The organism is Pedobacter sp. Leaf250 (assembly GCF_920984735.1).
In the GTDB taxonomy this organism is placed as follows: Bacteria; Bacteroidota; Bacteroidia; order Sphingobacteriales; family Sphingobacteriaceae; genus Pedobacter.
The window spans coordinates 1-57,671 of the sequence record NZ_CAKLBU010000018.1 but is presented as its reverse complement, the minus strand read 5'-3'; the positions used below and the strand labels follow the sequence as shown (position 1 = coordinate 57,671).

The window sequence follows — 57,671 nt, the reverse complement described above, 5'->3', positions numbered from 1 at the left end:
TTTCTTTATCGTAGATGTAAGGATTTAAAAAGCGAACCAATAAAATTAAACCAAAACCCGAAGCCAAACCCAACATTAAAGAGGTACTGTAAGCCTTGTTTCCATTTGGCGAAATGGCAAAGTAAGATGGATATGCAGGATTTACAATTGAAGCACCAGGAACAATGGCGGCGGCATTCATTTCAGCCTCTAGTTTCTTTTCTGATAAATAAGACCGCACTTTATTGTTCACTTCAAAGTTGGTTTGTAGTTTTACAAAATTCTGCTCCTTTACAGGTATGGTACTCATGCTTTGCGTTACGCCAGCAATCTGGTTATCGATATATCGGATTGTAGCTTCGTTGTTTCTACGCATGCCCTGAATACTACTTCTAATGCCTGATTTAACATTGGCAATCTGCTGTTCAACCTGTTTTACTGGTTGCGATTCGGGATTAAACTGATTCAGTTTAATTTCTCTATTGGCCAGTAAAGTATTAAGTTGGGTAACCAATGCACCTAAGCCAGTACTTAAATCACCCTCTAAATCAACCCCTATTTCTACCTTATTCCGGTTGTTATTAATCTGATCTTCCAGCTGTTTAATCCCCAGCAATTTTAAATTAAGTTCAGTTTTTTGCTTTTCAAAATCGGCGAGTTTACCAACTGTCATGGCGGTTGATGAACTCATATCAACCATCTTATTTTGTGTTTTATAATTGGCTAAAGTACTTCCGGATTTACCTGCTTCAGTATTAATAAAACCCAATTGATTGTCGATAAAATCTACGGTTTGCCTTGCCGATCTTCTTCTTTGAATCACATCATACTTCACGTATTCTTTCATGATGGCATTCAAAATATCAGCTGCAAAAACGGCATTTGCATCCGTTTGGCTCAAACTCATTACATTGGTAAATCGGGCAGCTTCACCAATATTTAAACCGCCCATCGCCCGACCAATAAAATCTTCCTTGCTATTAAATTTGAATTGATAAGTGCTGTTAACAGGAATATTATCTTTAATACGGAAAGTCATATTTCCCATATTAATGTTTTGACCATATTTTACAATGGTTTTTGCATCCTCATTGTCAGCAGAAGAAATTTGAAAACTTTTATCATCAATACCTTTTACTGCATATAGCGATCGGCCAAAGTTTACGCTATCTTGTTTAATGATTTCAATAACAAATGGAACATTTGGGTAGAGTTCTGTAGTTCTAACACGGCCTTTGAGGTAGTAACTAATTTTATAATCGAGGGTTTTTACCGCATTTGCAATAACCTCATTACTGCGAATGGTAAAACTTTCGGCCTGAATTTTATCTGTATAGTTATAGTTTTGCATGGCGGCCTGACCGCCAGTATTAATTGCTGGATTGCTGTCTTCTAATTTTAGAGATGCACCTGTTTGGAAAATTGGAGGGGTGTACCATAAGTATAGCCAGGCACCACAAATTGCAACGGTTACAGTAAATGCAACCCAATACCAACGACTTAAAAATACCCTAAAGATTTTATAGAAATCAATACTTTGGCTTACAGCCTTTTTCTCTTGCACTAACTCAGTCAATTTATACTTTTTTAGAATGTTTGGGACACTAAGATAAAGTTATAAAGATAAGCGGTATTTTTTAAAAGACGTGATGTTCCAGCAAATTTTAGTCGAGACTGTGAACTTGAAAAATAGATATGCCTTTTGATTATTGAAGTTGATGGGAAGAAATATCCTTTATAAAAGTTCGTTCCTGGCAAAGAACCGAAATAATGCCTAATAAAAATTATCAATGGAATAAATTATCCCATTGATTTATAATTGAACTAAACAGCCGATGTCTCTACAACTTTCTTCGTTACAGGTTGTGGTACTTTTACATAATATCCAGTTCCGTCATAAGGACGTTTACGTGGATTTGTAGTGCAAGCAGCTGAGCAACAGCCCTGTAATTCTTCACCGCAATTATCGCATTGTGTAATGTGCTCATTACATTCAGGATTGGCACAGTTAATCATTTTAGGCGTGGTTTTACCACAGTTGTAACAAACTGAAACTACCGTTGGATTAACCTGATTTACATCAACAGCAATACGGTTATCAAAAACATAGCATTTTCCTTCAAAATCTTTACCGCCCGCTTCTTTGCCATATTTGATAATGCCACCATGCAATTGATAAACATCATTAAAACCGTGATGTAACAACAAAGCGGATGCTTTTTCGCATTTAATTCCACCTGTGCAGTAGGTTAAAATCTTCTTATCTTTATATTGAGCAAGCTGATTGATTTGTTCCGGGAAATCCCTGAAATTTTCAATATCAAGGGTAATGGCGTTTTTGAATTTTCCAAGATTGTGTTCGTAATTTGAACGAACATCCAAAATCACTACATCTTCGTCATCTTTCATCTTCATGAAGTCAGCAGGTTCTAAATGTTTGCCAGTTTGCTCATTTGGATTGATGATCGAAGTATCTCTCAAGCCTGAATGAACAATTTCTGATTTATAACGGCAGTGCATTTTCAAAAAAGAAGGTTCTTCTACGTCATCAATTTTAAATTCAGTTTTGGCAAAGCGCTCATCAGCATGGATGGCTTTCATATAGGCCTCACAGGATTCAGGAGAACCCGAAACCGTACCATTTAAACCTTCATCCGCCACGATAATACGGCCAACTAAATCTAAAGATTTACAAAATTTAAGATGATCGGCAGCAAATTGTTCTGCCTCTGCTATGTAACTATAGCAATAGTAAAGTAGTGTTTGATATTTTTTCATAACGCTGTTGATACCGTTGCAAACGGCGTTTAAAGCGTGGCAAATATAGTAAAAAAGGTAGAAGGTTAAAAGGTTTAGGGTTTAAGGTTGTCCCTCAACCTTAAACCTTTTTAAAATCCGTACGCTATTCTAAACCCTTGCGTTAACTTACTGGCGCCATCATAAGCAAAACCATAGCTAACTCTTAGTACTAAACGTTGTAGCCCAAAGTAAAATTCTTTGTAATTTCTTTTTTCTGGTGATGATAAATAACCTCCGCCAATAAATTCTTCAAGTTTTGCTTTACGAAGCAGGGGCACTTTGTTCAGGAAAAAACCAGCGAAATTATGTTCTACGTGGGCTTCAAAATATTGCTGATTGGTGCTGAATTGATAGAAATCCAGGTATTGAAACTTTCTTAAATTTGGAGGGAAAATGGTGGAGATGTTACCAGCAAAATGTTTGTATTCGGGATAGTAAACTTTGGAATTGTTAAGGAATTTACCGGCGCCAACCAAAAACGAGGTATATCCCCACAAGCCTAAACCAATTCTATCCTGTGCCACTTCTATTTTAGCAAAATCATAATCGATATCACTTCCCAAAACATTTTTGAAACCCTTTTTATACAGCACTGTAATTTTAGGGAAATGAGATTCAGTATAAAACTTACCATCCGGACGGGTGATATATTTTTGCCCAATCGTGTATGTTAAGCTTGCTGTGGCGCTAAAAGATTTGTATGTAGGGAAAAGCGGCGTTTCAGCAGTTGGTGAAAATGGATTATTGGATGTGAATTCTCTGTCTTTAGCATCGAATAGTTTAAAATCAGAATTATTGGTTAAGGTATTGTTTTTACTATAATCCGCACTTAAACTAGCCTGTAAACCACTGGCTAACTCTCTTGTGGTGTTAATATTTACGAAACTTTTTTCGTAAAATTTAGGGAAATTCTTTTCGTAAAGTAAGGAGTTGATGGTATTACCAAGCTGCGTCATCGAACCCAGGTTATTTAAATCGAAAATACCATTTCCAAACGACCCACCTATTGCAGCACGTTTTAGTGGGTCATAATAATAACTTCCGGTTAAACTTCCGGTTAACTTTTTATTGGCAAAACCATATCTAAGCTCTGGCCTGATGGAATAGGATCGCCTATTTTCAAAATCTTTGCGGTAGGTAACGCCATATCTAATGGCAAAGCCCTCTACGGTATTATAAAATATAGATTTCAAAACCGGATCAAAGCTTAAGTATCGTTTGTGGTAGCGATCATTTTTACTGTAACCTCGTAATAATAATTTACCAATGCCAAATTCATTATTTTCTCTCTCTAACGAATCCAGATAAGTTTTTGACTCTTTTCGTTTGGCAACACTGTCTTTCTTAATGTAGTTTAAACTTTCATCGGATGTTAAAGGAATAGGCCGATTATTAACCCAATATAACGAATCCTTCTTGTTTACCATTTCCGTTATTTTTAATATCTCGCCACTAAAACGGTCTTTAGGGAACTTAGGGTCAAGGTTGTAATTACTATAAACACCCACAAAATATCCTCCCAGTTTAAACCCTAAAACGCTTCCTGCAAACTGAAAATTAATGTTTGTAGGCATATAGGTATCTTTAACTTTTGTAAATTGTTGATTGATATTTAGGGTGTCGATAAAATTAATTCCCGCTTTTTCAGTAAGGAAAACATCTGTGTTGTAAATTCTCCAGCTCTCATCAATAATATAAATATATCCTCTAAAAACAGGATCATTCTCTCGTCGGGGAATCACCTGGATCTTATAAATCAATTCGCCGTTTTCTTTTGTTTCGCCAACCAGTTTGTACCGGTAATAAAACATGGCATTATCAGCAATTGGTGAAATAAAACCTCTCGCACTAAGCGTGTTCTCTAAAAGGTAATTATCGTAAAAGTTAATGATCAGATCAGAAGCTTTATTAAAGCTGAATGCATTATTTCTACCTGCAACTTTCGATGAAATCATCTCTTCATGAATGTCATTAGGTCTGCGGAAACTAAATTTACTATTTGATTCTGATAAGTAAATAATGCCTTGTCGATTAGAATCCAGTTCCATAACTTTTTGGATATCTCTACCCATAAATTTTTTCGGTGCACCTCTTAAGCGTTGAACGCCTTTAATGTAAACGTCGCAGGTAAATGCATTAACTTCTTCCAAATGGATTTTTCGTTGTTTTATGGCTTTCCTGATAATTTCAAAAGCCGGATCTTCGGCATTTGCCCTAATGGTTACATTATCAAGTGTGTAGCTTTCTGAAGCGAGTGTTATATCGCGTGTTAAATCTGCATTAAGCTTAATGGAAAAATCCTGTTGTTTATAGCCTACAGCCCGATAACTAAGTACATGTTGCCCTTTCTCTAATTTAATGGCATATTTTCCATCAACATTTGCGGATGTTCCTGTAGTGGTATTTTTAATGTAAACCGAAGCAAAAGGCACTGGCTGTCCACCGGTATCCTTAATTGTTCCGCTCACTGTATATTGTTGTGCTATGGCAAAATGAGTTAAACTACAAAAAAGGAGGAGTGCGCAAAATCGGGTCATGTGTGTTGATTAGTAAGCTATAAATATCGAATAAGTTTTAACACTATACACGTAGTGGTATGTTAAAGTTTGTTAAGTTGAATAAAAAATAAGTTTTTAGAAGTTTTTTTCCTGTTGATTAGCTTTCAATATGCCTTCGAAGCAAAACAACAAACGTTTGCGCATAAATAGTTACACTCCAATACAGCCTTTTTAGGTCGTCGAAAAGTTTTTTTCATAACTTTGGAGGGAAAAATATTTTAAAAGCCATGTATAAAACACTTAAACCTGTTCTCCAAAAAGAACTTGAAGAAATAGAAAACGCTGGGTTGTTTAAACGCGAACGGATTATCATTACACCTCAAGGTGCCGACATTAAAGTAAGTGGTGGGGCAGAGGTGATTAATTTTTGTGCAAATAACTACTTGGGGCTTTCTTCACATCCGAAAGTGATTGAGGCAGCAAAGAAAGCAATTGACGATCATGGCTACGGCATGTCTTCAGTTCGTTTTATCTGTGGAACTCAAGACGTTCATAAAGAACTTGAAGCAAAAATATCTCAATTTTTAGGTACTGAAGATACCATTTTATATGCAGCTGCTTTTGATGCTAACGGAGGTGTTTTTGAGCCATTGTTTAATGCAGAAGATGCTATTATTTCTGATGAATTAAATCACGCTTCTATTATTGATGGTGTTCGTTTATGCAAAGCGCAACGTTTCCGTTATAAAAATGCGGATATGGAGGATTTAGAAAAACAACTGATTGCAGCTAAAGATTGCAGACATAGAATTATTGTTACTGATGGTGCGTTTTCTATGGATGGATCAGTTGCGCCATTGGATAAAATTGCCGATTTGGCTGATAAATATGAAGCATTGATTATGATCGATGAGTCGCACTGTTCTGGCTTTATTGGCAAAACAGGTAGAGGTACGCACGAACATTTCAATGTTATGGATCGCATCGATATCATCACCGGAACCTTAGGTAAGGCTTTGGGTGGTGCTTCTGGCGGTTTTACATCGGGCAAAAAAGAAATAATTAATATGTTACGCCAACGTTCTCGTCCGTATTTGTTTTCCAATACATTGGCGCCAGCCATTGCAGGGGCATCTATCGCGGTTTTAGATATGTTAAGCGAAACCACATCACTAAGAGATAAGTTGGAAAGCAACACAAAATATTTCCGCGAAAAAATGACTGATGCAGGTTTTGATATCAAACCGGGTTTTCACCCTATTGTACCGGTAATGCTTTATGATGCTAAAATTGCACAGGAGTTTGCCGCAAAAATGCTAGAGGAAGGCATCTATGTCATCGGATTTTTCTATCCGGTTGTTCCACAGGGCAAAGCAAGAATCCGTGTTCAACTGTCTGCCGGTCATGAGCAACACCATTTGGATAAAGCCATTGCAGCTTTTACAAAAGTAGGTAAGGAATTAGGAGTGATCTAACTCCCATAGGTTTTATATAATTTGAGAAGGCCGCGTAATTGCGGCTTTTTTCGTTTTGAGTTCATTTTCTTTTATAATGATATTGTAAACTGATTATTTGAACCCGTTCGCTATAAATTTTCTAGATTATTTGCTGTATATTTGAAGCCATGTTACAGGACAAAATAACACAATACTCGGAAAAAATCAATGCTTTCGTAACGGAAAAGGCTGACGAACTGGAACAATTCAGAATCAAATATTTAGGCAGTAAAGGAATTATCAAAGAAATTTTTGAGGAATTTAAAACTGTTTCTACCGAAGAAAAAAGATCATTGGGCAAGGTTTTAAATGAATTCAAACAACTTGCTGAATCCAAATATCAAACATTAAAGGAATCAACTGAAAATTCGGGCTCAAAAACCGAAGAATTAAGCTTGGATTTAACGCTGCCTGGTGAAGGTTTCGAAATCGGATCTCGCCATCCATTAGCATTGGTGCGTAGAGAAATTGTAGAAATTTTTGCTAAACTAGGCTTTACTGTTGCCGAAGGTCCTGAAATTGAAGATGATTGGCATAACTTTTCGGCGCTTAATTTTCCTGAAGAACATCCTGCTAGAGATATGCAAGATACTTTCTTCATTAAAAAAGGTGGTGAAAAGGGCGATATTGCATTACGTACACATACTTCATCGGTGCAGGTGCGTATGATGGAGCAGGGGCAACCACCATTCCGTGCCATTATGCCTGGTCGTGTTTACCGCAACGAAGCCATTTCGGCAAGAGCACATTGCTTCTTCCATCAGATAGAAGGGTTGTATGTAGACGAAAATGTATCCTTTGCTGATTTAAAGCAGACCTTATTTTATTTCGTTCAGGAGTTATATGGAGAAGGAACCAAAGTTCGTTTCCGTCCATCATATTTTCCATTTACCGAACCATCTGCAGAGATGGATATATCGTGTACCATTTGTAATGGGGCTGGCTGTAACATGTGCAAGCACAGTGGTTGGGTAGAAATTTTAGGTTGTGGCATGGTAGATCCAAATGTTTTGGAGAATTGCGGAATCGATTCAAAAAAATACAGCGGCTTTGCTTTCGGTATGGGAATCGAAAGAATTACCAACCTTAAATATGTAATTAAAGATCTTCGTTTGTTTTCAGAAAACGATGTTCGCTTTTTAAAGCAATACAAATCTGCTTTGATTTAATGAGGTATTTATACAGCATAGTATTGGTTTTAATTCTTTTTACCAGCTGTGGTAAGGAAGAAAACTTTATTCCGGATGTACCTGTTAACTACAATGTAACCTTAGTAGAATTTGGTATTAAGGCTGTAAATAATGTGCTTCTGGTGCCAAACAATGGTATTGCAGGTTTGATTATTGTTAGAACTCCACTAGGTGGTTTTGTAGCTTTTGATCGTTGCAGTGCCGTTAACCCCGATAGCAAATGCAAAATTGTTCCGGATGATAATGGCTTAACAGCTACTGATCCTTGTTCGGGAGCTAAGTTTTCTCTACTTGATGGAACACCCCAAAAGGCACCAGCAGAGAGAAGCCTAAAAACTTATACTGTTTCCTTGCAAGGTAACACTACAATTAACGTAAGAAATTAATGGAAGCTGAAAAAATTAAGGATACAGTTAAAAAAGCTGCCAAAGAACTTTTTAGAAAATACGGATACCACAAAACAAGTGTAAACGAAATTGCTAAAAAGGCCCGTATAGCGAAAGCAACCATCTATAAATATTTTGAGAGTAAAGAGCAGGTTCTGGATAGCATTCTTATGGATTACCTGGATCAAAACTTACACGAAATTATCAATAATAAAGTGAGTTATGGCTCGGAAGAAGAGCATTTAAAGGCTTTAGTAATGAAAACAAGCCGGTTGTCTTTTACAGCCTGTAATGAATTTATTGGTTGGGATTTTGTTCGTGAAAACGCCAACTCTCAAGAATTTTTAAAGCATCTTTCCGATCAATTGGAAGCTTTATTGCTGGCTGCTTATTTGGAACTGGATACTTTCAAGAATAATCCAGCTCGAAGAGAGGGTTTAGCTTTTTTGCTTAAAGCCAGTAAAAGTATTGTTTTCTCTTTCGCCTTTACTTCTGTTAGTGATTCTGATGTACGTAAAAACTTTGTGAGTTTTCAAAAGGAAATATTGCCATTTTTAGTGAAGGCAGCACTTTAAGCCGTAATTTACTAGTTGTTTTTATAGTAATCTGCTGTTTTAAAGCGCTGTATAGTTTTAATCATTTTCCCGCTAACCTTCTTTTGAGTAATTACGGTTACGATATCACCAACGCTTGAATCTTCAATCATAGACGAAACCTCTGTTAATTTGTTTTTAGTATCAAAACTGTAATTGATAGTTTTATGGTAACAACATCCGTCCTTTTGCTCTGTTGTTAAAATTTTCGTTTTTTTATCGATTTCAAACATCCCCAAATTTTCAGAGGCTAGTTTAGTTAATTCCTTATTTAATAAGAACTTATTGTTGTTAGTTGCGAGATAGATGTCGTAAGAAGGACTCAAATAAGCTCCTGTGCTTCCATTTCTTATGGCCATATCTTCCTGTCCATCAAAGTTAAAATCTCCGAAAATCAGTGGACTTTGATATTTGCCAAGCTCAAGCCAGCCAATTTTAGCATCCTGTTTTTCTGTTAAGCTAAAATCTAAATCTGCAGAGCGAAATGTTTCTAATTCTTTGCCAGATATTTTATTATACAGAATAATAGTTGCCTTTCCTCCGCATAAATCATCATCACAATCAGCTACGAATATTTTGGCCTTGTATTGATTTGAACTGTTGTTGGCTAAGAATTTAAATTGCGCCATGGATTGAAAAGAGGAGAGCACGAACAAGAATAGAAATACTTTTTTCATTGATGATTTTTCATCAAAAGTAGTTCAATAATCATGTACCAAAAGTTAAAAAAGGTTAACGTTCTCGTTTTCTGTTTTTTACATCATGATCTATCGCCTCTCTGGTAGTAAGCCAATTTCTTCCTTCTTTAAAGGCATCTATTTTACCTTGCCGGGCAAGTAAGTTAATTATACTATCGGTTTTGCCAATAAAGGCTATGGCTATTTATATTTCAAAACAGCCATTTCTCGATTTAAATAAAATGCAGAGTAATTTATTCCCACTTAAATACTTTCACAGCAATGGCGTAAATCACTATACCCCAAATTAAAAGAATCATAATCTGGAATTTTACGTCCCACAAGTCCGAACCTTCAAAAGCAACCCGACGCATCGCATCATTCAAATAAGTTAGGGGTAATGCCCTGCTAATAGGTTGTAGCCAATTTGGAAATGCTTCAATGGAAAAAAAGGTTCCGGATAATAAAAATTGTGGCAAGGTTACAATGTTCGAAATCGGTGGAACCATACTTTCGCTTTTGGCAACACCTGAAATAATGAACCCAAACCCCATAAAAACAATAATGCCCATGGTGGCCAATATGAGCATATTGACGACTGTAAGTGCACCGTGAACAAGTGTAAAGCCAAAAAAGAAATGGCCGATTAATATTATAAATAATGCACCAATTAACGCAAAGCCTATTCTTGCAATTCCTTCTCCAATTACAATGCTCGATCGTTTTACTGGAGTAGCAAAAAACCGTTTGATAACCAGCGTTTGGCGCAAACTTAAAAATACGAAGGCTGTACCAAAAACACCAGTACTTAGCAGTGAGAAGCCTAATTGTCCGGGGAGAATAAAATCGATGGTCTTATATTCTCTACCAGTAATGGTACTTTCTTTTATTTCTGCAACTGTTGGTTTCAGTGTTTTATCGTAAAAAACATTATTTAAAACCGATTTTAAAATTCCTCCTTTATCTCTTGATGCGGATGTGTATACCACATTTACAGAGTAGGCAACTGAATTCATTTTCTTATGCACATCAATCACAGCATCTACATTCCCCTTCTCCAGTAGCTTGTCTAAATCCTTTTGAGATTTATCCATAACCAATCTTATCATACCAGTTTTGCTAAGCATGGTAAGAACCGGATTATTGATATCCGATCCGGGTTTTACGCCAACATCCAATCTGGTTCCACCTCCACCTAAAAAGCCGAAAACCAAAATGAAAATTAAAGGGAAAGCTAATGTAAATACCACCGCCGAAGGACTTCGCATGATGGAACGGAAGCTTGCTTTTGCTAATGCTAATGTTGCTGTGGTATTGCTATATTTTTGCATATACTATTTTCTAATAGTTGTATTGTTTTATTTGGATAAACCCGATTGAAGCGGCAGCTCCCGATTTTTCATCGGGACTATAGCGGAAAGCGGGAGTAACAATAATTGAAATACTGAAATTGCTGTTCAAAAAAATATTATTTTGTTATTCTCTCCACTCTTTACCCGTCAAATTTATAAATACATCTTCAAGGTTAGCTTTTTTAACTTCTTTTTTGCGTTCAAAGCCAGAAGCAACCAGCTGATCTATTAAATTATCGGGTGTATCTACAGCAATGATTTGTCCGCGTTCTACAAAGGCAACGCGATCACAAAGTTGTTCGGCCTCATCCATATAATGCGTTGTTATTACAACTGTGGTTCCGGAGTTACGTATTTCGGTAATTAAATCCCATAAATTTCTTCTCGCCTGCGGATCCAAACCTGTTGTTGGTTCATCAAGAAAAATAATTTTTGGTTGATTAATTAATGTTGTAGCAATGGAAAAACGCTGTTTTTGTCCGCCAGAAAGTGCTTTATATTTTGCTTTGGCTTTATCTTGTAGATTAACTTTCTCCAACATTTCCATGGGCTTAATATTTGCGCCATATAAACCTGCAAAAAGTTCAATCAACTCTACTAAATTTAAATTTGGATAATAACCCGCAGCTTGTAATTGAACACCAATAATTTGTTTAATTTCCTGAGGATTTTTATCTACAGAAAAACCGTCAACAATAATTTCACCTGAGGTTTTGGCTCTTAAAGTTTCAATAATTTCGAGTGTGGTGGTTTTTCCGGCGCCATTCGGACCTAGTAATCCGAAAATTTCATGTTCGTATACCTCAAAGCTTAAACCTTGAACGGCTACAAAATCATCGTATTTTTTAACCAGATCTTTAACGCTGATGATGGCTTTTTTTGTTTCCATGTTGCGAATGTAAGGAGCTTAAATGAATGGAAAATGAATTTTAATATTTATTTCCGAAAATGGTAATAAAAATGATAATTATAGTCTTACGTAGATAGTTTAAAAAACAAATCTGCGAGTCTTTAGCTTTTTCATCGCCGCAGATTCGCAGATTTTAAATTATTTGATTTAGTCTTAAGCTTTATCTTTCTGCTTTTCTTACCAAACCAACTCGCCCTTCATTACATTTACGAAATCATCAAAAAGGTAACGGGAATCGTGTGGGCCCGGAGATGATTCCGGGTGGTATTGTACTGAAAATGCCTTCTTGCCTATAACACGTATTCCTTCAATAGACTTATCGTTTAAGTTAACGTGTGTAATTTCTACTTTATCCGAATTTCTAACTTCATCAGGAACAACTCCAAAACCATGATTTTGGGAAGTTACCTCACAATGATTTTTGATGATATTTTTTACCGGGTGGTTTAAGCCACGGTGACCGTTGAACATTTTCATGGTTCCGATACCATTTGCTTCGGCCAATAATTGGTGACCTAAACAAATTCCGAACAAAGGCTTATCTTCAGCTAAAATTTCTTTAATGGTTTCCACAGCATAAGGCATTACCGATGGATCGCCAGGGCCATTTGAAATGAAATAACCATCTGGACTGAATTTTTCCATTTCGGCAAATTTCGTTTTAGCTGGGAAAACCTGAACATAAATATCACGATTTTCGAAACTGCGAAGAATGTTTTTCTTAATCCCTAAATCCAATGCGGCTACTTTTAAACTTGCATCAGGATTACCATAAAAATAAGGTTCAGTTGTACTTACTTTTGATGAAAGCTCTAAACCATCCATCGAAGGCACTTCTGATAGTTTTTGTTTCAATTCATCCAGGTCTGTAATTTCTGATGAAATAATAGCATTCATGGCGCCCTTATCTCTAATGTGGCGAACCAAAGCTCTGGTATCGATATCAGAAATGGCCACTAAATTATCATTCTGAAAGTAATCTTGAATAGATTCAGTTGCTTGCTTGCGGCTATATACAATGTTGTAGTTTTTACAAACTAAACCAGCAATTTTAATGGAGTCTGATTCAATTTCTTCTCTTTGGATACCATAATTACCAATATGTGAATTGGTGGTAACCATTATCTGGCCAAAATAACTTGGATCGGTGAAAATTTCCTGGTAACCTGTCATCCCGGTATTAAAACAAATTTCGCCAGTAGTGGTGCCAATTTTCCCAGCAGCTTTGCCGTGAAAAACCGTGCCATCGGCCAGTAATAAAATCGCAGGTAACTTGGTGTAGTTAGTCATGGTAATTACAATATGGATTTTGATTTAAAAAAGAGTTGAAAAAAGGATGTCTTTCGGCATTAAAGCCGTTTTTGCGGGGTGCAAAAAAAGATAAATAAATCCCTTCCATTTCGGGGTACAAAGATAGGGTTTAAGATTGGGAATGAAAAGAAAAAAAACAAAATTAGGGTTAAAAAGTAGGTAAGGGGTTCAAGATTATTAGACCTAAACCGTATACCTTTTTACCTTATCCCTTTTTAAAGAAAAAACGATACTTTTGGAGCAACAAAACAAAATCCATGTCAGTACATAAAGAAATCAAAAGAATAACCACCCACATTTTACAAGAAATGAAACAACGTGGTGAAAAAATATCAATGCTTACTGCCTACGATTATTCAATGGCAACCATTTTGGATGATGCCGGTTTGGATGTTTTATTGGTTGGCGATTCTGCATCGAATGTTATGGCCGGGCACGAAACTACCTTGCCAATTACGCTAGATCAAATGATCTATCATGCAGCATCGGTAATTAGAGCGGTAAAACGTGCTTTCGTAGTGGTCGATCTTCCTTTCGGATCTTATCAGGGAAATTCTAAAGAGGCATTGAATTCTGCCATCAGAATTATGAAAGAATCTGGTGCTCACGGAGTGAAGCTTGAAGGTGGAGAAGAAATTATTGAATCTGTACAGCGTATCATTACAGCGGGGATACCGGTTATGGGACATTTGGGTTTAACGCCACAATCTATTTATAAATTTGGAACTTACACCGTTCGAGCCAAAGAAGAAGAGGAGGCTAATAAATTGAAGACCGATGTTTTAGCTTTGCAAGCTGCGGGTTGTTTCGCTATCGTTCTGGAAAAAATTCCAGCTGCTTTGGGTAAAGAGGTTTCTGAAAGTTTACACATTCCTACAATAGGTATAGGCGCTGGGCAAGATTGTGATGGACAAGTTTTGGTGGTGAATGACATGATCGGACTAACGAAAGGATTTAAACCACGATTCTTACGTCAATACCTTAACCTTTATGAGGATATTCTGGGTGCTGCCCAATCATATATCCGTGATGTTAAAGCGAACGATTTTCCTAACGATAAAGAACAATATTAACCCCCCGTCCCCCTGAAGGGGGAGTTCCATTCACATTGGAAAAACAGGGTTAAATATTACACCATTTAATATATACGATAGAAATTCAAGTCCCCCATTAGGGGCGGAGGGGTTATATGCCAATTACCGATAAAGACATACTTTTTGAAGATAATCACCTGATCGCGATTAATAAAAGAGCTGGTGATATTGTACAGGTTGATGAAACTGGCGATGAACCTTTGGATGAGCAAGTAAAAAAATACATTGCCAAAAAATACAATAAGCCAAATGGTGCTTTTTTAGGTGTGGTGCATCGGTTAGATAGGCCTGTAAGCGGCGTAATTCTTTTTGCAAAAACGAGCAAAGCCCTGGAGCGTATGAATGCTGCTTTTAAAAATCGCGAGGTAAAAAAAACTTATTGGGCAGTGGTGAGAAATAAGCCTGAAATGGAATCGGCAACATTAGTTCACTGGTTAATTAAAAATCCACAGAAGAATGTGGTAACCTATTACAAATCGGAAGTTGCAAATAGTCAGCGGGCAGAACTTTCTTATCGATTAATAGGTAGTCTTGATGGCTATTTCCTTTTGGAAGTTGATCCGATTACCGGCCGCTCGCATCAAATTAGGGTACAGCTTTCTTCTATGAATTGTCCGATTGTAGGCGATAATAAATATGGTTATCCCCGTGGAAGCAGAAAAGGAAGTATCTGTTTGCATGCCAGAAGATTACAATTTTTGCACCCTGTAAAAAAAGAGCCAGTTAACATCTTTGCTAAATTACCAACCGATGGTTTTTGGGAGAGGTTTGAAAACATGTAAAGCTAAAACGGTATCTTTTTTCCCCATTTCTGGTAAATTATTCCCCGAACAGATTTTATTTTAATTGCATAGAGTATTCTCAAAGGCTAAAAAAGCGCTTTCGAGTTTTGGCATAATTGTTAATAAAGTTTAGTAATTAAACCAAAAATATTATGAGAAAAACAATTTTATCAATTGCTGCGGTAGGTATATTCGCCGCAACACTCGTATCATGCGATAACACCAAAACAAAAACAACAACAAGTAGCGATACTACAGTTGTTAGCGGAGATACAACAGTTAAAACCACAAGTAAAACTGAAGAAGTTAAATCAGATGTTCCAACTTTTTCTAGTGACGAGGTGAATAAAGGATTGGCAGAATATGCCAAATTGAAAGATGAGTATATTGCAGCCCTGAAAAGCAAAAATCAAACTGAAATTCAGGCTTTAAGTACAAAATATTCTACCTGGGCTCAAACAGCATCTACCTGGGCAAGTAAGTTAAAACCAGATGAAGTTCAAAAATATTCTGACTACATGACTAAATTAAGTCAGGAGTGGTCGGCTGCGGCACAAGAAGCTGTGAAATAAACTTTTTAGTGTTAGTGATTTGGGCTTGCGATGAAAATTGCAAGCCCTTTCTTATTTACAATTGATTTTGCTGAAAACCAATGATTTATCAAAGTTTAGTTTTCCCAAATCTTTAAACTTAGTTTTTCCATCTACTTCTTCCACATCTCCAAAGCCTTCAATTAATTGATTATTCTGTTTTAACCAGGCAACTTGTCGAATAGATGTTGAGCCTTCAGATTGAAAGGTATAATCGGCAATAATAGTATCGCCTTTTACTATTCCAGCAACAACGCCATTGTTTTTGTCTTTCTCAAATAAGTTATAAGAAAGCGAACCTGTAACTTTCTCATTTTCAATATTTAAGCTCACAATTGCCGTATCTCTATTTTTGATAGACTGATAACATTGAGTAGAAGTAATATCTTCTGATGAAGTTGTAGTTGTTGAATCTCCAGTACCCGAAATGGTGTTTTTGGATTGGCAGGCCATCATTAAAGTAACGGCTACGCACAGCGAAGGGATTAATTTTTTCATTTTTATTTTAAGGATTGATCGTTATTTAACGCAAACAGCTTGCCAAGATTGCCTGAATACAAATCTCTAAAAATTAGAAAGCCCCGCTAAAGCGAGGCCATCTAAACAATTAAACAAGATTTTTACCAAACATAAGTTGCTACAGCACCTTTATCCAAAGCGCTCGTAACTACCTTACCATTGAATTTGATATTGAATGTGGTTTCGCTATTGTTATTATTACAAACGATTAAAACTCTTTTTCCATCAGGTGTTTTAAATGCAACATTTTGCAAATTATTGGTAATGTTTGATGCAATGCGGACCGAGCCTGTTGGAACAAATTTCGATGCATGAGCAATAACATAATAAGCTACATTTCTACTAATAGCAGGGGCAATAGTGATGGCGCCTAAACAAGAAGTACAACCACCTTTATCGGTATGTGGATTGTAATTGGGATCTGCTGCCAGGTTCCATTCCAAAACATTTCTGCTCCAATTACGCGTTGCACCAATAATCAAGGTAGAAACATGCCACTTTAAATCTTCTCCGAAATTACTTGGTCCGCCAACCCACTGCTCCGTGAAATAAATATTTTTATCAGGATGCGCATTGCGTACCTGCGTTAATGCCGAAATAGGGCCTGCATATAAGTGAAATGCAGATCCATCGATATATTTTTTGGCTTCAGCATCATTCAATATAGTAATCGGATATTCAGGCTTATCGGCATTGTGATCATAAATTATAATTTTCGTTTCAATTCCACTGCTTTTAAATATTGGTCCTAATGCAGTTTTGATAAAGTTAGCCTGATCCAAGGCAGACATGTACATGCTTGGATTATTGCCAGGATGCAAAGGCTCATTTTGAGGTGTAATCGCATCAATAACAATTCCTTCCGCTTTCATGGCCTGAATATATTTAACTAAATATTTAGCATAGGTTTGATAGTATTCAGGCTTTAAATTACCACCAATAAAGCTCTTATTGCTTTTCATCCATATTGGAGCAGTCCATGGAGATCCTAAAATTTTGATTTTTGGGTTGATGGCTACAATCTTTTTTAAGATTGGAATTAGGTCAGTTTGCTCTTTAGCGATAGAAAATTTAGCCAGAGATTCATCAGTTTCACCATCTGCTAAGTCATTATAGGTAAACGGATATGCACTTAGATCAGAACCACCAATGCTAATTCTAATGTAATTTACAGAAATCGCATCATCAGCAACAGCAAAAAGTTCTTGTATTAATTTGTCTTTTTCGGCAGCTGGTAAAGCATTGATCAAACTGGCACTTCCACCAGTTAGCGTATAACCAAATCCATCAATTTCTTGAAAAGTTGTACTTGGATCAACCTCAATAGTTGGATTTGCGTTAGTTGTTTCGCTAAAGTTTAATGCAACATTTTGTTTGCTTAATAACTGGGATTGATCACCTTTCGTTAACCAAAAGCCTACTTCGCTTTTAACAGGCAATGTTTCAGGTTTATTATGTTGGCTGGTTGTTGAAGCATTTTTTTTACAGGCGCAAGATGCAAAAAGCATACTTGCAAGCAGGCATGTATTAAATATTGTTTTCATTTGCCTTTAGGTTTTTATTAGGTAGATGATTAAAAGGAGTGGAGTAAACTTAAACTCCACCCTTTAAGATTTAATTTGTGTGATTAAAATCGCATTTATCAAAGCCAAAATACTTTGAGCAGTATTTTGGCTATTTGAAATTTAAAGACAAATTGATGGCCCTTAAATAAATCAATACTAACGAATGTTTGGGTTTCTATCCCATTCAGCCTGTGGAATAGGGAATAGCAATTTCGCAGCAGTAACATTGTAATTTAAGTTGGCACCGCTACCATTTGTTTGGGCATTCATAACAGGAATCGCTCTGTTTGTTCTCAATAAATCAAACCAACGCTGACCTTCAAAAGCCAGTTCTAAACGGCGTTCTTTTTCAATTGCCAAACGCATTGCCGCTTGGCTTGCTGCTGGTGTAGCACCCAAATTTACACGGGTACGAATTTCATTTACTATTGGCGCCGCAGTTGACCATCCGGCTGCACTTAACTCATTTAATGCTTCAGCTTTTAATAATTTAATGTCAGCTAAGCGAATGATGTAAGAGTTAGCCAAATCATCATTACGGTATTTGTTAATGAAAGGATAATTTGATTTTGACCAATAATCATCAGACCAGCCTTCGGTAGATACATTTTTAAAACTGATGCTCGAATTTCTGCGAATAACATCACCTTCGGCATTAAATGCAGCTACTAAATCATTTGTGGGAGTACAAAAACGTTTCCATCCTGTGCCCACAATTACGCCAGTCATCCAATTACCACGACCAGAAGGGCCGCCCCAACCATCGTATTGCATTTCCCAAATCGATTCGCTGTTGTTTTTATGTGCGCCATCAAATAATTGATCGAATGATCCAATTAATGAATAACCACCGTTGATGGTTGCATCTGCATATTGTTGTACTTTAGTCCAATCTGGTGTAGGTTTCGATGCATACACTTTGGCTAATAAAGCATTCACAATACCTTTGGTTATGATGCCTTTATTTGGTGCCGAAATTCTTACCAATGGTAAGGCATATTCTAAATCTTTGATGATTTGCGCATAAACTTCATCAACTGATGAACGTGATTTTTGCATTTCCTCTAAAGAAGTTGGCGATTTTAATACCAATGGCACACCGCCCCATAACCTTACCAAATGGAAATAAAAGTAAGCACGAAGGGTTGAAGCTTCTCCCAAAATCTGGCTTCTTCTACCACCTGCATCTAAAGCCGGATCCTGAATGTTGGGTACATTTTCCAACACCTCATTGGCATTTTTAATATTTGAATATAACCCACTCCAATCGCGGCCAACATTCCCATTGGTTGAATTGGTGGTAAATAAATCGATTTGGATATTTGCAGGGTTATCGCCGCCCGCGTAGGCATTATCTGCAGTTACATCACCATTAATCATGTAATCCCAAATATGGTAATCATTATACATGCCACCATAAGCACCTGAAATTAGTTTTTCTGCTCCTGCAGCTGTTGTAAACGCCACATCGCCAGTTACCTGGTTAAATGGTTGCTTATCAAGGAAATCTTTTTTACAACCGCTTTGCATGGTAATGGTTAATGCTGCAATTGCTACTAATGAATATATTTTTAGTTTCATCTTCTTATTTCTTAAAATCCAACATTAACACCGAATAATATACTTCTTGATTGTGGATAGGTTCCAAAATCTACGCCCATGTTAGGACCATTTGCTGAACTTACATTCACCTCTGGATCTAAACCAGAATAATTGGTGAAGGTTAACAAATTATAACCTGTTGCAAATACGGTAATTTTGCTCATCCTCAATTTTTCCAATACTGACTGGCCAAAACTGTAAGATAATGTGGCTGTTTTTAAACGCAGGTAAGAAGCATCTTCAACAAAGCGACTCGAAGTCAGCGAGTTTTCTGAACTGCTTCTCAATGCCTTTGGAATATTTGTAATCTGACCTGGAGTTGTCCATCTGTTTAATACAACAGCCGATTGATTTTTGGAATCAAACATACCTTCTAAATCAATTCTGGTGGCATTAAACAATTGGCTTCCTTGAACACCTTGGAAAAAGATATTTAAATTCCAGTTTCCGTAAGTTAAATTGTTGGTCATTCCATAGATAAATTTCGGTTGGGCAGAACCAATAAAAGTTCTATCACCAGGATCAGCAGAACCTGTTACGCCATTGCCGTTGGTATCAGCATATTGAGCAGCACCCGTTGCTGGATTTACACCTGTAAATTGATATCCATAAAAACTGCCTAATGGCATTCCTGTAACCACTCTAACAGCGGCATCACGCTCATAAATACCCGCGAAATCCAAAGATTGTGTGGTAGAACCTAAATCAGTAACCTTATTACGGTTTAAAGAGAAGTTTAAATCTGTTGTCCACTTAAATTTCTCGCGATCAAAGTTTTTAGTAGATAAGCTAAATTCCAAACCTTTATTTTCCATTGCACCAACATTATAAGCCTGTTGTCCGAAGCCAGACGATGGAGGCAGTTGTACATTGATCAATAAATCATTTGTTTTTTTCAAATAGGCATCGGCACTAAATGTAATTCTACTTTTAAACATCGTTAAATCTACACCCACATTGGTTTGAGTTGTTTTCTCCCAAGTAAGCGCATTATTAGCCGGATTTTGCAGGTTGTATTCGCCTTGCGCATTCACGCTATAAAGTTTTAGGTAAGCGTAATCTCCAATACCTTCATCATTACCCACTTTACCCCAGCTACCACGAATTTTTAAATCATCAATGGTTTTGCTTTCTTTCATGAAATTCTCTCCGGAAATTCTCCAGCCAGCAGAAACTGAAGGGAAGTAGCCAAAGCGATTTTCTTTTGCAAATCTTGATGAACCATCCGCTCTAAAGTTTGAGCTGAATAAATATTTACTGTCATAAGCATAAGTTACACGGGCAAGGTACGATTGCTTGCTCCATTGTGCTTGCTGTGGGATTGTTAAGGCAACTGATGGCGTGGTTGGGTTGCCTGAAACATCATAGAAACGAGTAGATTCGTAATTGTTATATTTCCAATCTGATGATTGAATGGTATAACCACCTGTTGCCGTAAATGCATTTTTACCTACGTTTTTGGTGTAATTTAAAATGTTCTCATTTAACCAAACGCCCTCTCTTGTAGAATTACCACGAACAACGCCTCTTTCCTGACGGCCATAAGTGGTTAAGAAATTATCGGTAAAGTAACGATAGAAATTTCTATTGTTATTGGTACTGATGGTCGATTTTAAAAATAAATCTTTGGTGAAATTTAACTGTGCGCCAAAAGCACCAATGAATTTGAAGTTTCTATTTCTATTATCTGAACCATAAGCCAATGCCAATGGGTTATCCCATCCGCCAGCATTTGGAATGGTTGTATATTGACCATTTGCTTCGAAGATACCGATTGTAGGTGGTGTGGTTAAAGCACCTAAAATAACTCCGCCACGAGAAACACTGCTATTATCACCAACATCGATAGATGTGCTTGAGGTTAAAACAGCATTTCCAGTTAATTTTAACCATGGCGTAATGTTCTGCGTTCCGTTAAAGTTAGCCGTTAAACGATCTAATTTTGCAGGTGCAACAACTCCTTGATCTTGTTGGTAACCTGTAGAGAAATAATATTGACCGCTTTTTGTTCCGCCTGATAGCGAAACCTGATATTGATTTTGCTTTCCGGTTCCAAAAGTTTCTTTTTGCCAATCGGTATTGTTAGTACCACCAAAAGAGGTGTAGCCCAATTCTCTCATTAAACCAACATACTGATCGCTATTTAAAACTTCTTGCTCCTGCCAGAAATTAGAAAATCCGGTAAAAGCATTTATGGCAACTTTCAATTTGCCCGAAGAGCCTTTTTTAGTCGTGATTAAAACTACACCATTAGCACCGCTTGAACCATAAATGGCTGCAGCAGACGCATCTTTTAGAATCGTCATTGATTCAATGTCGTTTGCATTTACAAAACTGGCATCTCTCGAAGTTACCCCATCAATTACATACAATGGACTGTTAGAAGCCGTGATAGATGTATTACCCCTGATGCTGATGGAAATACCAGCCCCTGGTTTTCCTGATTGCGAACTTACCTGAACACCTGCTGCACGACCTTGAATGGCCTGTAAAGGATTTGTAATGGGTTGGTTCTCTAAATCTTTCGATGAAACAGATACTACGGCAGTTGTTAAATCTTTCTTAACTGTTGTACCATAACCAATTACCACAACTTCATTCAATTGTTGATTATCATCAGATAGGGTAACATTAATATTTGTACGATTATTCACTACTTCTTCAACAGCTTTAAAACCGATGAATGAAAACTCCAATGTAGCGTTTTGTGGAGCAGTGATACTAAAGCTACCGTTATCGGCAGTGGAGGCTCCTTGGTTAGTTCCTTTTACTTTTACAGAAACTCCAGGTAGTGGAAGACCTTTTTGATCTTTTACTAGACCCTTTATAGTAATATTCTGTGCCATACTCAAAGAGATTCCGCACAGTATACACACCATAAGCAATGTAAACTTTTTTCTCATAATTTTTGCGCTTGTTAATTGTTATACAGTGTAAAGTTACTACTCATTTTATGTTAAATACAAGTTTTTAGGGTATTAAATTTTGTGTAAATTACTGATAATTAGTTTGTTATGATTTTTTTGATACGCTTAAGTACCGTATAATAAATCCATGTTTAGGTATTGATTATCAGCGTTTAAGCATTCTGATAGAGTAGCCTGTCGATAAGATTTTGATACGCTTTAGCACCTTATATCTTTTTAATGAATTAAGGTTTAAAACAACGAAGTTATGACTAAAGGATGTATTGAGCTACTCGATTACCAGTTGGCTCCAGCCATTTTTATTGGTTTTTTTAAGCGTCTTCTTCCTGTCTTCCATAACTTTTTTAATTCTGGTTCCAAAGGTCCAGCAGGTGCTTTGCCTAATGGAAAGAAGTTCTGATAATTTGTGAGAAGAGATTTTTCCTTTCGAAGAGTAGATTAGGAAAATCATATAAAAAGCTTTATTGATTGGTATTCTGGTATTGTGAAATATGGTATAGGTAGTTACCGATTCTTCATAACCACATTTACTACATCTTCTACTGTGCAAAATATGTCCAGAGAAATAATGATCGTGACTACATTTTCTACAGTGGTAGCCCTTACTCCATTTTAATTCTGACAAAAATTCATAGCAGCTTTCCTTATCAGGATAAATTTTGCTGAATTCTTCGAAATCCACTTCGGTATTCATTACCCGATCGCGTGATACTTTTTCTACGCTGGTTTGAAGCTGTTCATTATCCTGCTCAAGCAGTACATTCATTCGCGAAATTTCCTCTGCTTGTTTTTGAAGTAATGAATTTACTTCTTCGAGGGCTTGATTTTTACTTTCAATGATTAGCGATTTATGGTAAACTTCGCGGGTACGCTCTTCTACTTTTGTTTCTAATTCCTGGTTAATGGTATCTTTTAGCCGGGCATTTATTGCCATCTGTTTGATAATTTTCTGCTGTGCTTTATCTTTTTTGAGCTTTAATAAACGAACCTTATCTCCAATGGCAAAAGATAGAAAAACCATCTCCAGCACAAAACAAAAACTTAAGCTATAATAACTGATTGCACCAAAATTTAACCAGCTTACACCAAGCATAATTAAAATTTTTAATGTGAAACCTGCAAACAAGAAACTATAACCCAAAACGAAGAAACGTGCCGGCTGGTAACCATTTTTGTAAATATAAATTCCTGTAAAAAATGCTACCGAAAGGGGTATAGCTTCGATAAATTTATAGCTAAAAAGTGTTTGATCAAATAGATAACAGTAAACAAAAAAGACCAATCGAACGATGATTACCGCCATAATCAATTGATTGAGCTTTGGAGCCTTGGCTTTTACAAATAGCAATTCTCTTGTAAATAGTAAGGCGAAAATACTAGTGGCACATAGTGAAAAAGCATAAGCCACCTGATTCCATTCGGGTGCATTAGGCCACAAATATTGATAAGCAATGCCATCACTGCTCATTTCAAAAAAGCCAACGCTTAAATTATATAGTACATAATAGAGGTATTGTTTCTGCCTGATGGCGATGAACATGATCAGGTTGTAGAAGCTGAAAACGAGGATCATTCCATAGAAAATGCCGAAATAGAAGTATTCATCCAAAGCATAGGAAATAAACCATTCGGCAGTTCGGAGAACAATAATTACATCAGAAATTTGCGAAGAGCTAATTTTGAAGTAATATGTTTGAATCTCTTTACCCTCATTTTTAATGGGAATTTCGAAATTTTTATGGTGAATTAAGCGCTCATCAAAAGGGTTTGCATCGCCCAGGTTTTCTATTTGGTAGCTTTTATCAGGCTGTGGAATGTATACGGTAATATAATCAATGGTTTGATCAAAAAATTCCAAAATCAGCGGCTTTTCTACTGCTTCATTGGGTTTAATTTTGATTCGGAACCAATAAGTTTTGTTTAAATTCTTGGTTTGTGGAGTACTGGTAATACTGGCCTTGAATTTTTGATCAAAGCTTGGGCTTTTAATTTCGTTGAAAGTGAATTTGCCCTTTTCATCTTCCAATACTTCGATTTCCTTGAATGTAAAGATATGCTGTGGAACATCATTTTTTATTTCCACAGCTTTTTGAGCCATTAAACTGGAATTTGATAGCAGTAAAATGACTAAAAAAAGAAAGTATGTTTTATTGAAAAAGGGATTCAGCATGAACTGCAAAGGTAGCAATTTTGTATATGGCATTAGTAACGGCCATATCAGCTTAAATCCATTTTAGAAAATAAGTGAAACATTGGTTCCTTTATTTTCTTCAGATTGAATGTTAATCTCAATTTTATGAAATTTGGCAATACTTTGAACAATGGCCAGGCCTAAACCAAAACCTTTTTCTTCCGTGTTACCACGTTTAAAACGATCGAAAACATTATCCAGCATCTCTTTCTTCATACCTAAACCACCATCAGCAATAATTAATGCATATCGATTTTCAATTTTTTTACTTGCAATAGTAATAAAGCCTCCATCCACATTATACTTTATGGCATTGTTTATAACATTGATCAGCAAGGTATGTATCAACGCTTTGTTTCCAATAAATCGAAAATCATGAGCGATATTTAAGTTGAAGGTGATGTTTTTATCCGCAATGCGATCTTCTAAATCTTCATAAATATCTTCTATTTCCTGCCTGATACTTATTTCCTCTGTTTTTAAATATTGGTTGTTTTCTACTTTCGAAATCAGCAATAGGCTATTGATAATTAATTTTAAACGGTTTAGTGTTTTTAAAGAAGCATAGATTTTGTTTTCATGTGCTTCGGGTATTTCAGGCGTGTTGAGCATGTTTTCAAACCGTGTACTCAAAACGGAAATAGGGGTAAGCAGCTCATGCGAAACATTGGCAATAAATTGTTTTTCCAAGGCAAACAATGTGTTTATTTTCCTCATTAATGAGTTTATACTATTATCCAGGATTTTGAAATCATCAGTTGTAGTGGGAATGTTATCGTAATTATAATGAGATGGATCGTTAACGAGGTTTATTTTTTTATCAATGATGGAGTAAAACGGTTTTAGCAGGAAATTAGAAAAGAGATAATCAGTTACCAGAGTGATAAGCAAAGCTGCGAAAAGCACAATTAGCGTATAAAACCGAATGCCACTTTTGATAGATGAAAGTGCCGTCATGGATTCTCCAATTTCAAGGTTGTACCAATTGGTATGATAAGAGAATTTATAGTTTAAGATCCGATAAACTTCAATATCACCTTCAATTTCTCTTTTCTCCGTATATAACTTTGCCGATGCTTCTTTTTGGTTATCGCTGATATCGGTTAAAATAATAAACTCTTCCTTTAATATATTATAATCTGTAAATGTATCTTCCTTATTTAAAAGACTATCAATTTCTCCATCACTAAGATGTTCAATAATTTTATTTTTCTTTTTAATTAGTCGGTTATCAAGCTGATTAAAGGCTAATTTATCCAACGAAAATAAGATGATTCCGCCAAGAACCACAATAATGGCAATTTTGGTGATGGCGTTATACAAAGAAAACTTAACCTGTAATTTCATTTGGTTGGTTCAATAGTTCAATGGTTCATTTGTGAATACGTAAATGAGTTGCAAATAAAGCGTTAAACGCTTTCGCCGGACTGCGGTCTCCCGACCTCTGACTTTTTAGCAATTAATCCTATATCCAATACTTCTTACGGTTTCGAACCAATCGATAGGGGTAATGGCAGCGAGTTTTTTCCGAAGGTTTTTTACGTGGACATCAACGAAGTTCGAATCAGAATTAACTTCTAAAATATCGCCCCAAACATGTTCAGTTAAACTCATTCTCGAAACCACACGGTTTTTATTTAATACCAGATAGTTAAAAATTTCAAATTCTTTTTTTGTGAGATTTAATCTTTCCTCCCCATAAGCAACTGTTCTGTTCTGGATATTTAAAAGGAAATTGTGAATGTTGATTTCGTTTTTTTCGAGTTTGTGCTTTCTCCTAGTGATGGCATGCATTCGTGCCAAAAGTTCATTCAATGAAAACGGTTTAGGTAAGTAATCATCAGCACCTTCATCTAAACCTTTAATGCGATCATCAACTGCACTTCTTGCCGTTAAAATAATAACTGCATCGTCTCGATCTTTTAGCGCTTTCAATTGCTTTAAAACGTCAAAGCCATCGCCATCTGGCAAACCTAAGTCGAGTAAAATGAAGTCGTAATTGTTTACGAAGATTTTTTCTTCTGCTGAGGATTTTTTCCAGGCATGTTCTACTATGAATCCTTCCTTGCTAAGAAATTCATCCATCTCCAAGGCCAGGCTTTTTTCATCTTCAACTATGAGTACGTTCATTTTGTATCGAGTATTTAGTATCAGGTAGTTAGTATCAAGTATGGAGTAGCAAGTATCAAGACTGGGTGCATAAGCATATTTAATATTTTCCTTATTATTCTTTCAGCTTTATTCTTTTAGCTTTCTGCTTTGAACGTTTGTCTTTCAGCTTTAAGCTTTCTGTTCCAGCACTAAATTAATATTTTTCAGAATGATCTCGCAAGCCTCTTCAATTTCTTCTTTGGTGATAATTAGTGGTGGTGCGATGCGCATGGAATTGCTGCAATGCAAAAACCAATCAGACAGTACACCATCCAAAATGCAGGCATCTATAATTTTTTTATTAATATCGAAGTTTTCGAATTCAACTGCAAGCATTAAACCTTTACCTCTAATTTCTTTAATTGCAGGGTGTGTTAAAAGTGATTTGAAAAGTTGTCCTTTTTCTTCAACCTGATCAACAATTTTATTATCAACTAAAGTTCTTAATGTGGCCAAACCAGCAGCACAGCAAACCGGGTGACCGCCAAAAGTTGTCATGTGACCTAGAATTGGGCTATGTGATAAAACCGACATGATTTCGAGTGAACTGATGAATGCGCCAATCGGCATGCCGCCACCAATTCCTTTTGCCAGCAGTAACACGTCAGGGACCACGTTATAATGTTCAAAAGCAAACATTTTGCCACTACGCCCGAAACCAGATTGGATTTCATCGAAAATCAAAAGCGTTTTGGTTTCGGTACATTTAGCCCTCAACGCTAACATGTACTCCAAATCAGCAACGCGAATTCCGGCTTCTCCCTGAATGGGTTCGATAAAGACAGCAGCTATTTCATCTGTAATTTTTTCAAGATCAGCTAAATTGTTATGTTGAATGAAACTTACATTTGGCAAAAAGGGCCCATAGCCTGAAGAATAAAAATCGCTTTCCATTAAACTTTCTGCACCTTGAGTACTGCCATGATAGGCATTTTTACAAGCAATAAATCCCTTTCTGCCCGTATAACGTTTGGCCAGTTTCATGGCTCCTTCAACCGCTTCCGTTCCCGAATTTAAAAAGTAAGTACAACTTAAACTTGCTGGTAAAATATCGGCCAATGCTTTTGCGAAATTAACTTGTGGTGTTTGAACATATTCGCCATATACCATTAAATGCATATAGGTTTCTGCCTGATCTTGTATAGCCTTAACTACCGCAGGATGGCAATGGCCCACATTACTTACGCCAATACCAGCAATAAGATCTAAATGTTTTTTGTCTGAAGAATCATAAATGTAAACACCTCTTGCTCTTACAAATTCGAGCATTAAAGGTTCGGGAGAGGTTTGTGCATTGTGTTGTAAAAACAACTGACGTTGGGTAAGCATGCACAAAAGTACGGAAATACAATAGCCTTTAAAATAAAAAAGACCTGCATCATTGCAAGTCTTTGTATCTAATTTTTTGGTCCGCCTTTAAAACGGTTCAGTAACTCTCGCTTAAATCCTTCCTGCGCCCTGTAGAATTTTCCAACTACTTTAATCGGTAGATTAGATTTTAAACGGTTATAATATTTTTTATCCAGATTGAGGTCTCTCTGTTTAAAATCAAACTCGCTGGTAATTAAGCTTTGCACCTGTGCATCACTTAAATTATCAATTTCAGTAGTTTTTCTATAAGAGATCATTTTTTGCATGCGTTCTTTGCGTAAAGCATTTTGCTCTGTCTGCATATCATTGTAAATTGGCCAAAATACTTTAGCTTCTTCCGGAGATAAATCTAGTTTTTGAGTAAAAAAGGCAATTTTTAATGATTCTATTTCTTCACCTTTTGTGCGTTGTGCCAAAAGTGTAGCAGGCAATAAAAACATTAAAGCAACGAATAATAAATTCTTCATTTTTTAATTAATTATTTAATTCATGAGTTAAATCACTTGACGAGAAATTACTCAATATATAGTTTTCCATTTCTGTATCTGAGGCAGAAGTAGTTTTTGAACCCATATTAGTTTGTGCTTCTAAATGGTCAATAATTGTGCTTTCATCAATATCGTACAACATTTGTTCGTTTGCAAGATCTGATGGTTGAGTTTGAGCAACAGGAATCGAAGTACTATTTTGATAGAAATAGGCGCCAAAAGAAGCTATTAAAACAAAACAAGCTGCACTCGCATATTTAACCAAACTTTTTCTCCACAGAGGAACAATTTTAGCAATCTTAAGCTCCGGTTTAACCTCAACTTTATCCTCAAAAGTGGCAGCAATTCTATCATTAATTCTACTTTGAAGGTTATCAAAATAATTTTGTGGTACTGCAAAGCTATTTTCAGCTTTTGGCAATTCCACTATTCTGATATTGGCTTCAATGCGTTCAGTTAATTCTTCAAAATAATGTTGCGGAACTTCAAAATGAGCACAATTAGTATTTTGTTTCAATCCATCTAAAAATACATTGGAAATTACTGACTCCTCTACACTTTCGAAATAGTGATTAGGAACAGTGAAAGGATTGCTCCTAACCATAGCGGCCAGGACTGGCGCATCCCTTTTCCAATCGTTATTTTCTATATTTTCGTTCATCACAGATATATGATTGAATTAAGATGAAAAGGTTTAATAATCAATTTCATCATTTGTAATAAAAGCTTCAATTTTTTTAGCAGCGATGTGAAATGACGCTTTTAAAGCACCAACCGATGTTCCTAAAACCTCAGAAATTTCGTCGTACTTCATATCATCAAAATATTTCATATTGAAGATAATGCGTTGTTTTTCTGGAAGTGTTAAAATGGCTTTTTGCAGCTTAAGCTCTAGTTTATCACCATTAAAATATGATGATGCCACTAAATTATCTGCCAGTTCAGACGATACTTCGTCTAAAGGCGTATTGTTTTTTTGCTTCTGTTTGTTTAGAAAAGTGATGGATTCATTAGTTGCGATGCGGTAAATCCAGGTATATAATTGAGAATCACTTCTAAATTTATCCAGATTTTTCCAGACCTTAACAAACACCTCCTGGAGTAAATCATCACAATCATCATGGTTGAGTACCAATCTGCGGATGTGCCAGTAAATTTTCTGCTGATATTTTTTTAATAACAAATTAAAAGCTTCATTTCGAGTGCGCTCGACAGCGAACATGGCAAGAATTTCTGAATCTTCAACTTGTTTCATTTATATTTTTTAGAGAGGAGCGGGTACTAGTAAGGACTGGGGCAAGGAATTAAACAATATGGAAATTACGAATAGGTAATATCGCTTGTTAAAAAGGAAATAGGGAATGGGAAATTGAAATAGTATGCAATAGCAAAGGCATCTATTATCTATTTCCTGTTCTCTATTTCCCCTAAATAATAGTATTTTAAGCTTTTTTTCTGCCGATTACTTTTTGAACTGCCTCAACAATGTTTACTGCATCTAAGCCGTATTTAGACATTAATTGATCTGGTGTTCCGCTTTCGCCAAAAGTATCGTTAGTGGCCACAAACTCTTGTGGAGTTGGTAATTCTGTTGTTAATAAGCGGGCAACGCTTTCACCCAAACCACCAAATTTATTATGTTCTTCGCAAGTAACAACGCAACCAGTTTTCTTTACCGATTTTAAGATTGCTTCATCATCCAAAGGTTTAATCGTGTGGATATTAATAATTTCTGCATCGATACCCAATTCTGCTAATTTTTCACCAGCTTCAATTGCTTTCCATACCATATGGCCGGTTGCAATAATGGTTACATCCGTGCCTTCATTAACCATCCAAGCTTTACCAATCTCGAATTTTTGATCAGGATCTGTAAATACTGGAATTACCGGACGACCAAAACGTAAATAAACCGGACCTTCATATTCGGCAATGGCCATAGTTGCAGCTTTTGTTTGGTTATAATCACACGGATTAATTACCACCATTCCTGGCAACATTTTCATTAAACCTATATCTTCCAGAATTTGGTGCGTTGCACCATCTTCACCTAAAGTTAAACCAGCATGAGATGCGCAGATTTTAACGTTTTTATTTGAATAGGCTACCGATTGGCGAATTTGATCGTAAACACGGCCTGTAGAAAAGTTAGCAAATGTACCAGTAAAAGGAATTTTGCCACCAATCGTCATACCTGCTGCAATACCGATCATGTTTGCTTCTGCAATACCCACCTGGGTAAAACGCTCTGGAAAATCTTTGATGAAAGAATCCATTTTAAGCGATCCTACTAAATCGGCGCACAATGCTACCACGTTTTCGTTTTTCTTTCCTGCCTCATGTAAGCCAGCACCAAATCCCGAACGTGTATCTTTTTTCTCTGTGTATGTATATTTTTTCATAACCCCAAACCCCTAAAGGGGCTTTATTTATAGTGTAAATTAAATGGTTTAAAGCGAAATGTATATTTTGCATTTTGCTATTAATTCCCCCTTCAAGGGGCTAGGGGGTTATAATCCCCTAAAGTTTCTGGTAATTGCGCCAATGCTAATGCCAATTGTTCATCATTTGGTGCTGTACCGTGCCATTTATGTGAGCCAACCATATAATCTACACCAGCACCCATTTGTGTACTCATTAAATTCATGATTGGTTTTCCTTTACCGGTTAAAGTTTTAGCATAGTGTAAACCTTCTACAATTGCTTGCATATCATTACCATCTGTGTTAATTACATGCCATCCGAAAGCTTCAAATTTGGCTTGTAAATCATCCAAAGCAAGAACTTTGCTGGTTGGTCCGTCAATTTGCTGGCCATTATAATCAACAGAAGCAATTAAATGATCCACTTTATTAAAAGGTGCAAACATTGCAGCTTCCCAATTTTGCCCTTCTTGTAGTTCCCCATCACCTAATAATGCAAAAACGTGAGAATTATCGCCGTTTAACTTTTTAGCTAAAGCTGCACCAATGGCGACAGATAAACCTTGTCCTAATGATCCTGAAGCAATACGGATCCCTGGTAAATGTTCATGAGTGGTTGGGTGACCTTGCAATCTCGAATCCAATTTACGGAAAGTTGCCAATTCACTTTTATCGAAATAGCCAGCGTGGGCCAATGTACTGTACCACACCGGAGAAATATGCCCGTTGGAAAGGAAAAATAAATCTTCGCCTTTACCTTCCATCGTGAAATCTGTTTTGTGGTTCAAAACTTCAAAATATAATGCGGTAAAAAAATCAGCACATCCTAGTGAAGCGCCTGGGTGACCAGATTGACATCCGTGAACCATTCTTACGATATCTCTTCTGATTTGCGAGGCAATATCTTCTAGCTCTTTAATTGTATGTTTCATTAAAATAAGAGGTTGTTGTTACATAGCAAAGTTAATATTTTAACTGCTATATCATAATTAGTTATTGATTAAATCGAGTACTTGTTGAGTTGAATTTTTGGTGTCAACTTTTTTAATAATATGTGAAATTTTTCCCTCACCATCAATGATAAATGTAGTGCGGACAGTGCCCATATATTTTTTGCCATACATGTTTTTTTCTGCCCAAACGCCATAATCATTTACAATCTTTTGATCGGTATCGGCCAATAGGGTAAAAGGTAAATTGTGTTTAGTTACAAATTTCTGGTGCGATTTTTCATCATCTACACTTACGCCCAAAACGGCTATTCCTTTCTCTTGTAAACCTTGATAATTGTCTCTAAAATCGCAGGCTTCGGCTGTGCAACCTGGCGTATCATCTTTCGGATAAAAATACAACACAACAGTTTTTCCTTTATAATCGCTAAGCGAAACCTCGATACCATTTTGGTCTTTTGATGTAATTGCTGGTGCTTGATCGCCCTCTTTTAACTCGGCCATATATGAATGATTTGAAATTTAATTATTATAGTCGCAATTTAAACAGATAAACTTGTTTAAGTGTTCAGGGAATGTTAAAAGATGACAATTTTAGGGGCAGAAGTTTTATTTAACAGTTCATACTATTTAAAAAATGAAATGGCATAACGACGCACATTATCTTTTCCATCGGTAACCACTAACTCAAAAGCATGTTTACCAGCTGTGGTTCTATCATCAAAGCTATGCCAAAGGGTTGCCGTTTTCGCATCAAACTCCATTAAAACCCATTTCCCATCAATGTATCCACTAAAGCTTTTTATTCCCGAAAGATTATCACCGATCTTAAAAGTCATTTTAGATAATCCAGCCATACTTTTTCCATCTGCAATATTGGTTGGAATAATTCGAGGAGCAATGGTATCTACAGCAATATAAAAACTACCAAAGTTTTTTGGTGTCGCTTTTATATAGCCATTATCAAATGATCCACCTTGCGATGAACCACCAGCGCTAACAATCAGTGCTTTATCGCGTAAATTTTCGGGAAGTGCATCGGCTTTAATCCATAAATTAAATCCAATATGCAGTGGTGTAAATCGATTATGGATTTGATGTACTGCCGAGTAAGCGTTGCCTGCAGGTTTGGGCAGTTTTTTATAAACAAAATTTAAGTCGTTATATAAAGTACCTTGCGGGATTACCACTTTAATCTCTTCGCTATTAAATTCACTGGCTTTATTGTAAGGGAAAATTAATCCTGCCGGGATGATATTAGGGCTAACTGGAGCGTTACCAGCATTTACCGTAAAAGGCAATATGGATGCATTTCCTTTGGAATCGGTTATGATATATCGAAGTTGATGAGCTGCTCCATCATTAAAATTAATTCTACCGTTATTCACCAATCCACTATAAATTTTTAGTGGGTTGCCTGGATCAACAAAACTTTTTTGAATGCTTCTTTTGGTGTTGATGTATGTTGGATAATCGATGTGAGAATTGATCGCTTTACTGTTTTCAAAAGAAAAACGCTCTAATGCGGAAGTGTAAATTAGTTTACCATCTAATTCGAGCTGGATAGAATAAACACCGTTTGTGCCTGATAAACCATTATGCCTATCCGTTACAACAACTCCAAAACCAACCTCACCGGTTAAACTTACTGGTGAAGCTGTTTTGAAATTACCACCAGCACCACTAATTGCAATAGCCTGTTTTGGGGTAAATTCATTAAAAGTTTTTCCATTTAAGCGATAAACATACAAACCGTGAATTACTGGAGGGATATTATCTGGTATATTAATCCCAAAAAACTGTGGGTTTATGGTTTCCTCGGTTTTGGTATCTCTAATTTCGAAATGTAAATGCGGACCTCCAGAACTACCACGATTACCCGACCATGCAATTACCTCTCCTTTACGGACAGGGATTAATGTCGCATCAGGGAACTCATCAATTTCAAACGATTTTTTTTCATATTCCAGATCTTTTACAATAGTGGCTATTTTTGGTGAAAAGCGTTGTAAATGCCCATAAACTGTAGTAAAACCATTGGGATGATTGATGTAAAGCGCCTGGCCGAAGCCACTATTCTGAACCCTTAAGCGAGAAATATATCCATCGGCTACAGCATAAACCGGATAGCCTTCCCGTTGGTTGGTTCTAAAATCAATTCCCGAATGGAAATGATTTCCACGAATTTCGCCAAATGACCCGGCAAGAGCTGGAGGAACAATATCTAAAGGTTGCCTAAAATCAGTTATTGGATATTTATTGTTGCTAAATATTTGCTGTGCCTGAACAACGTTAACAAATAAAGTAAAAAATAAAAAGAGAAAAGCTATAAATAAATGGTGGATCGGATTTTTAATCATTCGTTATTTAACATCAAAATTTAAAAGTTGTTTTCCCTCTAACCAGGCCTCTAATTTATCGCCCTGATTCACTTTTCCGACACCTTCAGGGGTGCCCGTAAAAATTAAATCGCCTTTTTTTAAGGTAATATACTGCGAAACAAAGCTGATTATCTTTTCAAACGAGAAGAGTAAATCTTTGGTATGTCCTTTCTGCCGACTTTCTCCATTAATTTTCAGCTCAAAATTCAAATCATATAGATCAGAAAAATCAGATTTGGGTAAGAAAATACTTGTGGGAGCGGAGTTATCAAAACTTTTTGCCAGTTCCCATGGCAAGCCTTTTTCTTTGTGTTTGCTCTGTATATCGCGTGCTGTAAAATCTATACCTAAACCAATTTCATCATAGTAATTCGAAGCAAATTTTTCGGCGATGTGTTTCCCTTCTTTACAGATTTTTAAAACCACTTCCAATTCATAATGAACATCATTAGAAAATTCTGGTAAATAAAATGGCTTGTTATCTTTTAGCAGCGCTGTATCGGGTTTCATAAAAATTACAGGCGTTGTAGGAATGGGGTTGTTTAATTCCTTAGCATGTTCGGCATAATTACGGCCAATAGCGATGATTTTCATATTAATATAAATTATGAGACAGAGTATTCGGAAATTGAATCTCGAATAGCCAAAAATAGAAAAGATATTGAAGTTATAAAACTGAGATGCGTTTTACCTGGCTTTCGGCGCCCGCCATTACCCGTAAAAAATAAATGCCAGCGTTTAGGCGAGTGGGAATAGTGAAACTTTTGGTTTGCTCGCCAGCGTTTAACCTTTCGTTGGCTAGCGTTACAACTTCGTTTCCTAATAAATCAATAATTTTAATGGTGGTTTGCGTACCATCTTTGCCTATCGATAAAATAATATTCAACTGATCTTCAACAGGATTGGGATAAATTTTAACGATGGTAAGTAATTTATCTTTAGTTGCAGCAATATTTGTTGATTTTGATGTGCCAGAATAAGTGTTGAACATTCCTGAAGTACCTAAGGTACCGAACAATGGTCGGTAAGGTTGAATATTGGCTTTAATTTCGGGAATTCTACTTGTTTTTTTAACTCTATTTTTTAAGCTAATGTGAATACTATCAGCTTGTTGGGCCCAGGAATTAACACTCCACAACAAAACAATGCATAAAATGCATGTAAGTTTTGTGAGCAACGTTATTGGGTAGAGTTTCATCAAATTTATAAAGCAAATGTATTAATTAAAAACAAAGAAATTAAACATTTCGTGCATCTGTAATAATTTAACACAATTTAACAATTAATTTTGTTTTTCATAGTGTGAAAAATACACAATATTATGGTTGCTAATTTGTTAGAGTTAGTTTACTTTTGACGCACTAAAAATATCAACGAAGTGTCAGATCATAAAAATGTCAACGCGTTAACAGCTGGCGGGGTGCTAGTAAGTTTGGGAATTGTATTTGGCGATATAGGTACATCACCATTGTACACCCTTAAAGCGATTTTCAAATCAGTGTTTGATGCGGGGCAACCCATAAGTCAGGATGTAGTACTTGGAGCATTATCTTGTATCATCTGGACTTTAACTCTTCAAACTACCATTAAATATGTCATTATCACCTTAAGAGCCGATAACAGAGGTGAAGGGGGAATTTTCTCATTATACTCCTTAGTGCGTAAAAAGGCAAAGTGGCTGGTTGTTCCTGCGATTATTGGCGGCGCCGCTTTATTAGCCGATGGAATGATTACCCCAAGTATCACCGTAACTTCAGCAATTGAGGGATTAAAGCTTAATTTTCCAACAGTTCCGGTTCTACCAATCGTAATCGGTATTATTACATTACTATTTGTGATCCAACAATTTGGAACCAACTTGGTAGGAAAACTTTTTGGGCCAATTATGTTTTTCTGGTTTGCTGCACTAGGCGTTACCGGTTTATCCCATGTAATGGATGATCCATCTGTTTTTAAAGCATTAAACCCATATTATGCCATTCATTTATTGGTGACAAACCCCAGTGCATTGGTCATCTTAGGTGGTGTATTCCTTTGTACTACTGGGGCTGAAGCATTATACAGCGATTTAGGGCACTGTGGTAAAGACAATATCCGCATTAGCTGGATTTTTGTAAAATTGACCTTAATTCTAAATTATTTAGGTCAGGGTGCATGGGTCTTGAGCCATCCAGGTTATAACCCACGGAATCCTCTAGAAAATCCATTTTTCCAATTGGTACCTCAAAATTTGGTAATTTACATGGTTATCCTGGCTACAACAGCAGCTGTAATTGCATCGCAAGCCATGATTTCGGGCTCTTTTACTTTAATTTCTGAAGCCGTTAGATTGAATCTTTGGCCAAAAGTTAAAATCAATTATCCTAGTGTGCAAAAGGGTCAGTTATACGTGCCATCTATCAATTGGTTGCTTTGTATTGGTTGTATTTTGATCGTGTTGTATTTTAAAAGATCGGATGATATGGAGGGTGCGTATGGTTTAGCCATTAACCTTACCTTCCTGATGACCACTATTTTGGTAGCGGTTTATATGTTAAGGAAGAAATTTCCTAAGTATTTAATTATCATTTTTGTTAGTGTTTATACGGTAATTGAAATGACATTCTTAGTTGGTAACATGGCTAAGTTTGTTCATGGTGGATGGGTAACATTGTTAATCAGCTGTGGTTTATTAAGCGTAATGTGGACCTGGTATAACTCTCGGAAAATCAAAAACCGCTTTGTTAAATATGTGGAAATTGAGGATTATTATCAAATTTTAAGTGAATTAAGCAGTGATGAAACCGTTCCGAAATACTCATCGCAATTGGTTTATTTAACCAGTGCAAACTTTAAAACGGAGATAGAATCCAAGATCATTTATTCCATTATTCAAAAAGAACCTAAACGTGCTGATGTGTATTGGTTGGTACACGTAGATGTTATGGATGAACCTTATACTTTAGATTATAAAGTGGAGTTCCTGATTCCGGGTAAATTAATTAGAATTGATTTTAGGTTAGGATTTAGAATTGAGCAACGGGTTAATTTGCTGTATCGTAAAGTGGTTGAAGAATTGGTGAAAAATGGCGAGATTGATATTACAAGTCAATATAAATCATTAAATAAGCATAAAATTGCTGGCGATTTTAGATTTGTTCTTTTAGAGAAACACCTTTCTAAATTCACAAAGTTGAGCTTTTATGAAAGACAAATTATGGATTATTACTTCTTGCTGAAGAAAATGAGTTTATCGGAAGAACGCAGTTTTGGTTTAGATAGCAGCTATGTAGATGTAGAAAAAGTTCCTTTGATCTTCGTTACACCTGATGATATTGAACTAAACAGATTACCCGTTTAATTAATGAGGACAGCAATTTTAATACTTGGGGCTTGTCTTTTTATCGCTGGCCCGGCTGCTAAAATTTATCAGCTTGATCATGCCAACAATTATATGATTGCATCGGGATTAGGATTGGTTATGATTACGGCATTGGCATTTATAAAAAAGAAAGATAACCAGGATTTAAATTGATTTAAGGATTTTAGAATCAAGTTTAACCTATTGAATGATTCCCTTACCATCCGAAATAACGAAGCCCTTAAGTTTTATACTTAAGGGCTTCTTCTATTTTCAGCCAATATATTTATCGGTGATTTCCTTAACGACCAACATTGATATTTTATCTATTTATCTAACGGTTTAGTATCTCTACAGACCGAAACTTGATCAAATGCGTTTAATACCAGTTGGTTAGAATACCAAGCTATAACTTAGTGGTTTTTTATATTTATTAGCACTTTTAAAAGTTGAACATAAGTTATGCTTCCTGTGCCAGCTTGCTATGTTTATAACCATAGGCAAAGTAAACCACCAGTCCAATCACCAGCCAAATCCCAAAACCGATCCAGTTTGAAATACCTAGCTCGCACATCATATATAAGCAGCTGATTAAGCCCAAAACAGGGATTAAAGAGAGATTATGTGTGATACAATAATAGCAGATAATCACGCAGATGATTAAGAAAATCCACATTGGAATTTTATGTTTAAACAAACTCCAGCCACTTTCATATTTCTTTTCTACAGAAACTTTCGAAGCTGAGATAAACTGTTCGTATCTATCGGCAGGCAAAGTACTTAGGTAAGATTCTGCATCAACCTTATCGGCAAGCATAATTTGTGGAGCAGCATTTTTAACAATTTCTTCTCTCACAATTTTAAGTTCATCGCCATTTAATGAAGTAACAAAATTAACCGTTGTAACTGTCTTAGGCGAGTTGAAAAAGAAGGCTTTGGTTTCTTTACTGTATTGAGTAAAAGCAAATGCCATTGCGGCAATAAAAGCAATAGGAACTATGAATTTGCTGTTAACATAAGGGATTTTAAATTTTCCACGCTGCACATCAGGGCGGTTTTGCAACACTAAAACCCCTGCACAAACCAGAACAAAGGCGAACAAAGTACCAATTGAACATAAATCAGTAACAATGGTTAAATTCATAAATAATGAAGGTACTGCAACCACAAATCCTACTACGATTGTAGCAAAAGATGGCGTTTTGTATTTTGGATGAATTTTAGAGAAAGATTTAGGCAACAAACCATCACGACTCATACTCATCCAAATCCGTGGTTGACCCATCTGAAACACCAAAAGCACACTTGCCATTGCAAATACTGCACTCACAGCAATGATTCCGCTCATTAATTTTAAATTGATTTGATCGAAAACAAATGCCAGAGGATCGCCAACTGCGAGTGTATCAGATTTGACGATTCCAGTTAAAACTAGGGCGATTGCAACATATAAAATGGTACAAATTATAATGGCCCACATCATTCCACGAGGTAAATCGCGTTGTGGATTTTTACATTCTTCTGCCGTTGTAGAAATGGCATCAAAGCCGATATAAGCAAAAAATACTGCCGAAACACCTTTTAAAACTCCCGATACCCCATTAGGTGCAAATGGATTCCAATTATTTGTATCCACATAAAAAATACCAACAGCAAGCACCAACAAAATAACAGCCAATTTAACCACAACCATTGCATTGCTGGCATTTCGGCTTTCTTTCATGCCACGATAAATTAACCAGGTAATCAGGATGATAATTCCTAGCGCAGGAAGATCTGCAACCAGGTGAAATCCGCCAATTTGAGGTGCCGTTAACCAAGCATTATTTGCCAAAGCAGTGGCAGAATCTAAATCAGTTAAGTTTTTGCCTGCAGCCAATAATGCCTCAGCAATTTTATGTCCGTTATAAGCACTTAAATAATCCATTGTAGCCCAATCAGGCACATGAATACCATTAATACCGAGAAAGGGAATTTTTATGGAAGAGAGTAGCCCCGTAAAGTAATCAGACCAGGAAATGGCTACAGTAATATTTCCAATAGAGTATTCCATAATGAGCGACCAGCCGATAATCCAGGCTACCAACTCGCCAAAGGCTACATAAGAATAAGTGTATGCGCTACCCGAAACCGGAACCATTGATGCGAACTCTGCATAAGCAAATGCTGCAAAACTACAAGCAACCGCAGTAAAAATAAACAAAAATATTACCGCCGGACCACCATCTGCACTGGCCTTACCAATCGTACTGAAAATACCTGCACCAATAATTGCTGCAATACCAAAAGCTGTTAAATCTCGTACACCTAATGTTTTGTGAAGCGTATTTTCATGGTCGCCGTAGCCGCTTGCCGCATCTTTTAGAATTTTGGAAATAGATTTCTTCCTGAATAGCTTTTCGAACATTTTTGTTTGGTTGTTGTATTCCTCAAACTTAAAAAAATATCAGTTAAAAACGTTTAAAGCGAGATATAAATTTCATAACAATCAATTTACATCATGTTTAAGTATAGAAATTTATTTTTTTATCGCCTAAAATCTTTCAATTATTCTGTTCGTAAAGTAAAAATTGCCACGGTATGTAATCTCTATGTGTTTATTGCTCATGGGGCAAATTTCGGTTATCATAAAGTGCTACTTTTGCCTGCTTAAGTAGAAATGGTATTCAAATCCGTTCAGTTTTTCAAAATGACATCATCATCTATACAACATTCGGCTATAAAAGATAAAAATCAGAACATAGCCACAATATTGGCATTTGCCCTCATTCCACTTTCTGGCTTTGCCACAGATATCTACATACCGTCGTTGCCTACAATGGCTGGAGAAATGAACATCAGTAGTGTTCAGGTGCAGTTAACCCTGAGTATTTTCTTGATCAGTTATGGTGTGGCGCAACTGTTTGTGGGGAGTTTGCTTGATAGTTTTGGCCGCTATAAAATTGGGTTGTACAGCTTATTGATATTTGCGTTCGCAAGCTTAGTAATTGCAATCACACATAATATTTACCTTATTTATTTAATGAGGATTATTCACGGACTTTCTGTTGGTGCAATTGTTGTAGCCAAGCGAGCCTATTTTGTCGATTTATTTACTGGCGATAAATTGAAGCATTATTTAAGTCTGTTTTCAATTATATGGTCTACGGGGCCAATTATAGCGCCATTTGTTGGTGGCTATTTACAAACAGTTTTTGGATGGGAATCAAACTTTTATTTCCTTGCTGGTTTTGCTTTAGTATTTGCCGTTTTAGAGTTTGTTTTCAGTGGTGAAACATTAAAGCATTTTACCGATTTTCAGTTAAAGAAGATTACAAATATTTATTTGGAAATGATTAAAACCAGCAGCTTTACATTAGGGATAGTAATGTTGGGGCTGGCTTATTGCATGGTGATGGTTTACAATATGACTGGGCCATTTATCATTGAGCATGAACTACATTATTCTCCTGTTGTAGCAGGTTATAGTTCTCTTATTTTGGGCTTTGCTTGGATGGTTGGTGGCTTTATTGGGAAAGCAACAATTAATAAACCATTTTTTAGTAGATTGATGATTAATTCGCTGTTGCAGATGGTTTTTGTTATCGTAATGATGATTAGTCTGAATTTCGTATCCAATCTATATTCCTTGATATTTTTTGCCTTTATCATTCACATTGGTGCGGGTTTTACATTTAATAATTACTTCACCTTTTGTTTAAGTAAATTTCCTAAAAATGCGGGTATAGCCGGAGGCCTGACAGGCGGAATTACTTATGTAATTGTTTCATTTTTAAGTTATGGTGTGGTGAATATTTTTCCGGCAAAAGATGAAAGAAATTTGAGTTTCAGTTATTTGGTGATGATTATCATTTCAGGTCTCGTAATGGTTTTGATTATGAAAACGAGAAAAAAAGATGAGGTTAGTGCTTAGCTAATTATAGCGATTTACTTCGTTTTAGTAGGAAAGATCAGCGGAGTACTACATTTTGCATATTTTTTTTTGCATTAAGATCCTGAAATAAATTCAGGATTATGATTGTTTTATAAAACAAAAAAAGTCGCAGTAAACGCTGCGACTTTTTTCAAAACAAATCTATGCTTTTAGAATTGCATCTAAACCCTAAACCCTAAACCCTAAACCCTAAACCCTAAACTTATCCTAATTTCTCTAATTCTTCTTTTACAAATTGAGCCAGTTCTTTTACGTAGTCTGCACTAAAATCAAATTTAATACCAGCAGTTTCGTAAATCTCATTCATTGGTTTGGTATAGCCTAATGAAAGTGCAGCTAAATATTGCTCCAAAGCTTTTTCAGGATTTTCCTTATAATTTTTCCAAACGGCAATGGCACCTAATTGCGCTATGGCGTATTCAATATAATAGAATGGTACTTCGAACAAGTGCAACTGTTTTTGCCATACATTTCCAAACTGTTGATCTAAATCTGTCCAATCGGCAAAACCTGCTCCGAAACGATTGTAAATTTGCTTAAAAGTTTCTTCACGATCGGCAGCTGTATGTTCTGGGTTGGTGTAAATCCAATGCTGAAACTGATCAATTACCGCTACCCAAGGCAAGGTTTTTAAAACATCTGCCAGTTGCTCTCTTTTGGCACGGATTAGGTCTTCTTCGTTGTCGAAATATACATTCCAATTATCCATCGAAATCAATTCCATACTCATCGATGCCAGTTCAGCAACTTCAGAAGGACAATGTTTGAAATCGTTTAATTCTAGATTTGCTGTTAAAAAAGTATGAATCGCGTGACCACCCTCGTGAACCATTGTGGTTAAATCGCGAAGCGAGTTGGCAGAATTCATAAATATAAAGGGTGCTCCCGTTTCTGCCAAAGGATAGTTGTAGCCGCCTGGAGCTTTTCCTTTTCTACTTTCTACATCGAAAAGATTGTTGGCTTTCATGGTGGCCAATTTTAAGCCCAATTTTTCATCAATGGCGTTAAAACAAGCTATACTTTTATCAATCAATTCTTCCCCATTATTAAAAGGTTTTAAAGCTGGCTTACCACTTACGCTAACTTCCAAATCCCATGGTTTTAAAACATCTAACGATAAAGCCTCGCGGCGTTTTTCGGCCTGTGCTTTTAAAATAGGCACAATTTCTTTTTCGATGGCATTGGCAAAATCGTAGCAATCTTGAGGAGTATAATCAAAACGTCCTAATGCCTGGAACATGTAATCGCGATAGTTCTCAAAACCTGCATTTAGGGCAACCTGATTTCTCAATTTGATTAATTCATCAAACAAAATATTCAAATCATCTTTATCGATTAAACGGCGCTGTTGAATAGTTTTCCATGCATTTTCACGAACCTCACGGTTTAAATCCTTAATGAAAATCGATGCCTGCTCAAGCGTGTATTCCTGACCATTAATTTCGACACTCATGGCGCCTGTAATGCCTTGGTATTTTTGTTGTTTAACCTGCAGTTGCGTAAATAATTCGATGTTTTCTTCGCGATAAATTTCCAGCGCTTTCTTAATTGCCCTGCTGTAGACGAAGAATTTTTCTTTGTCTAAATCGTCCATAAAAGGGCTGTCGACAAATTTTTTGTTCAACTCGTTTGATAATGGTGAAATTTTTGGTTCGATCTCTTCGGCAAAGTATTGGAAATTTTTAACCAATTCTTCGTTGGCGGTATCGCAGCTCATTTTAATATATCGCCAGGCGAAATCTTCTTCTAAAGCTGCTTCCAACTCCGAGCGATCTTTTAACCACTGTTCCAACTCATCAACGTTATTAATTTCGCGGTTTTGTAATTCGGTAAATAATGGTGCTAAACTGTCCCAGGTAATGGTTAAGTTTTGCGGAATATATGTTCTTGGTTTTTTTGTAATAATCATGTTTAAATTAATTATTGAATTTTGAATGAGAGATTGATAAAATAGTTTAAATAGCTAAAATGCTCTTTGTTAATTATTGAACGATTGAACAGTTCGGCAGCATATTCACTCATTCAAAATTCACTCATTCAATCATTGTTAATATTCTATCATTTATTTCTTATGTAAGCATCAATCAAAAAGCAAAGGGCAAATACAACTGAAGCATATCCATTTAAAGTTTGAAAAGCTCTGTTTACCTTACTGATGTCATTTGGCTTTACGAGCAGGTGTTGGTAAATCAGCATGGAGCAGAAAAACACAATTCCTACATAATATACCCAGCTAAATTCGGTAAAAAAAACAGGAATGATAACACAAGCCGCTGAAAGAATATGCAGTAAAACCGACACATTCAAAGCATTTTTAATGCCAAGTGCCGATGGTATGGAGTGTAAATTTTCTTCTCGGTCGAAATCTTCATCCTGCAGGGCATAAATAATATCGAAACCACTTACCCAAAATAATACAGCAAAAGAATATAAAACAGGAACTAATGCGAAATGGCCGGTTACGGCAATGTATGCGCCAATAGGGGCAAGCGATAAACCCAAGCCTAAAACCAAATGGCAAAGTGCAGTAAATCTTTTAGTGTAGCTATAAAATAAAACAACAAATAAAGCTACAGGAGATAAATAAAAACAAAGCGGGTTGATAAAATAGGTGGCTATGGCAAATAAAATACAATTTACAATCACAAAAATTAATGCCTCGTTAGCCGAAACTTTACCTGCTGGTATGTCACGCGTTTTGGTGCGTGGATTTTTAGCATCGATATTTCTATCTAAATAACGATTAAAAGCCATTGCAGAATTACGGGCGAAAACCATGCATAGTAAAACCAAAATTAATTTGTACCAAGAGAAAGGATTTTCGGTTGTGGTAACGCCCAAGAAAAACCCGATCATAGCAAAAGGTAAGGCAAATACCGAGTGTGCAAATAATACGAGTGAAAAGTATTTTTTCATTAAGAACAGGGTTAACTGTTAAAATTGATTAATTGTTAAATGATTTGGATTTTATATCCCATAACCAATAATGAGCCAGGAATTAAAACTTTTTATAATCTGTTGGAACCACAAAATCTTGATTAACCTCTGTTATGAAATGTAAAACTTCATCTTTCCCATTTCCTTTTTCGGCTGAGGTAATAAAGGTTGCGGGAATTTCCTCAAAAAACTCACCCAACTTTTTCTTAAAAGCGGCCACGTTTTTTTGGGTGGTTGTCATGCCCTGTTTATCGGCCTTGGTAAAAATTAGTGAAAAAGGAATTTGTTTTTCGCCTAACCAATAGCAAAACTCAATATCAATTTGCTGCGGCTCCAATCGACTGTCAATCAAAACAAACACACATTGTAAACTTTCTCTTTTAGTAATGTAGGCACGAATAAATTTCTCCCATTTCTCTCTGCTGGTTTTAGAAACCTTTGCATAGCCGTAGCCCGGTAAATCGACGATGTACCATTTCTCATTAATTAAAAAATGATTAATTAGTTGGGTTTTTCCTGGCCTTTGTGAAGTTTTTGCCAACCCATGTTGATTAACCAACATATTAATTAATGAAGATTTGCCCACATTTGAGCGTCCGATAAAAGCATATTCTGGCATTACTGGTGGCGGTAATGCCGAAATTTGGGTGTTGCTGCAAACAAATGTTGCCGTTTTGATAACCATATTGCAAAGGTAGGGTTTTGAGTCGGAAGTCCGAAGACCGAAGTCGATAGTCCAATTGACGAATCTCGTGGAAATGTAAATTTAGTCAAGGGTCGGAAGTCCGACGTCCGAAGATTATGGCTCATACTTATAGATACAAGTGATTTTTTAGCAACACGCTTTCTATTTGCAATCTTCGGTCTTCTGACTTCGGACTTCACACTCCCGACTTTTTCCCTATCTTTGCCGCACATCATGAATCAGAATATCACTCCATATCAAGTAGAAGATGCAACCAAAAAAGAGCAGGTTGCTACTATGTTCAATAATATTTCGGGTACTTACGATTTTTTAAACCATTTTCTTTCTTTAGGGATTGATGTTTTATGGCGTAAAAAAGCGATTAAAGAATTGGTTTCCATTCAGCCACGAAATTTACTGGATGTAGCTACAGGAACTGGCGATTTTGCATTCGAGGCTATTAAAAAACTTCATCCAGAAAAGGTAATTGGCGTTGATATTTCTGAAGGTATGTTGGAGGTAGCTAAAAAGAAAATCAATGAGCGCAGTTTGAATGAAATTTTTACCGTTCAGGTTGGCGATTCAGAAGGATTGCATTTTGAAGAAAATACTTTTGATGCCATTACCTGCGCTTATGGAGTTCGTAATTTTGAAAACCTAGAAAAAGGCTTGGCAGATATGTGCCGTGTTTTGAAACCTGGTGGCAAAATGGTTATTCTCGAATTTTCTAAACCACGTGTTTTTCCGGTTAAGCAGCTTTATAGTTTTTATTTTTCCCGGGTAACACCATTTTTTGGGAAACTTTTTTCTAAAGATGCCAGAGCCTATACTTATTTACCAGAATCGGTTGCCGCTTTTCCTGATGGAAATGATTTTACAGCTTTAATGGAGAAAGTTGGTTTTAAAAGTACCAAACAAAGAATTTTAACGTTTGGAATAAGTTCAATATACGTAGGTACTAAATGATAAAAAAATTAAGCCTCATTCTCTCTTTATTTATAATTTCAGCTACTGCATTTGCTCAAAATTGGGGTGGTGGAGTTGATGATGAAGATTGGAGTTGGGGATTTAATTTTCAGTATATTTCTGCCGAATACAAAATTTTAAAAAAGGATAACTGGCGAGCCCCGTTTTACGAAGTTCCAAATTCGTTGGGCGTATCTTATGAGCAGGCACCCGGAGCACAAATGGTTACCAATAGTCTTAATGCAATATCCAGTAAACCTTCGCAAGGTTTTGGTTTAGGCTTTGTTATGAATAGGCGAGTTGCTGAAAATTTCGATATCCGTGCCACACCATCCTTAATTTTTAGCGATCGGGTGGTAACATACGAATATCTTCCAACAGATCCTATTGATGTGGGTAATGGTCAAACCAAAAACTTTCAAACCATAATTGATAAAAAAGTTCAGGCCACCATGTTCGAATTTCCTTTGGGTTTAAAAGTAAAATCTAACCGAATGAATAATTTTCGAGCTTATTGGTTGGGCGGTGCTAAATATTCCATTGATATTGCTTCGAAGAAAAAATTCTTTGATGAGGGTGAAACGCCCATTAATAAGCTATTGAAAAACAAGCGTAATTATCTTTCTTACGAAACAGGTATTGGATTCGATCTATACTTCGAGTATTTTAAAATGTCGCCTGAAATTAAGGTTGCCTATTCTACAGATGATTTGTTGCAGCATGATAATACTGCTTTTGCAAATCCCATTGATAAGTTAAAATTGCGTCAATTAACGTTCAGTTTAATTTTTCAATAGTCGTACAATTCAAAAAAACTTACCTTTGCTTGCATGAATAAAATCATTGGCAATATTTGCCTGAATTTTATTTCAGTTTTAATTATTCATAATCATGTCTAAAATTGCATTAATTACAGGCGCAACTTCTGGTATCGGCGAAGCTTGTGCACATACATTCGCTCAACAAGGTTATCAATTAATTCTTCTTGCCCGTCGCGAAGATCGTTTAGCAAAGCTTTCGCATCATTTGGCAGACAAGTACGCTATCGAAATTCAACAGGTTTTAGCTGACGTTCGAGACAAAGAAAGTTTATCAACTGCGTTGGAGGCTCTACCATCTGATTGGAAAAAAGTTGATGTTTTAGTAAATAATGCAGGGTTAAGCCAAGGGCTGGATCCAATTGATAAAGGCGATACCAACGATTGGGATACCATGATTGATACCAACGTAAAGGGATTGCTTTATGTAACTAAAATTGTTTCAAATTGGATGATACCGAATCAATCTGGTCATATCGTAAACATTGGTTCGATTGCCGGAAAAGAAGTTTATCCGAACGGAAATGTATATTGTGCAAGTAAACATGCTGTTGATGCTTTGAGTAAAGGTATGCGGATTGATCTTCTGCCTTACGGAATAAAAGTAACCGAAATCAACCCTGGAATGGTTGAAACCGAATTTTCGGTTGTGCGTTTTAAAGGTGATGAAGACAGGGCGAAAAAAGTTTATGAAAATTTAGAGCCATTAATTGCAGATGATATTGCCGATGCCATTTGGTATGTGGTGAGTAGACCAAAGCGTGTAAATATTAATGATATGTTAATTATGCCGACTGTACAGGCTACAGCAACAATTATAAATAGAGGATAACTAGGTTAATCGTTTAAATTGTATAAACTGCCTAACTGGTTCGTAGTTGGTAATTTACAGTTATCATTAACAATTTTTCAATTAAACAACTATACTTGTTGAACAATTAAACGATTAATCAACTCAAACAATTAACCAATAATGATAGCAAACACGATAGATCAGGAAATAAAAAAAGCCATGTTGGCTAAAGATAATGCACAGTTAAGAGGATTAAGAGCAATAAAAGCTGCTTTACTTTTGGCCAAAACAGAAAAAGGTTCATCAGAAGAAATAACTGAAGAAACTGAATTGAAAATTCTTCAAAAATTAATCAAACAACGTCGTGAATCGGCAGATATTTATAAGTCTCAAAACCGTGAAGATTTGTTTCAGGTAGAAGAAGAGGAGATTGCAGTAATAAATCAATTTTTGCCCCAACAATTGGATCGGGCCGAGGTTGCAGTGATTATAGAAAGTGTAATCAAACAATCTGGTGCAACATCGGTTAAAGATATGGGAAAGGTAATGGGCTTGGCCAATAAGCAACTTGCCGGAAAAGCAGATGGTAAATTAATCGCCGAAATTGTAAAAGAAAAACTTGCTTAATTGAGTTTAAAACTTGAGGAGTAAAAGAAAAAGTTAGCTTCCAAATAAGTATCTTGATACTTAATACCTGCATCTCGATACTTGGAACAACGTTTTTATACCGTTTTCAGTTTTATTTCAGAAAAATGGCATAGAAATGCGAAAATTTAATTTTACTCTACTAACTTAGTGCACAATACCATCTAGAATATATATGACATACCAGGTAATTGAAGAAGAAGGATTTAAATACATAGAAGCTGGAAAAGGCGAAAAATTGGTATTGCTACATGGCCTAATGGGCGAATTAAGTAACTGGGAGCGTGTAATCGAACAGTTTAAAGATCGTTATCACGTTATTATCCCGATTTTACCAATTTACGATTTACCAATTTTAACTCTTGGTGTAAAAGCATTATCAAGATATCTTCATCGTTTTTTAAAATTTAAAGGATTAAACCAAGTGGTTTTAGTGGGGAATTCTTTGGGTGGTCATGTTGGTTTAGTTTTTACAGTTGCACATCAGGAATTTGTTAAAGCATTGGTCCTTACCGGAAGTTCTGGTTTATATGAAAATGCTTTTGGTGGATCATTCCCACGTCGAGAAAGCTACGATTACATTAAAGAGAAAGTAGAATTTACTTTTTACGATCCGGCTACGGCAACAAAAGAATTGGTTGATGATGTTTTTAAAACCGTTAACGATAGATCAAGGGTAATCAGGATTTTAACCATGGCAAAATCGGCAATTCGCCACAATATGTCGAAAGAGTTATCGAAAATTACCATACCTGTTTCATTAATTTGGGGAAAGAACGATAAAGTTACGCCTCCAGAAGTGGCAGAAGAATTTCATCAACTATTGCCAAATTCTGAATTGAATTGGGTTGATAAATGCGGGCATGCACCTATGATGGAGCATCCCGAAATATTTAATGGATACCTAGAGAAATTTTTAGATAGAATTTTACTTAAATAATGTTTGCTGAAGAAATCATATCAAATGCTATCCCATCGTTAAGAACAAATGACACGGTGCAAAAAGCTTTAGATCGTATGAACGAATTTAAAGTAAAGCACATGCCTGTTGTTAACGACGCTACTTTATTGGGTTTAGTTGCTGAGGATGATTTATTGAATATTAGCAATCACGATACTGTTTTAACCGATTCTGCTGTTAACTTATTAAATGTTTTTACCTTAAGTGATGCGCATACTTATGATGTAATTCGCTTGATGAGCCAATTAAAACTTACGGCAGTTCCAGTTGTTGATCAACAAAAAAACTACATTGGTTTAATTTCCATCAATAACATGGTTAATGCCGTAGCGGAGCAATATGCCGTTAATGAGGCTGGAGGCATTATTGTTTTGGAAATCAGCAATCGCGATAACTCTTTGGCCCATATTTCACAAATTGTGGAAGCAGATAATGCGCAAATTCTTTCTTCTTACGTGAATACTTTTAATGATTCAACGCGAATGGAAGTGACATTAAAAATCAATAAAACAGAAATTACTTCTTTGGTGGCTTCTTTCGAAAGGTATGATTATATCGTGAAAGAGGTTTACAACAATACACAAATCGATGATGGTTCACAAGAACGTTATGATTCTTTTATGAACTATCTAAACGTTTAAAATTATTTATGAGGATCGCAATTTACGGTAGGGACTTTAACGATACAGTATTACCCTACGTGCAAGAGGTTTTTGATTATCTTGCTACTCATAATATTCAACCTGTTTTATATTCCAAGTTTAAAACATCGCTTCATGGCAAAATCAAACTGCCGGCAAACACGGTAATTTTTCACAATCATAAAGAACTTAAAGATCATGCAGATGTTCTTTTAAGTTTGGGAGGAGACGGAACCTTATTGGATACACTTTCACTAATCCGCGATTCAAATATTCCGGTTATTGGGATTAACTTTGGTCGTTTAGGTTTCCTGGCCAGTATCAATAAAAATGAAATTGAATCTGCATTAAATGCACTTGTTAACAAAGAATATAGTTTAGATACCCGTTCTCTTCTGGTTTTAGAATCTGATAATGGATTATTTGGTGAAGAAAACTTCGCATTAAACGACATAACCATCCACAGGAGAGATAATTCGGCCATGATGATTATTCATGCTTCGATGAATGATGAATTTATTAACTCTTATTGGGCCGATGGATTAATTATTGCTACGCCAACGGGCTCTACAGCATATTCTTTAAGCTGCGGTGGACCAATCATTTATCCGGATTCTGAAAATTTTGTAGTCACACCTATTGCGCCACATAATTTAAATGTTCGTCCGGTGGTACTGCCAGATGATAATAAACTATCTTTCGAAGTAGAAGCGAGAGAATCGAAATTTTTGGTTTCCTGCGATAGCAGAACCGTTACCGTAGAACGATCAGTAAAAATATCCATAAAAAAAGCCGACTTTTGTATAAATCTTATTCGTCTTAACAATGAAACGTATTTAAACACGTTAAGGAATAAATTATTATGGGGCATAGATACCCGTAACTACTAAGTATGACGCTAAATAAACTCCTGTTAATTACCTTCTTTTTAATAACCTGCAAACAAATTACCCATGCACAAGAAGGCAATTGGGAAATTGGTTTAATGGGTGGAGGAGCAGGTTATATGGGCGATTTAAATCAAAATCATCCATTAAAAGTTAGCGGAATTTCTGCTGGTGTTTACGGAAAGAAAAATTTCAATCAATATTTGGGCGTGAGGTTAAATTACACCTATGGTCAAATCCAGGCTAAAGACTCACAATCGAACAATGCACAATTTAGAGAAAGAAATTTAAGCTTTAATACTTCTTTAAATGAGTTGAGCGCCCTTGTCGATTTTAATTTCTTCAATTTTAATTTAGGTGGAGGAACACGTCAGTTTACGCCATATTTATTTACAGGTGCGGGTTTTTTGATATTCAAACCTAAAGTTAAATATGACGGAGAAACCTATCGATTGGATCGATTGGCAACTGAAGGACAAGAAGATGGTTACAAAAATACGGTGTTAACCATTCCTTATGGTGTGGGTTTACGCTATAATTATAAAGATACGTGGAGTGTTTTTACAGAATTGGGCTACCGAACACCACTAACAGATTACATTGATGATGTAAGTGGAAGATATCCAGTTAATCCGGTATTTGTAGGAAATGGTCAAAACCGCATCAATTTATCCGATCCATCTGTAAGTCAAATTGGAGTTCCAGATACTCAAAGAGGAGATTTTAGAAAAAGGGACACTTATCTATTTGTTAGTGTTGGCATATCTTTTACCTTTGTATCCTCAAAATGCTACTCGTTTTAAGCTGATTTTGACATAATTAATGGATTTTAAAGAACAAATAGACTATAGCCGCCTGCCAAAGCACATTGCCGTTATTATGGATGGTAATGGAAGATGGGCAAAAGGACAGGGCAAAGTACGTGTTTTCGGGCACGAACAAGGCGTACTTTCGGTAAAAGATATTGTAGAAGGTTGTGTTGAGGTGGGTATAGAATACTTAACCTTATATGCTTTTTCTACAGAAAATTGGAACCGCCCAAAAGAAGAAGTTGATGCTTTAATGCAAATTCTTATTTCTACAATAAACAGAGAAACCGAAACGCTGAATAAAAATAACGTTAAGCTTAATGCCATTGGTAACATTGCATCTTTACCACAAGAGTGTATTGATGATTTAAAAGAGGCAATGGCTAAAACGGCACATAACGAAAAGTGTACTTTAACACTTGCGCTAAGTTATAGTGCAAAGTGGGAAATTGTAGAAGCTGCAAAAAAAATCGCCATCGATTTAAAAAATGACTCCATTTCTTTGGATGATATAGATGAAGAGCTTTTTTCGTCAAAATTAACTACTGTAAGTATTCCAGATCCAGAGTTGATGATTAGGACAAGTGGTGAGCACCGCATCAGCAATTATTTGCTTTGGCAAATGGCCTATACAGAGTTTTATTTCACTGATGTGTTGTGGCCGGATTTCAGAAGAGAAGATCTTTTTGAGGCCATTGTTGACTATCAAAAACGCGAACGCCGTTTCGGTAAAATTAGCGAGCAATTGAACTAATTTTTCTTTTAACACTTTTTAACAAGCGTTTAAACTAACTTAGCACCACTTTTATACGATAAATGAAACCATAATAAGGGAAACATGGCAAATGAAAATTTTGCTAAAAAAAACATTGTTACCTTCGTGGCCATTACTGAACAAATTATTTTAATGAAAAGAATATTTCAAGTTTTAATCCTACTCGTTTTAGCTGCTCCGGCCTTCGCTCAAATACGTCCTACAGGTAAGGCACCAGCAACCCCATCTCTAAAAGTTGGAGGCTTAGATCTCGATTATTTCAGTCCTAAAGAATATATCATTGGTGGTACAACTGTTACCGGAACCCAATATCTCGATAAAGATGTTTTAATTACTTTATCTAAATTAACAAAAGGCGATAAAGTTACCCTTCCTGGCGAGGCCACTTCTGATGCGATTAAAACGCTTTGGGCTCAAGGATTGTTTGATGATGTTAAAATTAATATCGAAAAATTTGTTCAGGATTCTGTTTACTTCGAAATTGAAGTAATAGAACGTCCGCGTTTGAGCTCAATTGATTTAAAAGGAATTAGTAAATCGCAAAAAACAGCTATTCAGGAAAAGCTTAACGATAAAACCGGAAAAATTGTAAATGATAACTTATACAATACCACATCGGCAATTGTAAAAAAGTACATGTTGGATAAAGGTTATTTCTTTACCACAATTGATTATAAAACCCGTAAGGATCCTAATGCAGAAAACAGTGTAGTTTTAGAAGCCAATATTAATAAGGGCAACCGAGTTAAAGTTCAGCGTATAGAATTTACGGGTAATAAGGATTTCAAATCGGCTAAGCTTAGAAAATATTTAAAAAACCCTAAGCAATTTGCCTGGTGGCGTTTTTGGGGTTCAGGGAAATTCTCTAAAGAAAAATATGAAGAGAATAAGGTGAAGATGATTGCTAAAATGCATGAAAAAGGTTACCGTGATGCCGAACTGCTAAAAGATAGTATCTATCAGTACAACAAAAAAAGAGTTAATATTAAAATGGACCTTTACGAAGGAAAGAAATATTACTTCGGAAAAATTTCTTGGGCCGGAAATGCCATATATCCTGATAGTATTTTAAATAAAGTATTAACCATCGAAAAAGGTGATGTATTTAGTGAAGAAAGATTAAATAAAAAACTGAATGGTGGTGGTGAAAATGGTGGAGATATTAACAGTATGTATACCGATAATGGTTATTTAACTTTTAATATTGATCCTGTACAAACTAAAATTTATGGCGATACTGTAGATGTGGAAATGCGTATGTACGAAGGACCTCAGTATACCAATAACCGCATTACGTTAAAAGGTAACACAATTACAAACGATAAAGTAGTTTTACGTGAGATTCGTACCAAACCGGGACAAAAATTTAATAAAAGTGATTTAATCCGTACCATCCGTGAGATTGGCCAGTTGGGTAACTTTGATGAATCTAAAACTGTTCCTACACCTCGCCCTAATCCGGCAGATGGAACGGTAGATATTGAATATGCGGTAGAGGAAAAACCTTCAGATCAGATTGAATTATCAGGTGGTTTTGGTGGTGGCCGTATCATTGGTACATTAGGCTTGACTTTTAACAACTTCTCGTTAAGAAATTTATTCAACTTAAAAGCTTACAAACCACTTCCAAAAGGAGATGGACAAAAATTAAGTTTACGTGGACAAACGAATGGTAAATTTTACCAATCTTATAGTTTCTCATTCTCTCAACCTTGGTTTGGTGGCGAAAAGCCGGTTAGTTTTGGTGTAAGTGCTTTCACATCATTACAGTCGAACGGTTTAAGCTCTGATAACTCTGGTTTCCAAAAAATCCGTTTAAACGGTGTTACGGTGAGTTTGGGTAGAAGATTAAACTGGCCAGATAACTATTTCCAATTGAGCCATGCAGTTAACTTGCAGCAATATATTTTAAGTAATTACCCTGGTTATTTATTTACCTCGGGTACATCTTATAACTTAAACTTATCGCAAGAGATCAGTCGTGATTCGAGAGATTCGCCAATTTTCCCAAAATCGGGTTCATTTATTCGTTTTACCATTCAGGCAACGCCACCATATTCATTATTTAACAAAGTGAATTATGCAACCGCACCTGATAAGGAAAAATATCGTTTTACTGAATACCACAAATGGAAATTCGATTCTCAATGGTACCAACGTGTTGCGGGTAATTTTGTTATCAAAGCACAAGCACAATTTGGTTTCTTGGGGCAATACAACAGTGCGGTGGGTCAATCAGCATTTGAGCGTTTCAAATTAGGTGGTGATGGTATGCAGGGATTTGATTTCTTACAGGGATCAGAGTTAATCGCGATGCGTGGTTATGCCAACAATACGGTTATCCCGGTAGGTTCTAACCCTGGTATTGCGCAACAATCTGGTAGCCCAATTTACACCAAATATGTTTTAGAGGCACGTTACCCGGTTATTGCAAGTCAGCAAGCTACCGCTTTCGTATTGGCTTTTGCCGAAGGTGGTAACACCTGGAATAAGTTTAGCGACTTTAATCCATTTAACGTGAGAAGATCTGTTGGTGTGGGTGCGAGAATATTTTTACCAATATTTGGTTTATTGGGTATTGATTATGGTTACGGTTTTGATGCGATTCCAGGCTTGCCTGATTCGAACAAAGGCCAGTTCCACTTTAGTATCGCACAACAATTAGGTGGATTTTAATTGATAAAGAATAAAAATTTAATTAAATATGTAATAAAACACCTTAAGTTGAGTTTAAAGAAAGCTTAGGTTATAACGAATCATTAAATACACACACAAATGAAGAAGTATCTTTTTATCTCATTTTTATTATGCACAACTTTTGGCGCTTACGCCCAGAAGTTTGCTTATGTAGACACAGAATATATTTTGAAGCAGATGCCAGAATATAAGTCGGCATTAAGCCAGTTGGAAGTAGCATCGAAACAATGGCAACAACAGGTTGATCAGAATTTCTCGGAAATTGACAGGATGTACAAAGCTTATCAGGCAGATCAGGTATTATTAACTGATGATATGCGCAAGCGTCGTGAAAACGAAATTATTGAGAAAGAAAAACAAGCTAAAGAATTTCAACGTCAAAAGTTTGGACCAGATGGTGAGCTTTTTCAAAGCAGAACGAAACTAATCAAACCTATTCAAGATAAAGTTTCTGATGTAATTAAGCAGATTGCGAAGGCAAAATATCTGGATTTCATTTTTGATAAAAGCAGTGAGGCAACCATGATGATTTATGCAAGCAGCAGCTACGATGTTAGTAATGATGTAATTGTGAAATTAGGTTACAAGCCAGGGGCTGGAAAAAATTAGTATATTCGCCCCCTTAGATTTAAGAAAACAAATTAAAAAAATAAAAAGTAAAATAGAACGATGAGAAAGTTAATTAACGTATTCTTTGTAGCAGCAGGGTTAATGTTTACAGCGAATATGGCAAGTGCGCAACAGAAATTAGGTCACATTAATTCGGAAGAGGTTTTTGCAAATCTTCCTGAAGCAAAAGCGGCTCAAACTACCTTAGAAACTTTGGGTAAAACAAAACAAGCAGAAATTGATGGGATGATTAAAGAATATCAATCTAAATTAGCATCTGCACAAACTTTAGAAAAAACATTAAGCGAGGCTAACAAAGAAGCAGTTGGTAAACAATTACAAACTGCCGGACAAGAATTGCAAGATTTAGAAAAACGCATTACTGATGCCCGTACGAAAGCTTCGCAAGATGTGGGTACTAAACAAGGTGAGTTATTTCAGCCAATTCAAGCTAAAGTTGCAACTGCAATTTCTGCTGTAGCAAAAGAAAAAGGTTTAGCTTACGTTTTCGATATCGCAAACGGACAAGGTGGTAACAATTTGGTTTTCTGGGAAGGTGGAGATGATATTACTCCAGCAGTAAAAACTAAATTAGGTATTTCAGCAACTGCTGCTAAAGCACCAGCACCTAAAAAATAATTCTTGAATCACACCGATTAAAGTCGTGAGTCTTTAATCTGAATTAAAATATAAAGCGAAATCGAGACAACTCGGTTTCGCTTTTTTTTGATCAATGTTGTAAGGTTGCAAAAAACATTGTAACGTTGTAATGTTAAGATTTTATTTTAACGCTTCCACATTTAATCAATACATGCAAAACACATCGTCCATTGGTATTTTCGATTCAGGTTATGGCGGTTTGACGGTGTTCAGATCAATAGCCGATCAGTTGCCTGAATATAATTATATTTACCTGGGTGATAATGCCCGTTCTCCTTACGGCGACCATTCTTTTGATACCATTTACAAGTATACTTTAGAATGTGTGGAGTGGCTTTTCGCGAAGGGTTGTGAATTGGTGATTCTGGCTTGTAATACTGCGTCTGCGAAAGCTTTACGTACTATCCAACAAAAAGATCTACCTGCAAAATATCCTAATAAAAGAGTTTTAGGCGTGATCAGACCAACTGCCGAAGTAATTAATCAATTCACTACAAGCAAAAATGTGGGTGTTATGGGTACCCGGGGCACAGTGAATTCGCAATCCTACCTTTTAGAGATTAATAAATTTTTTCCTGATATTAAAGTGTTTCAGCAAAGCTGTCCGATGTGGGTTCCTTTAATTGAAAATAATGAGCATTTACAAAGTGGAGCAGATTTTTTTATCAATGAATATTGCAGTCATTTAATGGAACAATCTGCAGAGATCGATTGTGTTCTGCTCGCCTGTACCCACTACCCGTTATTACTGCCAAAACTTAAACAGGTATTTCCTGATTACATTCATATTTTAACGCAAGGGGAGATCGTAGCTGCAAGTTTGGTCGATTATTTGGAAAGACATCCTGAGATTGAATCAAAGCTTTGTAAAAGCAGCCTTAAATCATTTTACACCAGCGGTGATCCATCAGCTTTCGATGAACATGCATCGATATTTTTTGGAGAGGAATTGAAATCGGATAAGATGTGATATTTCAATTGGATTACACATGCCTTAAAATGCCTTTATCATGCCTTAGACTATGACGTTGTATGCAATGGGATACGCTTCGTTTATTTGATGAGTAAGGGTTAACCAGATTATATATTCTGTTCTAGATTCTGGGTCAAGAAGAAATCCTTAAAGCGCAGTATTAAAAATTTAAATATTCCTTCCTTTGGATTTAAGATCCCCAGTCAAGCTGAGGGTTAATTTATTTCATAAAAATCAATATAAATGACGCTACCTTTATGTTGAGTATAAATGAGCATCATAACAGTCGTATCATTAGTGTTTCAACCTGAAGCTG

The 57,671-nt window shown here is 36.1% G+C and carries 51 protein-coding genes (1 of these 51 running past the window's edge); 23 read left to right on the top strand and 28 right to left on the bottom strand.

The window, feature by feature from the left end; translation table 11 throughout:
* From LUA91_RS15840 to LUA91_RS15830, 3 genes are all read right to left on the bottom strand, one after another.
* On the bottom strand, window positions 1-1,555 hold the 5' portion of the coding sequence (locus LUA91_RS15840; protein ID WP_231427090.1) for a tyrosine-protein kinase. Its footprint begins 845 nt before the window's first position; 1,555 of the gene's 2,400 nt are visible here — the first part of the coding sequence; the start codon lies at window positions 1,553-1,555; its stop codon lies off the left edge, out of view.
* A gap of 248 nt (window positions 1,556-1,803) precedes the next feature.
* Window positions 1,804-2,757 carry a rhodanese-related sulfurtransferase gene (locus LUA91_RS15835; RefSeq protein ID WP_231427089.1) on the bottom strand — a complete coding sequence of 318 codons (954 nt, stop codon included), beginning with the start codon at window positions 2,755-2,757 and terminating at the stop codon, window positions 1,804-1,806.
* 110 nt (window positions 2,758-2,867) lie between these two features.
* Entirely contained in the window at window positions 2,868-5,315 is a 2,448-nt protein-coding gene (locus tag LUA91_RS15830; protein WP_231427088.1) for a DUF5686 and carboxypeptidase regulatory-like domain-containing protein, read from the bottom strand.
* Between the two features lie 248 nt (window positions 5,316-5,563).
* Here LUA91_RS15830 and kbl point away from each other — a divergent pair, with 248 nt between their 5' ends.
* The 4 genes from kbl to LUA91_RS15810 all read left to right on the top strand — a co-directional run bounded on the left by kbl (window position 5,564) and on the right by LUA91_RS15810 (window position 8,923).
* Window positions 5,564-6,751, top strand: a complete 1,188-nt coding sequence (gene kbl / locus LUA91_RS15825; RefSeq protein WP_231427087.1) for a glycine C-acetyltransferase — start codon at window positions 5,564-5,566, stop codon at window positions 6,749-6,751.
* A 149-nt stretch (window positions 6,752-6,900) separates the two neighbouring features.
* A complete protein-coding gene (gene pheS, locus LUA91_RS15820; RefSeq protein WP_231427086.1) occupies window positions 6,901-7,941 on the top strand; it encodes a phenylalanine--tRNA ligase subunit alpha in 1,041 nt (346 codons plus the stop codon).
* Window positions 7,941-8,348, top strand: coding sequence for a hypothetical protein (locus LUA91_RS15815; RefSeq protein ID WP_231427085.1), 408 nt, complete (start codon window positions 7,941-7,943; stop codon window positions 8,346-8,348). The genes pheS and LUA91_RS15815 overlap by 1 nt, the downstream gene beginning before the upstream one ends.
* On the top strand, window positions 8,348-8,923 hold the full coding sequence (locus LUA91_RS15810) for a TetR/AcrR family transcriptional regulator (protein WP_231427084.1): 576 nt from the start codon (window positions 8,348-8,350) through the stop codon (window positions 8,921-8,923). Before LUA91_RS15815 ends, LUA91_RS15810 begins: the two co-directional genes overlap by 1 nt.
* An 11-nt stretch (window positions 8,924-8,934) precedes the next feature.
* On the opposite strand, the gene LUA91_RS15805 is transcribed toward LUA91_RS15810, so the two are convergent.
* From LUA91_RS15805 to carA, 4 genes are all read right to left on the bottom strand, one after another.
* Window positions 8,935-9,618 carry a hypothetical protein gene (locus LUA91_RS15805; protein WP_231427083.1) on the bottom strand — a complete coding sequence of 228 codons (684 nt, stop codon included), beginning with the start codon at window positions 9,616-9,618 and terminating at the stop codon, window positions 8,935-8,937.
* 254 nt (window positions 9,619-9,872) lie between these two features.
* Window positions 9,873-10,949: an ABC transporter permease gene (locus LUA91_RS15800; protein WP_231427082.1), complete on the bottom strand. Its 1,077-nt coding sequence runs from the start codon at window positions 10,947-10,949 to the stop codon at window positions 9,873-9,875.
* Window positions 10,950-11,094: 145 nt separating this feature from the next.
* Window positions 11,095-11,859 (bottom strand): ABC transporter ATP-binding protein, encoded by a 765-nt coding sequence (locus LUA91_RS15795; RefSeq protein WP_231427081.1) that lies wholly within the window; start codon window positions 11,857-11,859, stop codon window positions 11,095-11,097.
* 198 nt (window positions 11,860-12,057) lie between these two features.
* Window positions 12,058-13,170 (bottom strand): glutamine-hydrolyzing carbamoyl-phosphate synthase small subunit, encoded by a 1,113-nt coding sequence (gene carA / locus LUA91_RS15790; protein ID WP_231427080.1) that lies wholly within the window; start codon window positions 13,168-13,170, stop codon window positions 12,058-12,060.
* Between the two features lie 278 nt (window positions 13,171-13,448).
* Here carA and panB point away from each other — a divergent pair, with 278 nt between their 5' ends.
* The 3 genes from panB to LUA91_RS15775 all read left to right on the top strand — a co-directional run bounded on the left by panB (window position 13,449) and on the right by LUA91_RS15775 (window position 15,639).
* On the top strand, window positions 13,449-14,264 hold the full coding sequence (panB, locus tag LUA91_RS15785) for a 3-methyl-2-oxobutanoate hydroxymethyltransferase (RefSeq protein ID WP_231427079.1): 816 nt from the start codon (window positions 13,449-13,451) through the stop codon (window positions 14,262-14,264).
* Window positions 14,265-14,380: 116 nt separating this feature from the next.
* Window positions 14,381-15,067: an RluA family pseudouridine synthase gene (locus tag LUA91_RS15780; RefSeq protein ID WP_231427078.1), complete on the top strand. Its 687-nt coding sequence runs from the start codon at window positions 14,381-14,383 to the stop codon at window positions 15,065-15,067.
* 152 nt (window positions 15,068-15,219) lie between these two features.
* Entirely contained in the window at window positions 15,220-15,639 is a 420-nt protein-coding gene (locus LUA91_RS15775; protein WP_231427077.1) for a hypothetical protein, read from the top strand.
* Between the two features lie 51 nt (window positions 15,640-15,690).
* On the opposite strand, the gene LUA91_RS15770 is transcribed toward LUA91_RS15775, so the two are convergent.
* From LUA91_RS15770 to LUA91_RS15690, 17 genes are all read right to left on the bottom strand, one after another.
* Complete coding sequence (locus tag LUA91_RS15770) at window positions 15,691-16,155, bottom strand: hypothetical protein (protein WP_231427076.1); 465 nt, start codon at window positions 16,153-16,155, stop codon at window positions 15,691-15,693.
* 122 nt (window positions 16,156-16,277) lie between these two features.
* Window positions 16,278-17,720 (bottom strand): glycoside hydrolase family 30 beta sandwich domain-containing protein, encoded by a 1,443-nt coding sequence (locus tag LUA91_RS15765; protein WP_231427075.1) that lies wholly within the window; start codon window positions 17,718-17,720, stop codon window positions 16,278-16,280.
* A gap of 177 nt (window positions 17,721-17,897) precedes the next feature.
* Entirely contained in the window at window positions 17,898-19,322 is a 1,425-nt protein-coding gene (locus LUA91_RS15760) for a RagB/SusD family nutrient uptake outer membrane protein (protein ID WP_231427074.1), read from the bottom strand.
* A gap of 11 nt (window positions 19,323-19,333) precedes the next feature.
* The gene (locus LUA91_RS15755; RefSeq protein WP_231427073.1) at window positions 19,334-22,189 is read right to left on the bottom strand and encodes a TonB-dependent receptor; all 2,856 of its coding nucleotides are present in this window, start codon (window positions 22,187-22,189) and stop codon (window positions 19,334-19,336) included.
* Window positions 22,190-22,538: 349 nt separating this feature from the next.
* Window positions 22,539-24,368 carry a 7TM diverse intracellular signaling domain-containing protein gene (locus LUA91_RS15750; RefSeq protein WP_231427072.1) on the bottom strand — a complete coding sequence of 610 codons (1,830 nt, stop codon included), beginning with the start codon at window positions 24,366-24,368 and terminating at the stop codon, window positions 22,539-22,541.
* Between the two features lie 135 nt (window positions 24,369-24,503).
* The gene (locus LUA91_RS15745; RefSeq protein ID WP_231427071.1) at window positions 24,504-25,808 is read right to left on the bottom strand and encodes a HAMP domain-containing sensor histidine kinase; all 1,305 of its coding nucleotides are present in this window, start codon (window positions 25,806-25,808) and stop codon (window positions 24,504-24,506) included.
* A 105-nt stretch (window positions 25,809-25,913) separates the two neighbouring features.
* A complete protein-coding gene (locus tag LUA91_RS15740) occupies window positions 25,914-26,591 on the bottom strand; it encodes a response regulator transcription factor (protein WP_231427070.1) in 678 nt (225 codons plus the stop codon).
* 150 nt (window positions 26,592-26,741) lie between these two features.
* Complete coding sequence (locus tag LUA91_RS15735; protein WP_231427069.1) at window positions 26,742-27,941, bottom strand: aspartate aminotransferase family protein; 1,200 nt, start codon at window positions 27,939-27,941, stop codon at window positions 26,742-26,744.
* Between the two features lie 68 nt (window positions 27,942-28,009).
* Window positions 28,010-28,450, bottom strand: a complete 441-nt coding sequence (locus LUA91_RS15730) for a hypothetical protein (RefSeq protein ID WP_231427068.1) — start codon at window positions 28,448-28,450, stop codon at window positions 28,010-28,012.
* A gap of 7 nt (window positions 28,451-28,457) precedes the next feature.
* A complete protein-coding gene (locus LUA91_RS15725) occupies window positions 28,458-29,132 on the bottom strand; it encodes a hypothetical protein (protein WP_231427067.1) in 675 nt (224 codons plus the stop codon).
* 33 nt (window positions 29,133-29,165) lie between these two features.
* Window positions 29,166-29,726, bottom strand: a complete 561-nt coding sequence (locus LUA91_RS15720; RefSeq protein WP_231427066.1) for an RNA polymerase sigma factor — start codon at window positions 29,724-29,726, stop codon at window positions 29,166-29,168.
* A gap of 187 nt (window positions 29,727-29,913) precedes the next feature.
* Window positions 29,914-30,873: a transketolase family protein gene (locus LUA91_RS15715; protein WP_231427065.1), complete on the bottom strand. Its 960-nt coding sequence runs from the start codon at window positions 30,871-30,873 to the stop codon at window positions 29,914-29,916.
* Between the two features lie 92 nt (window positions 30,874-30,965).
* Window positions 30,966-31,826, bottom strand: a complete 861-nt coding sequence (locus tag LUA91_RS15710) for a transketolase (RefSeq protein WP_231427064.1) — start codon at window positions 31,824-31,826, stop codon at window positions 30,966-30,968.
* A 57-nt stretch (window positions 31,827-31,883) separates the two neighbouring features.
* Window positions 31,884-32,348 (bottom strand): thioredoxin-dependent thiol peroxidase, encoded by a 465-nt coding sequence (gene bcp, locus LUA91_RS15705; RefSeq protein WP_231427063.1) that lies wholly within the window; start codon window positions 32,346-32,348, stop codon window positions 31,884-31,886.
* Between the two features lie 122 nt (window positions 32,349-32,470).
* Window positions 32,471-34,204: a M23 family metallopeptidase gene (locus tag LUA91_RS15700; protein WP_231427062.1), complete on the bottom strand. Its 1,734-nt coding sequence runs from the start codon at window positions 34,202-34,204 to the stop codon at window positions 32,471-32,473.
* Window positions 34,205-34,207: 3 nt separating this feature from the next.
* Window positions 34,208-34,819, bottom strand: coding sequence for a fumarylacetoacetate hydrolase family protein (locus LUA91_RS15695; protein WP_231427061.1), 612 nt, complete (start codon window positions 34,817-34,819; stop codon window positions 34,208-34,210).
* Between the two features lie 73 nt (window positions 34,820-34,892).
* Window positions 34,893-35,423, bottom strand: coding sequence for a T9SS type A sorting domain-containing protein (locus LUA91_RS15690; RefSeq protein WP_231427060.1), 531 nt, complete (start codon window positions 35,421-35,423; stop codon window positions 34,893-34,895).
* A 180-nt stretch (window positions 35,424-35,603) separates the two neighbouring features.
* Here LUA91_RS15690 and LUA91_RS15685 point away from each other — a divergent pair, with 180 nt between their 5' ends.
* On the top strand, window positions 35,604-37,565 hold the full coding sequence (locus LUA91_RS15685; RefSeq protein ID WP_231427059.1) for a KUP/HAK/KT family potassium transporter: 1,962 nt from the start codon (window positions 35,604-35,606) through the stop codon (window positions 37,563-37,565).
* Window positions 37,566-37,568: 3 nt separating this feature from the next.
* Complete coding sequence (locus LUA91_RS15680; protein WP_231427058.1) at window positions 37,569-37,739, top strand: hypothetical protein; 171 nt, start codon at window positions 37,569-37,571, stop codon at window positions 37,737-37,739.
* Between the two features lie 286 nt (window positions 37,740-38,025).
* On the opposite strand, the gene LUA91_RS15675 is transcribed toward LUA91_RS15680, so the two are convergent.
* Window positions 38,026-39,972, bottom strand: a complete 1,947-nt coding sequence (locus LUA91_RS15675) for an amino acid permease (protein ID WP_231427057.1) — start codon at window positions 39,970-39,972, stop codon at window positions 38,026-38,028.
* 282 nt (window positions 39,973-40,254) lie between these two features.
* Here LUA91_RS15675 and LUA91_RS15670 point away from each other — a divergent pair, with 282 nt between their 5' ends.
* Entirely contained in the window at window positions 40,255-41,478 is a 1,224-nt protein-coding gene (locus LUA91_RS15670) for an MFS transporter (protein WP_231427056.1), read from the top strand.
* A gap of 223 nt (window positions 41,479-41,701) precedes the next feature.
* Here the strand turns inward: LUA91_RS15670 and LUA91_RS15665 are convergent, their stop codons facing one another.
* The 3 genes from LUA91_RS15665 to yihA form a co-directional block, all read right to left on the bottom strand.
* Window positions 41,702-43,408 (bottom strand): M3 family oligoendopeptidase, encoded by a 1,707-nt coding sequence (locus LUA91_RS15665; protein WP_231427055.1) that lies wholly within the window; start codon window positions 43,406-43,408, stop codon window positions 41,702-41,704.
* Window positions 43,409-43,557: 149 nt separating this feature from the next.
* A complete protein-coding gene (locus LUA91_RS15660; RefSeq protein WP_231427054.1) occupies window positions 43,558-44,415 on the bottom strand; it encodes a UbiA-like polyprenyltransferase in 858 nt (285 codons plus the stop codon).
* Between the two features lie 82 nt (window positions 44,416-44,497).
* Complete coding sequence (gene yihA, locus LUA91_RS15655; RefSeq protein WP_231427053.1) at window positions 44,498-45,121, bottom strand: ribosome biogenesis GTP-binding protein YihA/YsxC; 624 nt, start codon at window positions 45,119-45,121, stop codon at window positions 44,498-44,500.
* A gap of 234 nt (window positions 45,122-45,355) precedes the next feature.
* Here yihA and ubiE point away from each other — a divergent pair, with 234 nt between their 5' ends.
* From ubiE to murI, 13 genes are all read left to right on the top strand, one after another.
* A complete protein-coding gene (ubiE, locus tag LUA91_RS15650) occupies window positions 45,356-46,087 on the top strand; it encodes a bifunctional demethylmenaquinone methyltransferase/2-methoxy-6-polyprenyl-1,4-benzoquinol methylase UbiE (protein WP_231427052.1) in 732 nt (243 codons plus the stop codon).
* On the top strand, window positions 46,084-46,884 hold the full coding sequence (locus LUA91_RS15645; RefSeq protein ID WP_231427051.1) for an outer membrane beta-barrel protein: 801 nt from the start codon (window positions 46,084-46,086) through the stop codon (window positions 46,882-46,884). The genes ubiE and LUA91_RS15645 overlap by 4 nt, the downstream gene beginning before the upstream one ends.
* 94 nt (window positions 46,885-46,978) lie before the next feature.
* Window positions 46,979-47,737, top strand: coding sequence for an SDR family oxidoreductase (locus LUA91_RS15640; RefSeq protein WP_231427050.1), 759 nt, complete (start codon window positions 46,979-46,981; stop codon window positions 47,735-47,737).
* A gap of 141 nt (window positions 47,738-47,878) precedes the next feature.
* Window positions 47,879-48,325 (top strand): GatB/YqeY domain-containing protein, encoded by a 447-nt coding sequence (locus LUA91_RS15635; RefSeq protein WP_231427049.1) that lies wholly within the window; start codon window positions 47,879-47,881, stop codon window positions 48,323-48,325.
* Between the two features lie 193 nt (window positions 48,326-48,518).
* Complete coding sequence (locus tag LUA91_RS15630) at window positions 48,519-49,283, top strand: alpha/beta fold hydrolase (protein WP_231427048.1); 765 nt, start codon at window positions 48,519-48,521, stop codon at window positions 49,281-49,283.
* A complete protein-coding gene (locus LUA91_RS15625) occupies window positions 49,283-49,945 on the top strand; it encodes a CBS domain-containing protein (protein ID WP_231427047.1) in 663 nt (220 codons plus the stop codon). The genes LUA91_RS15630 and LUA91_RS15625 overlap by 1 nt, the downstream gene beginning before the upstream one ends.
* Window positions 49,946-49,953: 8 nt before the next feature.
* Window positions 49,954-50,835, top strand: coding sequence for an NAD kinase (locus LUA91_RS15620; protein WP_231427046.1), 882 nt, complete (start codon window positions 49,954-49,956; stop codon window positions 50,833-50,835).
* 2 nt (window positions 50,836-50,837) lie between these two features.
* Window positions 50,838-51,635, top strand: coding sequence for a DUF6089 family protein (locus tag LUA91_RS15615; RefSeq protein WP_231427045.1), 798 nt, complete (start codon window positions 50,838-50,840; stop codon window positions 51,633-51,635).
* Between the two features lie 19 nt (window positions 51,636-51,654).
* Window positions 51,655-52,395 (top strand): isoprenyl transferase, encoded by a 741-nt coding sequence (locus LUA91_RS15610; RefSeq protein ID WP_231427044.1) that lies wholly within the window; start codon window positions 51,655-51,657, stop codon window positions 52,393-52,395.
* Window positions 52,396-52,548: 153 nt separating this feature from the next.
* Window positions 52,549-55,092, top strand: coding sequence for an outer membrane protein assembly factor BamA (bamA, locus tag LUA91_RS15605; RefSeq protein WP_231427132.1), 2,544 nt, complete (start codon window positions 52,549-52,551; stop codon window positions 55,090-55,092).
* 99 nt (window positions 55,093-55,191) lie between these two features.
* Complete coding sequence (locus LUA91_RS15600; protein WP_231427043.1) at window positions 55,192-55,722, top strand: OmpH family outer membrane protein; 531 nt, start codon at window positions 55,192-55,194, stop codon at window positions 55,720-55,722.
* A gap of 60 nt (window positions 55,723-55,782) precedes the next feature.
* Entirely contained in the window at window positions 55,783-56,361 is a 579-nt protein-coding gene (locus tag LUA91_RS15595; protein ID WP_231427042.1) for an OmpH family outer membrane protein, read from the top strand.
* 172 nt (window positions 56,362-56,533) lie between these two features.
* Window positions 56,534-57,352, top strand: a complete 819-nt coding sequence (gene murI / locus LUA91_RS15590; protein WP_231427041.1) for a glutamate racemase — start codon at window positions 56,534-56,536, stop codon at window positions 57,350-57,352.
* Window positions 57,353-57,671: the final 319 nt, after the last annotated feature.

Coding starts and splice junctions, on each gene's coding strand:
- LUA91_RS15595 (WP_231427042.1), top strand. CDS start 55,783: ATGAGAAAGTTAATTAACGTATTCTTTGTAGCAGCAGGGTTAATGTTT.
- LUA91_RS15670 (WP_231427056.1), top strand. CDS start 40,255: ATGACATCATCATCTATACAACATTCGGCTATAAAAGATAAAAATCAG.
- LUA91_RS15660 (WP_231427054.1), bottom strand. CDS start 44,415: ATGAAAAAATACTTTTCACTCGTATTATTTGCACACTCGGTATTTGCC.
- LUA91_RS15830 (WP_231427088.1), bottom strand. CDS start 5,315: ATGACCCGATTTTGCGCACTCCTCCTTTTTTGTAGTTTAACTCATTTT.
- LUA91_RS15765 (WP_231427075.1), bottom strand. CDS start 17,720: ATGAAAACAATATTTAATACATGCCTGCTTGCAAGTATGCTTTTTGCA.
- LUA91_RS15665 (WP_231427055.1), bottom strand. CDS start 43,408: ATGATTATTACAAAAAAACCAAGAACATATATTCCGCAAAACTTAACC.
- murI (WP_231427041.1), top strand. CDS start 56,534: ATGCAAAACACATCGTCCATTGGTATTTTCGATTCAGGTTATGGCGGT.
- LUA91_RS15625 (WP_231427047.1), top strand. CDS start 49,283: ATGTTTGCTGAAGAAATCATATCAAATGCTATCCCATCGTTAAGAACA.
- LUA91_RS15740 (WP_231427070.1), bottom strand. CDS start 26,591: ATGAACGTACTCATAGTTGAAGATGAAAAAAGCCTGGCCTTGGAGATG.
- bamA (WP_231427132.1), top strand. CDS start 52,549: ATGAAAAGAATATTTCAAGTTTTAATCCTACTCGTTTTAGCTGCTCCG.
- LUA91_RS15800 (WP_231427082.1), bottom strand. CDS start 10,949: ATGCAAAAATATAGCAATACCACAGCAACATTAGCATTAGCAAAAGCA.
- pheS (WP_231427086.1), top strand. CDS start 6,901: ATGTTACAGGACAAAATAACACAATACTCGGAAAAAATCAATGCTTTC.
- LUA91_RS15695 (WP_231427061.1), bottom strand. CDS start 34,819: ATGAAAATCATCGCTATTGGCCGTAATTATGCCGAACATGCTAAGGAA.
- LUA91_RS15645 (WP_231427051.1), top strand. CDS start 46,084: ATGATAAAAAAATTAAGCCTCATTCTCTCTTTATTTATAATTTCAGCT.
- LUA91_RS15620 (WP_231427046.1), top strand. CDS start 49,954: ATGAGGATCGCAATTTACGGTAGGGACTTTAACGATACAGTATTACCC.
- LUA91_RS15710 (WP_231427064.1), bottom strand. CDS start 31,826: ATGAAACATACAATTAAAGAGCTAGAAGATATTGCCTCGCAAATCAGA.
- LUA91_RS15755 (WP_231427073.1), bottom strand. CDS start 22,189: ATGGCACAGAATATTACTATAAAGGGTCTAGTAAAAGATCAAAAAGGT.
- LUA91_RS15680 (WP_231427058.1), top strand. CDS start 37,569: ATGAGGACAGCAATTTTAATACTTGGGGCTTGTCTTTTTATCGCTGGC.
- LUA91_RS15795 (WP_231427081.1), bottom strand. CDS start 11,859: ATGGAAACAAAAAAAGCCATCATCAGCGTTAAAGATCTGGTTAAAAAA.
- LUA91_RS15750 (WP_231427072.1), bottom strand. CDS start 24,368: ATGGCTCAAAAAGCTGTGGAAATAAAAAATGATGTTCCACAGCATATC.
- LUA91_RS15805 (WP_231427083.1), bottom strand. CDS start 9,618: ATGAAAAAAGTATTTCTATTCTTGTTCGTGCTCTCCTCTTTTCAATCC.
- LUA91_RS15835 (WP_231427089.1), bottom strand. CDS start 2,757: ATGAAAAAATATCAAACACTACTTTACTATTGCTATAGTTACATAGCA.
- LUA91_RS15730 (WP_231427068.1), bottom strand. CDS start 28,450: ATGAAGAATTTATTATTCGTTGCTTTAATGTTTTTATTGCCTGCTACA.
- LUA91_RS15780 (WP_231427078.1), top strand. CDS start 14,381: ATGCCAATTACCGATAAAGACATACTTTTTGAAGATAATCACCTGATC.
- LUA91_RS15640 (WP_231427050.1), top strand. CDS start 46,979: ATGTCTAAAATTGCATTAATTACAGGCGCAACTTCTGGTATCGGCGAA.
- LUA91_RS15700 (WP_231427062.1), bottom strand. CDS start 34,204: ATGATTAAAAATCCGATCCACCATTTATTTATAGCTTTTCTCTTTTTA.
- ubiE (WP_231427052.1), top strand. CDS start 45,356: ATGAATCAGAATATCACTCCATATCAAGTAGAAGATGCAACCAAAAAA.
- LUA91_RS15815 (WP_231427085.1), top strand. CDS start 7,941: ATGAGGTATTTATACAGCATAGTATTGGTTTTAATTCTTTTTACCAGC.
- LUA91_RS15775 (WP_231427077.1), top strand. CDS start 15,220: ATGAGAAAAACAATTTTATCAATTGCTGCGGTAGGTATATTCGCCGCA.
- LUA91_RS15720 (WP_231427066.1), bottom strand. CDS start 29,726: ATGAAACAAGTTGAAGATTCAGAAATTCTTGCCATGTTCGCTGTCGAG.
- panB (WP_231427079.1), top strand. CDS start 13,449: ATGTCAGTACATAAAGAAATCAAAAGAATAACCACCCACATTTTACAA.
- LUA91_RS15610 (WP_231427044.1), top strand. CDS start 51,655: ATGGATTTTAAAGAACAAATAGACTATAGCCGCCTGCCAAAGCACATT.
- LUA91_RS15600 (WP_231427043.1), top strand. CDS start 55,192: ATGAAGAAGTATCTTTTTATCTCATTTTTATTATGCACAACTTTTGGC.
- LUA91_RS15615 (WP_231427045.1), top strand. CDS start 50,838: ATGACGCTAAATAAACTCCTGTTAATTACCTTCTTTTTAATAACCTGC.
- LUA91_RS15630 (WP_231427048.1), top strand. CDS start 48,519: ATGACATACCAGGTAATTGAAGAAGAAGGATTTAAATACATAGAAGCT.
- LUA91_RS15735 (WP_231427069.1), bottom strand. CDS start 27,941: ATGCTTACCCAACGTCAGTTGTTTTTACAACACAATGCACAAACCTCT.
- LUA91_RS15715 (WP_231427065.1), bottom strand. CDS start 30,873: ATGAAAAAATATACATACACAGAGAAAAAAGATACACGTTCGGGATTT.
- LUA91_RS15675 (WP_231427057.1), bottom strand. CDS start 39,972: ATGTTCGAAAAGCTATTCAGGAAGAAATCTATTTCCAAAATTCTAAAA.
- LUA91_RS15635 (WP_231427049.1), top strand. CDS start 47,879: ATGATAGCAAACACGATAGATCAGGAAATAAAAAAAGCCATGTTGGCT.
- bcp (WP_231427063.1), bottom strand. CDS start 32,348: ATGGCCGAGTTAAAAGAGGGCGATCAAGCACCAGCAATTACATCAAAA.
- LUA91_RS15760 (WP_231427074.1), bottom strand. CDS start 19,322: ATGAAACTAAAAATATATTCATTAGTAGCAATTGCAGCATTAACCATT.
- LUA91_RS15725 (WP_231427067.1), bottom strand. CDS start 29,132: ATGAACGAAAATATAGAAAATAACGATTGGAAAAGGGATGCGCCAGTC.
- LUA91_RS15770 (WP_231427076.1), bottom strand. CDS start 16,155: ATGAAAAAATTAATCCCTTCGCTGTGCGTAGCCGTTACTTTAATGATG.
- LUA91_RS15690 (WP_231427060.1), bottom strand. CDS start 35,423: ATGAAACTCTACCCAATAACGTTGCTCACAAAACTTACATGCATTTTA.
- LUA91_RS15745 (WP_231427071.1), bottom strand. CDS start 25,808: ATGAAATTACAGGTTAAGTTTTCTTTGTATAACGCCATCACCAAAATT.
- yihA (WP_231427053.1), bottom strand. CDS start 45,121: ATGGTTATCAAAACGGCAACATTTGTTTGCAGCAACACCCAAATTTCG.
- kbl (WP_231427087.1), top strand. CDS start 5,564: ATGTATAAAACACTTAAACCTGTTCTCCAAAAAGAACTTGAAGAAATA.
- carA (WP_231427080.1), bottom strand. CDS start 13,170: ATGACTAACTACACCAAGTTACCTGCGATTTTATTACTGGCCGATGGC.
- LUA91_RS15810 (WP_231427084.1), top strand. CDS start 8,348: ATGGAAGCTGAAAAAATTAAGGATACAGTTAAAAAAGCTGCCAAAGAA.